This is a genomic window from Streptomyces sp. NPDC018964, from assembly GCF_044390325.1.
In the GTDB taxonomy this organism is placed as follows: Bacteria; Actinomycetota; Actinomycetes; order Streptomycetales; family Streptomycetaceae; genus Streptomyces.
Genome location: NZ_JBIRYZ010000009.1, coordinates 1 through 55,075 on the forward strand (window position 1 = coordinate 1; position 55,075 = coordinate 55,075).

The following is a 55,075-nucleotide window of genomic DNA, read 5'->3' on the forward strand; positions in this document are numbered from 1 at the left end:
ATCTGCACGCCGGTCTGGGTGACCCGCGTCTCCTGCAGGACCTCGTTCCAGCGGCGGTTGACCCGCTCACGCGGGGACTCCGGCGCCTCGGCACCGGACCCCGGGCCGTGGCCGTCGTGGTGTGCGCAGCGAACGGTCTCCTCCTTCGCCTGCTCGGCCGACTGTTCCGTCATCGTCATGGCGTCCTCCCCGTCGCAGGACCACCGTCTGCCCCGTCTCCGCCGCCTTCATGCAGGTCATGGGCGCGACAGGGCTGATCCGACGACTGCGGCCGACGGGGGCGCCACGCACGACGACTTCGTGGCCGGGATGGGGCGTCATACCAGCGCGCGGTGGACGAGCGCGTCGTAGGCTCCAGGATCGTCGTCCTCGACCACGGGATAGCCTGCGCCGGGATCACCCTCCCAGCGCAGACCGATGCCCGGGTTGTGGACGTTCGAGCCGTCCGGGAGGAAGAAGTGCGGGCTGCCCTGGACCTCGTCGCGGTGCTCCCGGTAGTCGCGCATCATCGCCCCGCGCGCGCTCCCCGTGTCGAGGGCCTCGGCCAGCGCGTCGGTGTCCACCCGGTCGCAGCCGGAGGCGATGTCGAGGATCTCGTGGTGCAGCGAGATGCAGCGGCTGTCGCGGAAGAACGCGAGGCGCAGCGCCATGTCCAGTTGCTCGGCGGCCGCGTACGACTGGGCCTTCGCGGCGTGCACGGCCTCGTTCGCCGGGGCGACGGTCACCGGCCAGGCCGACGGGTCCTGCTGCCACGGCTTGAAGCCGAGCTCCGGAGCCAGGGGCCCCACGACCGGGATCTCGGCGTCCAGGTAACGCTTCGGAATGGGGAAGCGGTTGATGTCCTCCAGCAGGAAGAGACGGTGCTCCACCCGAAGCCGGTCCTGCGCCCGCGCCCGCTCCCGGGCGGCGTACAGCCTCGCCAGCCCCACCGTGGACCACGCGCACGCCACGTCCGTATAGACGACTACCGTGCCCGGCGCCACTTCGATCGTCATGACCTCTCCTTGTGTCCGGGGCCGCGCCGCTGACCGGCTGCGCCCTGATACGTGTCCCCAGGAGTACCCCTCTGCTCGGGGCCGGCACTGCCGTCCGGATTGCCGGACCGGCCGTCGCGGCGTGTGCAGTGACACGGCGACCGGCCCGGTACCGACCGGAAACCGCCGACCGCGGAGGCACGTCGAGGTTGCGGGGACTACCGGCCCGGCACACACCCCACACTGACCGGAGTATCCGCTCCCGACCTGACCCGACGGCGGTCGAAAGAGCCTCACCCCTGGCGTGTGGACCCAGCGGAGCAGCTTCGATCCCGGAACGTGTTCCCCTGTTGCGGTCGGGGGAGGTGGTGCTGCGGACGGGTCGGCCCCAGGAATCTGCCGCAACGTGGTGGCTTCCGGCCAGGCCCGCGACCGCCAGGGTGACCCAGCCCGGAGCGCTGACGGCCGTCCCCGCCCGGCGGGCCCGTCCGGGAAGGGCAGTGCCGAACAGAAGGGCGTGGGCCTTGGCCCTTGATCTTGGATGCGCGAGACACTGGATCCTGAGGATTTGAGAACGGACATCTTGTGGTCATGAAGAAACTGTCCGCCGCAGTCCAAGGCGGACGCGGTCGCGCTGTACCAGTCGTGGCCCGAGGCGACGATCGGGCAGGTCGCTGCCGATCTGGGGAGCAACCCGGAGACTTCGCGGAACTGGGTGAGGGCGGCCGGTGCGAGCCGGCCCCGCGGGCGCCGGACGGAGGTGCCGGCCAAGCCACCGACGCCGTTGGAGGCGGAGAACGCCGCTCTGCGCAAGAAGGTCCGTGAGCTGGAGGAGGAACGCGAGATCCTGCGCAAGGCGGCGAAGTATTTCACCGGGGAGACGCGCTGGTGAACCGCTTCCAGTTCGTCGCCGACCACCAGCGCCGCTACGGCGTGAAGCGGCTGTGCACCATCCTGGGCATCGCCCGCTCCAGCTTCTACTACTGGCGCCGCACGGCCGCGGACCGGGCCGCCCGGCAGGCGGCCGGCGCCGCTCTCGCCGCACGGATACGGGCCGTGCACCGCGAGTCGGACGGCACCTATGGCGTCCCCAGGATCACCGCTGAGCTCCGCGAGGCGGGCGAGCGGGTCAACCACTGGGGGTACCCCCGCTCGCGGGGGAGGATCGCGCGCGTGATGCGCATCATCGGCTTGGCAGGCGTGCGCTTGCGTCGCAGGCACCGCACCACTGTTGCGGACCCGGCCGCGGTGAAGGCCCCGGACCTGATCGGCCGCGACTTCACGGCACGCAAGCCGAACACGAAGTACGTCGGTGACATCACCTATCTCCCCGTGGACGGCGGGAAGTTCCTCTACCTGGCCACCGTCATCGACCTCGCCTCACGCCGCCTGGCCGGCTGGGCGATCGCGAACGCCGGCGCCCTGGGCGTGCCAGACGGCGATGTCCTCCCGTTCGGGAAACGATAGGTAGCGCCCGGACACCTCATCAGGAAGACACGGATTCACGCCGCCAGCGTGCCGGAACCAGCGGAATCCCACCGGCCCGGACACCCCGGCAGCACTGCACGCATCCTCGGTCTTGGCACCCCGGGCGATCGCCGTCCAGAACCTGACCCTGTCCTCACGCCAGGCCACCGACGGCCTGCCCGGCGACGGCATCAATCCCCGATACGCACGAACCTGCTTGTGCCGCTCCACAGAGCCCATCGCTCCACCTCTCGATCAAGGTGTTGCGACGATCAGTTGAATCCGTCCAGTACACCAGCTGGGCCTTCGCCGACGCCTGCCGCCAAGCCGGCGTCCGTCAGTCCATGAGCGCGATCGGCAGCTCGGCCCGCAACGCACTCGCCGAGTCCTTCAACGCGACCTTCAAACGCGAGACGCTCCAGGGCCGAAAGCGCTGGTCCAGCGAGCGCGAGGCCCGCCTCGACGCGTTCCGCCGGCTGCACCGCTACAACACCCGACGCCGTCACTGGCCCGATCATGATTCACTGACCCGGGCACCGCGGCGCCCCGCGCCTTCGCTCCCATGCAAGCCCGGCCGCCCTCTCAGTGATGAGGGCGGCCGGCGTCGCCGTGTACGCCGCTCCTATCGCCGACCGCGACCGTAGCGCCGTAGCGTGGACGGCCGGGTTCCGTTATGTGGTCGACGTGAACCTCGGCCTCCAAGAAGCCAGGCTCCTCGTGGCAGAGCCGGGCTGGGCAACCGGAGACGACGCCGACCATGACCGGCTGCCGAGCGCATGAGAGCGGCTGAGGAGCCCGCCGCGGCTGGTACCTCACGCTTACGCGCTGAGAGGCCGCTCATCCGCCTGATGCATCATCAGGTAAGTCAGCAACAGGTCAGCACCAGTCCCCGACCATTCCGAAATGGCCACCCGAAGAGCCGCCGGATCAGCGCTGTCGTAGCAGCGGGGCTCTCGTGAAAGTGCAGGCGGAAAGCATTGCCGTGAGATCGAACCGATGTTCCTGGACATCTTCGAGTTCGACGCGTGCCCGTGTACAGTGAAGACCGCCTTTGACCTGCAGAAAGCAGGCAGGGAGCCGTCCTTCAGGAGTCCAAAGTGCTGCGAACTCTGATCAAGTCCAAGATCCACCGCGCCACCGTCACCCAGGCCGACCTGCACTACGTGGGATCCGTGACGATCGACGCCGAGCTGCTCGACGCCGCCGATCTGCTGCCCGGTGAGCTCGTGCACATCGTCGACGTCACCAACGGGGCCCGGCTGGAGACGTACGTCATCGAGGGTGAGCGCGGGTCCGGGGTGATCGGGATCAACGGGGCCGCCGCCCATCTCGTCCGGCCCGGTGATCTGGTGATCATCATCAGTTACGCTCAGGTGACCGACGCCGAGGCGCGGGCGCTGGAACCCCGGGTGGTGCACGTGGACGGAGACAACCGCATCGTGGCTCTGGGCGCCGACGCGTCCGAGCCGGTGCCGGGATCGGACCAGGAGCGCAGTCCGGGGGCCGTCACCACGGCCTGACCGGCGCAGAGCGAGGCAGGAGCGTGACGCGGCCGTGGGTGACATCGAGATCCGTGACGACCGGGCGGCGGGCCGGCTCGAGGCGGTGGCGGACGGCGGGGTCGTCGGGCGGATCGAGTACTTCGTCCTCGACACCCCCGAGCGGGCGCTCGTGCCGGTGCACACCGTCGTCGAGCCCGCCCACGAGGGCAAGGGCATCGCGGGCTCCCTCGCCCGCGAGCTGTACGGCATCGCCGCCCGCGAGGACAGCGCCGTCGCCCCGCTCTGCCCGTACGTCACCAGGTGGGCCGAGCGCCACCCCGACCAGGCCCCGGCGGCCGGGCCGGAGCTGATCCGGGCGGCGAAGGAGTGGCTGGCGGCGCATCCCGAGCGGTTCTGAAGGCCACGTGCTCGCACTGCTGCACACCTCGCCCGTGCACGTGCCGGTCTTCGACACGCTGCGCGACCAGGACCATCCCGGTCTGGAGCTGCGGCATCTCGTCGCCGAGGACCTGTTGGGGCGTGCCCGCGCCGACGGTCCCGCGGCGGTCGCCGACGACGTGCGGGCGAAGGTGCTTGAGGCCGTCGGCCGTGGTGTCCGGGCCGTGCTGTGCACCTGCTCGACCATCGGCGGGGCCGCGGAGGCGGCCGCCTCCGCGGCCGGTGTCCCGGTGCTGCGCGTCGACCGGCCGATGGCGGCCGAGGCCGTGGCCGCCGGGTCGCGTGTCGTCGTCCTCGCCGCCCTGGAGAGCACGCTGCGGCCGACGGTGACGCTGGTCGGGGAGGAGGCCGCCCGCGCCGGACGGTCCGTCGAGGTGCGGACCGTGCTGGTCGAGGACGCGTGGGCATGTTTCGAGGCGGGCGATACGACGGAGTACGTACGCCGGGTCGCGGACGCCGCCGACGCGGTCACCGGCGCCGACGCGATCGTCCTCGCCCAGGCCTCCATGGCGCCGGCCGAGCGGCTCACCACGACCCGGGTGCCCGTGCTGTCCAGTCCCCGTCCGGGACTCGCCGCGGCGGCCCGCCTGTGCCACCCGGCCCCGCGCCGTCACCCGGGCGGGTGACTGGAGCGGCGGCCGCCGGGTAGGCGGGGGAGTAGTCCAGAGCCGACGTCGAGCGACAGGCCGGAGGACACGTGCCATGACGAACCCGTACCCGGACCCCGTTCCGCCGGGCCCCACACCGGGACCCACCCCCGGCCCGGACCCCTCGCACCCCGAGCCCTACCCGGACCCCACCCCTCCGCCCCCGCCGCCGGGCCCGGAGCCGACCCCGCAGCCACCGGGCCCGGGGCCACAGCCGACCCCGCCGCATCCGGGTCCGCCGGAGCCGTCCCCGTCGCCGATCCCGCCGGGCCCCGAGCCGGTGCCGAACCCGGAACCCGGCCCGCCGCTGAGCTGACCCGGATGGGAAGGGAAACGGGGTGGGGGGGGGGGGGGGGGCGGCCGGCCCCCCCCCCCCCCCCCCCCCCCCCCCCCCCGCCCGCCCCCCCCCCGCCCCCGCCCGGGGCCCCCCCCCCCCCCCCCCCCCCCCGGGGGGCCCGGGGGGGGGGGGCGGGGCGCGGGGGGGGGCCCCCCCCCCCCCCCCCCCCACCACCCCGTCCCAGGGGCCCTACGCGGAGACTTCCGACCGGTCCCCGCCCCACAGCGTGTGGAACGAGCCGTCGCGGTCCGTGCGCCGGTAGGTGTGCGCGCCGAAGTAGTCCCGCTGACCCTGGGTGAGCGCGGCCGGCAGGCGCTCGGCGCGCAGGGCGTCGTAGTAGGCGAGGGCCGCGGCGAAACCGGGCGTCGGTACGCCCTGGCGGGTCGCGGCGACCAGCACCTCGCGCCAGTCGTCCTGGGCGTCGGCGATCTCCCGGGCGAACGTCTCGTCCGACAGCAGGCTCGGCAGGTCCGCGCGGGCGTCGTAGGCGGCGCGGATGCGGTCCAGGAAGGCCGCGCGGATGATGCAGCCGCCGCGCCAGAGGGCGGAGACCGCGCCGAGGTCGATGTCCCAGCCGTACTCCTCGCTGCCGGCCGCGATCTCGTGGAAGCCCTGCGTGTACGACACGATCTTCGACGCGTACAGCGCCTGCTCCACCCGGTCGGCGAACGCCGCCGCCTCCGACTCGCCCAGCGGCTCGGCCTTCGGGCCGGCCAGGGAGCGCGAGGCCTCGCGCAGCGCCGCGTGACCGGACAGGGAGCGCGCGAAGACGGCCTCGGCGATGCCGGACACCGGCACGCCCAGGTCGAGCGCGATCTGCACGGTCCAGCGGCCCGTGCCCTTCTGCTCCGCCTGGTCCACCACCACGTCCACGAACGGCTCGCCCGTGGCCGCGTCCACGTGCGACAGCACCTCGGCCGTGATCTCGATCAGGTAGGAGTCCAGCCGGCCGGTGTTCCAGGTGCGGAAGATCTCCGCGATCCGCGCGGGGGAGTACCCGGCGACGTCGCGCAGCAGCTGGTACGCCTCGCCGATCAGCTGCATGTCGGCGTACTCGATGCCGTTGTGCACCATCTTCACGAAGTGGCCGGCGCCGTCCGGGCCGACGTGGGTGACGCAGGGGGAGCCGTCCTTCGCCTTCGCGGAGATCCTCTCCAGCATCGGGCCGAGCGAGTCGTACGACTCCTTCGGGCCGCCCGGCATGATGCTCGGCCCGTGCAGCGCGCCCTCCTCGCCGCCGGAGACGCCCATGCCGACGAAGTGGATGCCCTGTTCGCGTAGCGCCTTCTCCCGGCGGCGGGTGTCCGCGAAGTGCGCGTTGCCACCGTCGATGATCATGTCACCGGGTTCGAGGAGCGGGGCGAACTCCTCGATCACCGCGTCCGTCGGCTCACCGGCCTTCACCATGACGACCAGCCGCCGCGGTCGCTCCAGCGCGGCCACGAACTCCTTGGCCGTCTCGGCCGCCACGAAGCTCCCCTCGTGCCCGAACTCCTCCACCAGCGCGTGCGTGCGTGCCGCCGTCCGGTTGTGCACCGCGACCGTGTAGCCGTTGCGGGCGAAGTTGCGCGCGAGGTTGCGGCCCATGACCGCGAGTCCCGTGACGCCGATCTGCGCTGAACTGCTCATTGGGGTGGCTCCTAGTGACCTCGGTGTCGGTACTGCCGGGTGTCGGTGCTGCCGGTCGATGCCCGCCAGTCCTGCCATCGACCATCCTGACGTGCCGTACTCGCGTGTGCACGCGCGGGTCGTGCACGACACCCGCTCAGGCACATACGCGCGGACGCCCCTCGCGCACTCAGCGGGCGCACGCACCCGTGTGCCCCAGCGGACGGAGGCATCCGCCCGCGCACGCTCCCCACGGAGCGCCGAAGGGGGCGCAACGGGCGAAAAATCCCGGCCACTTGGCGCATCCGTGCGGCCGATAGCCGTCTTGTCACGGCTGGTTCGCACCGCATACTTTTGCCCCTCCTGACGCATTGTCGAGGGGGATTTCCATGGCCGTGCGCGGCCGGCACCGCCGGTATCAGCCGAACAGGATCAACCGGGCCTCGCTCACCGTCACCGCGGGCGGCGCCGGAATGGCGCTCCCGCTGCTGGGCACGGGCGCCGCCCAGGCGGCCGACGTGGAGACCTGGGACAAGGTCGCCGCCTGCGAGTCCACCAACGACTGGGACATCAACACCGGCAACGGGTACTACGGCGGGCTCCAGTTCACCCGGTCGACCTGGGAGGCGTACGGCGGCACCCGGTACGCGCCGCGTGCGGATCTGGCCACCAAGGACCAGCAGATCGCCGTCGCCGAGAAGGTGCTCGACGGACAGGGGCCCGGTGCCTGGCCGGTGTGCTCGGTACGGGCCGGACTGACGCGGGGCGGCGCCGCCCCCGACATCCGGCCGGCCACCGACAAGCCGGACGGAAACGAGAAGAGCGGCAAGGGCGACAAGGGCAACAGGAGTGGCAAGAGCGGCAAGAGGACCGGTGGGTCCTCCGTCGAGGACGTCAAACCGCACACCACCCCCCAGTCCCGCGCGGGCCGCGCCGAGATGTACACCGTCGTCCGCGGCGACACCCTCTCCGGCATCGCGTCGGGCGAACGGGTCGGCGGCGGCTGGCGGAAGCTGTACGACGCCAACCGCACCACCATCGGCGGCGATCCCGACCTGATCATTCCGGGCCAGCGGCTCGCCCTGCCCGACGGGACGACGAAGACGGCCGGGAAGCCGGCCGAGTCGGCCGGGAAGAAGACCGGGAAGGCCGAGAAGGCCGAGAGGAAAACCGAGAAGAAGACGGAGAGGAAGACCGACAGGGAAACCGGGAAGAGGGCCGAGAAGAAGGCCCCCTCCCAGCGCACCGAGGACCGGGCGGACCGTGCCACCAAGGCCACCGGTGATCTGGTCGCCCCGGTCAGCGCCACGCTCGGCACGCCGTACCACAAGGCCGGATCCGCCTGGTCGAAGGGCTACCACACGGGCGTCGACTTCCCCGTCCCCACCGGCACGTCCGTGAAGTCGGTCGGGGCCGGCACCGTCGTCAGCGCGGGCTGGGAGGGGTCGTTCGGCTACCAGGTGGTGGTCCGGCACGACGACGGCCGCTACAGCCAGTACGCGCACCTGTCGGCGATCTCCGTGAAGAGCGGGCAGTCCGTCGGCGCGGGCCAGCGCATCGGCCGTTCCGGTTCGACCGGGAACAGTTCGGGCCCGCATCTGCACTTCGAGGTGCGGACGGGGCCCGGTTTCGGGTCGGACATCGACCCGGTCGCCTACCTGAGGGCGGGCGGCGTCAGGATCTGACCCGCGTCCTGCGCCGGTCCACCACCGCCACCGGTACGTACGGGCCGCCGTAGAAGGGCGCGTACGACACCAGCGGCACCGGGACGGAATCCACGTCCTCCGGCGTGCCGTCCGGTGCCGGCACGGTGGCCGGCATCCGTACGTCCTCGGGGAGTTCGAGCGCGGCCAGCAGCCGCTCGGCGGGGTCGGTGGGGCCGGCGGGCGGCTGCTCGTCGGCCCGCGCGGGAACCGCCCCGGGCGCGGAACCCGGTGCGGGAGCCTGCGCGGCCCGCGTCTCCTGGTGCTCGCGTGCCAGCCGCTCCGTCGTGAGCAGGATCAGCCCGCCGGCCGCCACCACGCCGCAGCTCAGCGCGAGCACCGTGCCCGTCGTGCCGTAGCGGAAGGTCTCGCCGAACATCGTGATGCCGACCGCGGCCGCCACCATCGGGTTCACCACCGTCAGCGTGGCCAGCGGGGCCGCGAGGCCGGCGCCCCGGTAGGAGGCCTGGGAGAGCAGCATGCCGGCCGTGGCCAGGACGCCGATCACCGCCAGGGACGGCAGGTCCGCCGCCGAGACCCCGCCGGTCCAGTCGACCGCGACGGTCTTGGTGAAGACGGAGGACATGCCGAACGCGACACCGGACGCGGTGGCCAGCAGGATGCTGCGCACCGCGGGATGCCGGTGCACGGCGCGGGCCGCGACCATCAGCGCCACGACCGCCCCGGTCGTGCCCAGTGCCGCAGCCACCCGCTGCGCGGTGTCCAGCGACCGCGCGTCGGACGCGCCGACCAGGGAGAGCAGTCCCGCGAGGCCCACCGTCGCCATGACGGCGCCGCGCCACGCGGTCGCCCCGGCCTTCCGGCCGACGAACAGCGCGGCCATGGGCAGGGCGAAGACGATGGTCAGCGCACCCAGGGGCTGGACGAGGCTCAACGGACCGTAGGCGAGCGCCACCACGTGGAGCAGTCCGCCGAGGCCGTTGAGTGCGACCGCCGCCCACCAGCCCGGCCGGCGCAGCGGCGCGTACTGCTGCGCGCCGGGCGAGGAGACCGCGACCTGCTCCTGCACGATCGCTCCCCCGGCGTACGCCACGGCGGAGACGAACGACAGCAGCACGGACAACGCGAGGGCGCTCATCGGCTGCTCCTCTGCGCGAGGCCGGGGCGGTGCACCCGGCGCGGCGAACGGTCGGCTTCCATGACCAACACGATGCCGTGCCGAAGTGTTCCCGTCGTCGTCCCTGAGCACCCAATGAGTCCTACTGCCGATGGAGTACGACGACGACCCCGTCATCCCCAGGGTGGGCGCCCGGGGGCGGAGGGCCCCTGGTCGCACCCCCTAGGGGCCTTGGTACTCCTGTACGTCGTGGACCTCGACCCGTCTCTCACCGCCCTTCGCCGCCTCGGCGGCTTCTTCGTCCTGCGCACGGCGGGAGCGGCCGACCGCCTGCCCACGCTCGCCCAGGTGTACGGATCGCGACCCCCGGATGTTCAGGGCGACTTCCTCGCCTCGCGGGTCCGCCGGGTCGCCGGAGCCCTGCGCACCGACGAGGCGAGGGTCGCCGCGTCGGTGGCCCAGCAAGGGCTCGCCGCCCGCCTGTGGTCCGTGGCCCTGGGCTCCGCCGCCCTCTGCGGCGCCGTCCCCGACCTCTCCCCGCCGCTGCTGCGCTGGGACCCGGAGGGCGGCGCCCCCGACGACCTGTGGCTGACGGAGGTACGGCCGCTGCCCGGCGACGCGGCGACGATCGCGGAGCTGGTGCTGCACGGCCACCTCGACCCCCTCGCCGCGGCCCTGCGCTCCCGGCACCGCCTCGCACCGGGCCTGCTGCGCGGCAACGCCGCCTCCGCGCTCGCGGGCGCCGCCCGGGAACTGGACCGCTGGGGACGCCGCCACGGCCGTACGGACGTCGCCGCCCGCGCCGCTTCCCTGACGGCCGAACTCCTCACGCACCCCCTGCTCACCGGGACCGGAACCCTCACGGGCACCGCCTTCCGGCGCCGCAGCTGCTGTCTGTACTACCGGGTGCCCGGCGGGGGCGTCTGCGGCGACTGCTGCCTCGTACGGCCGCCCCGCTCTTCCCCACGCGCCCCGTCCGGGTGACCATGAAGGTCGACGTCCGCTCAGACAGGGGGTTCACGGGTGCGAGTGGGACTGCTGACACGGGAGTACCCCCCGGACGTGTACGGCGGCGCGGGGGTCCACGTGGAGTTCCTCGCCCGGGAGCTGCGGCCCCTGGTGGACCTGGAGGTGCACTGCTGGGGCGAGGGCAAGGCGGACGGCGTGCTGCGCCACCGCCCCTGGAGCGCGCTCGACGGCGCCAACGACGCGCTGCGCACCTTCTCCGTGGACCTCGCCATGGCCGCCGCCCTCCAGGACCGCGACCTCGTCCACTCCCACACCTGGTACGCGGGCCTCGGCGGCCATCTCGCCAAGCTGTTGTACGGCGTCCCGCACGTGATGACCGCCCACTCCCTGGAGCCGCTGCGCCCCTGGAAGGCCGAGCAGCTCGGCGGCGGCTACGCCCTGTCGAGCTGGGCCGAGCGCACCGCCGTCGAGGCGGCCGACGGCGTGATCGCCGTCTCCGGCGCCATGCGCGAGGACGTCCTCGCCTGCTACCCGGCCCTCGACCCCGCCCGGGTGCACGTCGTGCACAACGGCATCGACACGGACCTGTACCGCCCCGACCCCGGCACCGACGCCCTGGACCGCGTCGGCCTCGACCGTTCCCGCCCGTACGTGCTGTTCGTCGGCCGGATCACCCGGCAGAAGGGCGTGCCCCAGCTGCTGCGGGCGGTGCGCGGCATCGACCCGGCCGCGCAGGTCGTGCTGTGCGCCGGGGCCCCGGACACGCCCGGGATCGACCGGGAGTTCCGCGAGCTGTACGAGGAGCTGAGCCGGGCCCGCGAGGGCGTGCACTGGATCCCGCGGATGCTGCCGCGGCCCGAGGTGATCCAGCTGCTGACGCACGCCGCCGTGTTCGTCTGCCCCTCGGTGTACGAGCCGCTCGGCATCGTCAACCTGGAGGCCATGGCGTGCGGCACGGCGGTGGTCGCCTCCCGGGTCGGGGGGATCCCCGAGGTCGTGGCGGACGGCTCGACGGGGGTACTGGTGGAGGCGGACGACGACTTCGAGGCGGGCCTCGCGCGGGCGCTCGACTCGGTCCTCGGCGACCCGGCCACGGCACGACGGATGGGCGCGGCGGGGAGGGAGCGGGCCGTCACCGAGTTCGGCTGGGACGCAGTGGCCCGCCGTACGGCCCTGCTGTACGAGGAGATCCTCGAACAGGCTTAGTACCGCCCGTCCGGGGCAGTCTTGGGGAAATCCGGCGTGAGGGGAGCGGCCATGCGTCGTGGAGGTCCTTCGGTCCTGGGAATCGTGCTGGCGGGCGGCGAGGGCAAGCGTCTGATGCCCCTCACGGCGGACCGCGCCAAACCGGCGGTCACCTTCGGCGGCACCTACCGCCTGGTCGACTTCGTGCTGTCCAACCTGGTCAACGGCGACATCCTGCGCATCTGCGTGCTGACGCAGTACAAGTCGCACTCGCTGGACCGGCACATCACCACCACCTGGCGGATGTCCAGCCTGCTCGGCAACTACGTCACCCCCGTCCCCGCCCAGCAGCGCCTCGGCCCGCGCTGGTACCTGGGCAGCGCCGACGCGATCCTGCAGTCGCTGAACCTGATCCACGACGAACGGCCGGAGTACGTGGCGGTGTTCGGCGCCGACCACGTGTACCGCATGGACCCGCGCCAGATGCTCGCCCAGCACATCGAGAGCGGGGCCGGGGTCACGGTGGCGGGGATCCGGGTGCCGCGCTCGGAGTCCTCCGCCTTCGGCGTGATCACGCCGGGCGCGGACGGACGGTCCGTGGAGCGCTTCCTGGAGAAGCCCGCCGATCCGCCCGGACTGGCCGGCGACCCCGAGTGCGTGTTCGCCTCCATGGGGAACTACGTATTCACCACCAAGGCGCTCATCGAGGCCCTTCACCGGGACGCCGAGGACGAGGAGTCGGTGCACGACATGGGCGGTTCGATCCTGCCCCGGCTCACCGAGCGGGGCGAGGCCGCGCTGTACGACTTCAGCACCAACCACGTGCCCGGCGAGACCAGCCGTGACCAGGGCTACTGGCGGGACGTCGGCACGCTGGACGCGTACTACGAGGCGCACATGGACCTGATCGCCGAACGTCCCGCGTTCAACCTCTACAACCGGCAGTGGCCCATCTACACCCACTCCGGCCAGCTCTCCCCGGCCCGCTTCAACGCGGGCGGCATGGCGAGCGAGTCGATCATCAGCGCCGGCTGTCTGATCCGGGGCCAGGTCACCCGGTCCGTGCTGTCGCCGGGCGTGGTCGTGGATCCGGGGGCCGTGGTGCAGGGCTCGGTGCTGCACGACAACGTGCACATCGGGCGGGGCGCGGTGGTGCGCGGCGCCGTGCTCGACAAGAACGTGGAGGTGCCGCCGGGCGCGACGGTCGGCGTCAACCCCGAGCGGGACGCGGAGCTGTACACGGTGTCCAAGGGCGGGGTGATCGCGCTCGGCAAGGGGCAGCTCGTGCCGTAGTGACGTGAGGGAGGGGCCCCGGTCGGCTGCCGTGACCACCGGGGCCTTTGTCATGTCCCTGGACGAATGACGGAATCCGTGCTGTTATGCCAAGTACTGTTCTTTGACAACGTTGTACTGACGAGTGCAGCACACAGAACAGAACACGCAGAGCCAGAGACACGTACTGAGCAGCGAGCCGTCTCCTTCCTCACCGACGGAGGTTCCGTGCGCACCAGACGACTCAGAAACCGATTGGCGCTTCTGCTGGCCGCCGCGCTGGGAGTCACCGGACTCACCGCCATCGGCCCGGCCGCGACCGCCGCGGAGGACGACCCGGCGGAGATCCACGGCCTGAAGGGCGAGTACTACACCCAGTCCGCCCCCGGCGCCTTCGACTTCCACGAGCTCAAGGCCACCGCCTTCGACTCCGACCTCGACTTCGACAACCTGGAGCCGCGCCTGAACCTCACCACCGGCCGGTCGGACGACGTCAGCGTCCGCTGGACCGGCAAGATCGTGCCGGAGAGGACCGGTGCCCACACCTTCGCGGTCAGCGCCGACAACGGCTTCCGCCTGTGGATCGACGGCGAGATCGCCATCGACCACTGGATCGACGACTGGGACCGCGAACAGACCGCCGAACCCGTCGAACTGACCGCCGGCCGCGCCCACGACATCAAGGTCGAGTACTTCGAGCACTACGGCGGCTCCAACTTCCACCTGCGCTGGACCGAGCCCGGCGGCACCAAGGAACCCGTACCGCAGTCCGCGTTCCGCCTCCCCGACGGCTTCGACTACGACGGCGCCCTCGCCGCCACCGTCCTCGCCTCCGGCCGCACCCTCAAGCTGGACTTCCCCCGGCCGCTCGCCGCGCCCCCGGCCGGATTCACCGACCACTTCGACGCGGTGATCGGCGGCGCCGACTGGCCCGTGACGTCGGCGAAGCCCGACCCGGCCGACCCCAAGGCGCTGCTCGTCACGCTCGCCGAGCCCGTCGTCGGCAACAAGACCGGCACCGCCCGCGGCAGCGCCGACATCCGCTACGACGGACAGGGCGGCCTGACCGCCGCCGACGGCGACCCCGTGGACGCCTTCCTGAGCAGCGGCCCCAACCGCTCCACCTACGAACTGAGCACCCAGTGGGCCGACGAGGTGGGCCCGGACAACGCCCTGCCCGAGTACCCGCGCCCGCAGCTCACCCGTGAGCGGTGGCGCAATCTGAACGGCCGCTGGCAGTTCGCCGCCGCCGAGGAGGGCGAGCAGCCGCCCGTCGGGAAGACGCTCAAGGAGCGCATCCTCGTCCCGTACCCGGTGGAGTCCCAGCTCTCCGGCCTCCAGCGGCACGAGGACCGCATGTGGTACCGCCGCACCTTCACCGTGCCCCGCGACTGGCACATCGGCTCCGGCAAGCGGCTGCGGCTCAACTTCGGCGCCGTCGACTGGCGCTCCGAGGTGTACGTCAACGGCGTCAAGGTCGCCGACCACGAGGGCGGCTACGACAAGTTCAGCGCCGACATCACCGACGCGCTCAAGCCCGGCCGCACCCAGGAACTCATCGTCGGCGTGTACGACCCGACCGACGCCGCCGACGGGGAGAACCCGCCGCTCGGCAAGCAGCGCCTGGACCCCAGCGGCATCTGGTACACGCCCAGCTCCGGCATCTGGCAGACCGTCTGGATGGAGCCCGTCGCCCGCGACCACGTCGACTCCCTCGAGCTGATCCCGGACGTGCCCGGCGAGCGGCTCACCGTGGAGGCGAAGGGCGTCCGCGACGGCGTACCGGTCAGGGCGACCGCGTACGAGGGACGGCGCAAGGTCGCCACGGCCACCGGCCGCACCGGCGAGCCGCTCACCCTGAGGATCCACGACCCGCGCCTGTGGTCACCCGACGACCCCTTCCTCTACCGGCTGAAGGTCACCGTCGGCGCCGACCGCGTCGGCAGCTACTTCGGGATGCGCTCCATCGCCGTCGAGAACGTCGACGGGGTGCCGCGCACGGTCCTCAACGGCGAGCCCGTCTTTCTGATGGCCACCCTCGACCAGGGCTTCTGGCCCGACGGACTGCACACCGCGCCCACCGACGAGGCCCTCGCCCACGACCTGAAGGCGCACAAGAAGCTCGGCTTCAACTCCGTGCGCAAGCACATCAAGGTCGAACCGGACCGCTGGTTCTACTGGGCCGACCGGCTCGGCCTGCTGGTGTGGCAGGACATGCCCGCCATGACGGCGGGCAAGAACCCGGGCACCGAGGCCCGCGCCCGCTACGAGCGTGAGATGAAGCAGATGATCGACGAGCACATCAGCAGCCCGTCCATCGTCATGTGGGTCACCTTCAACGAGGGCTGGGGCCAGTACGACATCGGCCGCATCGCCGAACAGGCCAAGGCCTGGGACCCCAGCCGGCTGGTCAACAACCAGTCCGGGCTCAACCTCGGCGCCGACGGGAACGCCGGCGACATCATGGACGAGCACGGCTACCCCAGCCCGGCGCTCCCGCCCCGCCCGGACGGCAAGCGCGCCCTGGTCAGCGGCGAGTACGGCGGCCTCGGCCTCGCGGTGCCCGGACACGCCTGGTCCGTACAGCAGAGTTACGTCGACGTCGACCCGGCGACCTACACCGACGACTACCTCACCAAGCTCGACGAGGTGCGCGCGCTGGTGTGCCGGGGCAGCAACGGTGCCGTCTACACCCAGATCACGGACGTCGAGGGCGAGCTCAACGGCCTGCTCACCTACGACCGGCGCGTGATGAAGCCGGACGTGGCCCGGGTGAAGGCCACCCACGAGGCCCTGATCCGGGACGCCTCACGGGCGCGGCCCGCGGGGTGCCCGACGGTGGAGGGCGCCGCGCGATGAACCGTTCCTCCGGAGGGCCGCGCCCGTCCGGGTGGAGTCCGTCACCCGTGGGGCGGTGATCGCACCGCACCAACCCCCTCCGTCACTCCCGTCCCGCCCCTTCCGCCGCACCGGCGGAAGGGGCGAAGACGTCACACGATGTTAACTATAGGTAGCCGGATCGTACTTGACCGTAATCGTCCGGGAGCGATTGACTGCTGATCCGTTCCCGTCGTCGACGCGAGGCCCCTCCCATGACCGCAGACCCGCTCGCCCCTCTCGACCTGGCGTTCTGGAACATCGAGTCCGCCGGTCACCCGATGCACCTCGCGGCGCTCGGGGTGTTCTCCGCCGGCTCGCCCTCCGCGGCGGCCCACGCGGTGGATCTGCTGGCCGCCCGCGCCGCCGCCGTGCCCGGACTGCGGATGCGCATCCGCGACACCTGGCAGCCGCTCACCCTGCGGCAGCCGCTGTCGGCGCTGCGCCGCACCTGGCCTGCGCCCGGCGAGCGCCTGGCCGCCGCGCTGCGGCAGCCGCTCGCCTCCGCCCTGCGCCGGTCCCTCGCCTTCGGCGGCGCCACCCGCGAACCCGACCCCGGCTTCGACCCCCTCGACCACGTCCGGCTGCACCCCCCGGCCGCCGACTTCCACACCGCGGCCGGCCGGCTCATGGGGCGCCCGCTGCACCGCACCCGGCCGCCCTGGGAGGCCCATGTGCTGCCGGGGGAGGACGGCACCTCCTTCGCCGTCCTGTTCAAGTTCCACCACGCCCTCGCCGACGGGCTGCGCGCCCTCACCCTCGCCGCCGCGCTGATGGACCCGATGGACCTTCCCGCGCCCCGGCCCCGCCCTGCCGGGCCGCCGCGCGGACTCCTCCCGGACGTGCGCGAGGTGCCCGGTCTCGTCCGGGACGCCCTCGCCGACGCGGGCCGGGCCCTCGACATCGGCGCCGCCGTCGCCCGCTCCACCCTCGACGTGCGCTCCTCACCCGCGCTGACCTGCGCGCCCAGCGGCACCCGCCGCACCGCCGGCGTGGTCGTCGACCTCGACGACGTGCACCGGATCCGCAAGAGCGCCGGCGGCACCGTCAACGACGTACTGATCGCGGTCGTCGCGGGCGCCCTGCGCCGCTGGCTCGACGAGCGTGGCGACGGCAGCGAGGGCGTCGCGCCCCGCGCCCTCATCCCCGTCTCCCGGCGCCGGCCGCGCACCGCCCACCCGCAGGGCAACCGGCTCTCCGGGTACCTGTTGCAGCTCCCCGTCGACCAGCGGGACCCGCTCGTCCGCCTCGCCCTGGTGCGCACCGCCATGGACCGCAACAAGGACGCCGGTCCGCACCGGGGCGCGGGCGCCGTCGCCCTGCTCGCCGAGCACGTTCCGCCGCTCGGCCACCGTCTCGGCGGACCGCTGCTGGGCCAGGCGGCCCGGCTCTGGTTCGACGTGCTGGTCACCAGCGTGCCGCTGCCCGGCTTCGGCCTGAGGCTCGGCGGCGACCCGCTCGGCGCCGTCTTCCCGCTCGCGCCCCTGGCGCCCGGCCACTCCCTCGCGGTCGCGGTCTCCACCTACAAGGGGCGCGTCCACTACGGCCTGGTCGCCGACGGCGCCGCGGTGCCCGACCTCGACCGCCTGGTCCGCGCGCTGACCGAGGAGGTGACGACGCTGACCGCCGTCTGCGACCGCTGAGGGACGCGGTTTGGCGCCGCGGCCCGGCGCTGAAGTAAAATCCGCCGTTCGACAGCGTGCGCGAACGGAGCGCCGCGAGAAGAAGAGCGGGAACGACAGCGGCAATGACGGTGACACAGGACGGCCCCGAGGCCACGGACGCGGTGGCGCACGGGCCCGGCATCGACCCGGAACGGCTGGCCGTCTGCCTCGACGTGCTGCGGGAACTCGACGAGCTCGACGTCGACCACCCGGACGCGATCCTGGTCCGCCGGGCCACCTCGCACATCTACCGCACGGTCAAGCAGCGCCGCCGCCAGGAGCGCCGGGCCGCCAAGACCGCCCACGACAAGGCGGTCACCGAGGCCACCGCCACCGGCTCCGCCGAGCGCATCGACGACGAGACCGAAGGCATCCTGCCGTCCTCCCGGGTCGAGCCCGGCAAGATCGCGGGGATACTCCAGCGCCCCCGCTCCTGCTACACCTGCAAGACCCGCTACACCGAGGTCGACTACTTCTACCACCAGCTCTGCCCGAAGTGCGCCGCCGAGAACCGCACCCGGCGCGACGCCCGCGCCGACCTCACCGGCAAGCGGGCGCTGCTCACCGGCGGACGCGCCAAGATCGGCATGTACATCGCGCTGCGGCTGCTGCGCGACGGCGCCCACACCACGATCACCACGCGCTTCCCCAAGGACGCCATCCGCCGCTTCACGGCCATGGACGACTCCGCGGAGTGGATGCACCGCCTGGAGGTCGTCGGCATCGACCTGCGCGACCCCGCCCAGGCCGTCGCGCTGGCCGACCGGGTCGCCGAGCAGGGACCGCTCGACATCCTGATCAACAACGCCACCCAGACCGTACGCCGGCTGCCGTCCGCGTACGCCGCGCTCGTCGAGGGCGAGGCCGCCCCGCTGCCCGCCGGTGAGCTGCCCGCCCACCACGTCATCGGCGCCTTCAACTCCGGCGCGGTCGACGGACTGGCCGCGCTGCCCGTCGGCGTCAGCGGACTCGACGCGCAGAAGGTGGCCGACCTCGTCCTGGTCGCGGGCAACGCCAGCGTGGTCCGGCACCGCGAGGGCACCGCCATCGACGCGGGCGGCCTGCTGCCCGACGTCGTCGACACCAACACCTGGGTGCAGACCATCGAGCAGATCTCCCCGGTGGAGCTGCTGGAGACCCAGCTGTGCAACTACACGGCGCCGTTCATCCTGATCAGCAAGTTGCGGCCGGCGATGGCCGAGGCCGCGCGCCGGGCGTCCGCCGGGCGCGCCTACGTCGTCAACGTCTCCGCGATGGAAGGCGTGTTCGACCGCGGTTACAAGGGCGCGGGCCACCCCAACACCAACGCCGCCAAGGCGGCCATGAACATGGTGACGCGGACCAGCGCGCAGGAGATGTTCGACACCGACCGCATCCTGATGACCTCGGTCGACACCGGCTGGATCACCGACGAGCGCCCCCACTTCGACAAGCTGCGCCTCGCCGACGCCGGTTTCCACGCCCCGCTCGACCTGGTCGACGGCGCCGCCCGCGTCTACGACCCGATCGTGCGCGGCGAGGCGGGCGAGGACCTGTACGGCGTCTTCCTGAAGGACTACGCGCCCGGCCGCTGGTGACCCGTGACGGTCCGAGGGGCCGTCAGTCGACCATGCCCAGCCGGGAGTCGCGCGCCGCCAGCAGCTCCAGCACGGTGCGCCAGTCCTCCAGGACACCGGCGTCGAAGCAGGCGGTGCGGGCCTCCTCGTCCGCCGCGCGCAGGGCGAGGAGGTCGTCGTCGGCCGGGAGGTCGTACCGGGCGTGCCGGAGGACCAGGCCGGCCACCCGTTCGCCGAGCAGCGTCCGTATCGCGTCCGCCGTGCGGTCGTCCGCCGCCATCGGCTCGCCGGGCCGCAGCAGCCGGCCGACGGGCCGTACCAGGCCCGCCACCTGGAGTTCCTTGTCGGCGGGCCGGCCGCGGCGCAGCAGCGCGGCGGTGCGCAGTGCGTGGTCGTGCGCGTCGGCCGGGGTGCCGCCGCGGCCCCGGACGTCCCGCGTGCCCCGGCACGCGTACAGCAGGTCCATCAGCTCCTCGACGGTGCGCAGCTCCATGCGCCGGTCCTCCCGGGAGTAGGCCGTTGCCGTGCGGCAGCAGACCATGACGAGCTTGCGTACCGGCCAACGGGACCTGAACTGCGCTCCGACCACACGGACCGGCCGGAAGTGCCGACACCCGTGTACGTCGAACGGGTGACTGCGGCCGGTCGCGTCCATCAGGAAATAGGGGCATATTCCGGTCGGTGGACACCCTCCGACACGTGATTGTTACCGTCGGTTCACAGCCCCATCGAGCGGGGGGCCGCTCATTTGGTTACTCTGATGCGGACGGACAGCAGTTCAGGGTTCCACCCGCACCCACGGTCCGTCATGGGACCAGCCGGTTCACCACGGCCCGCTCTTCCCCGAGTCGCCGGCGCCACCGCGTCCGAACGGTTTTCCCTTCAGGCCCGAGCGGACGTCGGGCGCCGGGCACAGGGCCGACGCGGTACGTCCCGAGGGTGACCGACATATAAGGAGTGCGCGGTGACACCGGAGCAGACGAAGAGCGATCAGCGCCCCGAGGAACGCGTGGAGCGCACCGCCCGCCGGCCGGAGAAGCTCGGCAGTCTCGACGTGTGGGCCCGGTCGGCCCCGATCCGCCTCGCCGGCTACGAGGACGACCTCGCCGAGCCCCACATCCTGCCCAGCGTCGACTGACGGCGCGTACGGGCGGTCGCCCCCGTCGCTACGGCCGGACGTAGGGCCGGGTCATGATCTCCATGTTGTGGCCGTCCGGGTCGTCGAAGTAGGCGCCGCGCCCGCCGAACAGGCCGTTGACCCTGCCGGGCTCGGTGTGGCCGGGATCCGCGTAGTAGGTGACCCCGGCCGCCTCCAGGCGCGCGATCATGGCATCGAACCGCTCCTCGGGCACCAGGAACGCGTAGTGCTGGCTCTGGACCGGCTCGTCCCGCTTCTCGTAGTAGTCGAGGGTCACGCCGTTGCCCAGGTCGACCGGGAGGAACGGGCCGAACGGGGCGCCGACCTCCAGTCCCAGTATCCCGGCGAGGAACTCGGCGGAGTACCGGCGGTCACTGGCGTAGACGGCGGTGTGGTTCAACTGGACGTGCTGTGCTGTGGACATGGCTGGATTCGTCTCCGGTGTCGGTTTCCACGGTGGGACGGGAACACGGAGAGGAGGGGCGGGCCACGGCCTCGCGCGGGCGGGGGCGCGCCCCGCACCGGCCTCACACCGAGGCCGGGAGCGCCTCACGTGAATGGCCCACGGCCGACCCGGCAGTCACCCGCCCGACCTCAGGCCCTCGCGGTCGATCGCCGCAACGCCGTTGCGGTCAGGCCGAGTCGTGCCCGCACCCGCCGTGGCGTGCGGTCGATTCGTTCTCCTGAGCGAGTCGGCGCAGGGCCATCAGCGCCGGTTCCAGCAGGAAGGTCAGCAGCACCGCCAGTTCGGCCTTCTCCATCGGGTCCGTGACCGTCTCCAGGCGGTCGAGGTCGTGCCGGGCCGTCCGTTCCGCGAGCTCGGCGTAGGGGAGGAGCGCCTCCCAGTCGTACGCGATGTCCAGTGAGCGCAGGGTCCGCAACGTCTCGTCGATGGTCCGCCGGGCCGGGTTGTGCTCGGAGACCGTCCAGCCCATCGCGTCGACCAGGGCGGCGGCCTTGGGGTTCGCCCCGGCGGGGGCCCCGCCCTCGCCCTCGGCGGAGTCCGCGTCCGGCGTGCCGCCGTCGGACGGGCGGATGCCGAAGGCGATGCCGAGCAGTCGGTGCAGGTCGGCCCGGTGTTCGGCCATGGCGTCCAGGACCTGCTTGGCCGAGGCGACGGACAGGCCCCGCACCCCCGTCAGCGCGCGGATCAGGCGGAGCCTTCTGAGGTGGGTCTCGTCGTACTCGGCCTGGGTCGCCGCGGTGGCCCGGCCGGGCGGCAACAGCCCCTCGCGCAGGTAGTACTTGATCGTCGCGTTGGGCACCCCGCTGCGGCGGCTGAGTTCCGAGATTCTCATGTTCTTCCACTCTCCCTCTGGAAATTGGGTAGTGACACTGTCTAGTCTGGATAGTGTCACTACCCAACCATGGAGGCGAGACTACCGTGCCTACTCTCCCCTGGGTCACGCCGCACCCGGCGGGCCCCGACACCACCCACGCCTTCGTCATGGCCTCCCGCTTCGAGGTGCGGTCGCTGAAGGACGTCCCCCGCTTCTTCTGGAAGTCCCTCTCCGCCTGGGGCCAGGTCCGCAAGGCGCCCGGCGCCCTCGGCGCCTCCCTGGAGGCCAGGCCGTTCGGCAGGGTCTTCTACACGCTGTCCGCGTGGGAGAGCCGGGACGCGCTCCACACCTACGCCCGGACCGAACCGCACAAGAGCGTCATGACCGGCCTGCGCGCGACGATGCGCGACTCGACGTTCACCTTCTGGGAGGTGCCCGTCGACGGGCTGCCGATCGACTGGGACGACGCCAAGCGCCGCCTCGAGGCCCAGGCGCGGGCCGGCGCCCAGCACGGGCACGGCACCGCCCACTGAGCGGCGGCCCCGTTCGAACGGGCGCGCGCCGGGGGAGTGGTACCCCTGGTGACCACCCGTTCTCACCCAGGGAGCGCCCCGCGCGCATGACGACCGCACCCTGGTCGAAGCCCGCCTCGGACGCCTCCTCGACGAACGTGTCCGCCCCGCCGTGTACCCCGAGTCCGTGCCCTTCGAGGTCGCGGCGTGGCACGTCCCCGTCGAGGTGGGCGCGCCCTGGAGCACCAACTGGTCCGGGCGCCTCCATCGGCGACGCGGTGCGCGAGGGCCGGCGGACCGATCTGCCCGAGCGGCGGCCCACCGGAGCCGGCGAGGTCGCCCCGCCGGTGACGGCCGACCAGGACGCGGTCGTGATCACGGCGGTCGAACCGGCCGACGACGGCAGCGGCGACGTCGGCGTCCGCTTCCACGAGGCCCACGGTGCCCGGGCCCGCGCCACGCCCACCACCGGTTTCGCCGCCACCGGGGCCGAGGTGACCGACCTGCTGAACGCCCGCCCGCGAAGACCCGGGCGCCCCCGCTCGACGGCGACCGGATCACCGTACGTCCCCGCCCCTTCCGGCTGATGACGCCGTGGCTGACGCGGGCCCGACCGGCTCAGTCCCGCAACCGGGCGCGCAGCCACTCCTCCACCGCGCCCACGTGCGCGGCCGCCGCCGCCCGCGCCGCCTCCGGATCGCGGGCGGCCAGGGCACGGTGGATCGCTGCGTGTTCGCGCCGGGTGCGGGCGAAGGCGCCCTCCTCCTGGTGGCCGCGCCGGACCCGCGCCCGGAAGGTGCGCGAGGACAGGCCCTCCAGCATCGCGGCCATCGTCTCGTTGCCGGCGGCCGCCGCGATCTCGCGGTGGAAGGCCAGGTCGTGGGCGAGGATCTCCTCCGGATCGTCGGTGGCGTTCATCGCCGCCAGGTGCTTCTCGACCTCGGCCAGCCGGTCCGCGGTGATCCGCGCGGCGGCCAGCGCGGTCGCCGTCGACTCCAGGACGCGGCGCACCTCCAACAGCTCGACCAGGCGCGGCCCCCGGGACAGATCGGCCACCACCCCGAACGTCTCCAGCAGGTCCCCTGCCTCCAGCCGGGTGACGTAGATGCCCGAGCCGTGCCGGGCCTCGACCACGCCCAGCACCGTGAGCGCGCGGATCGCCTCCCGCATCGAACTGCGGGAGATGCCCAGCCGGACGGCGAGGTCCCGCTCGGTGGGCAACCGCTCACCGGGCTCCAGCTCGCCCTCGCGGATCATCGTCGTGATCCGCTCGATGGCGCGCTGCGTCACCGTGCCCTTCCGCGGGGCCGTCTCCTCCACGCCACTCCTCCACTCACCCGGTCCGCCGCAGTCTAACGACCAGAGTGGTCGGACCAACAGGGACGGAAAAGCGAAAGATCCGCGCGCGGGACTGTTCCGCCCGCCAAGTGGTCTGATAAGTATGCGGCCGTGCCCCGGACTGACGCCCTACCGTCCCCGTCGCCCGCCGAAAGGTCCCCCGTGCCCTTGCCACCCGCCCGCATCACCGCCGTCGACACCTACGACATCCGGTTCCCCACCTCGCGCGAGCTCGACGGCTCCGACGCCATGAACCCCGACCCCGACTACTCGGCGGCCTACGTCGTCCTGCGCACCGACGCCGCCGACGGACACGAGGGGCACGGGTTCGCGTTCACCATCGGGCGGGGCAACGACGTCCAGGTCGCCGCGATCGAAGCGCTCCGCGGCCACCTCGTCGGACGCTCCGCCGACGAACTCTGCGCCGACCCCTCCGTCCTGAACCGCGCCCTGACCGGCGACAGCCAGCTGCGCTGGCTCGGACCCGAGAAGGGCGTGATGCACATGGCGGTCGGGGCCGTCGTCAACGCCCTGTGGGACCTGGCCGCCAAACGCGCGGACAAGCCGCTGTGGCGACTGCTCGCCGAGGCCGACCCCGCCTGGCTGGTCCGCCAGATCGACTTCCGCCACCTCACCGACGCCCTCACCCCCGAAGAGGCCCTCGCCCTCCTGCGCCGCGGCCGGGAGGGCGCCGAGGAGCGCACCGCCCTGCTGCTGGAGCGCGGCTACCCCGCCTACACCACCTCGCCCGGCTGGCTCGGCTACGACGACGGGAAACTCACCCGGCTCGCCGCACAGGCGGTCGCCGACGGCTTCCGCCAGATCAAGCTCAAGGTCGGTGCCGACCTCGACGACGACCTGAGGCGCTGCCGGGCCGCCCGCGCGGCCGTCGGACCGGACGTGCGGATCGCGATCGACGCCAACCAGCGCTGGGACGTGGACGAGGCGATCCGCTGGACCAAGGCCCTCGCCGGGTTCGACCCGTACTGGATCGAGGAGCCCACCAGCCCCGACGACATCCTCGGCCACGCCGCGATCCGCCGCGCCGTCGCCCCGGTGAAGGTGGCCACCGGCGAGCACGCGCAGAACCGGATCGTCTTCAAGCAGCTCCTCCAGGCCGGCGCCGTCGACATCGTCCAGATCGACGCGGCCCGCGTCGGCGGGGTCCCCGAGAACCTGGCGATCCTGCTGCTCGCCGCCAAGTACGGCGTCCCCGTCTGCCCGCACGCCGGCGGGGTCGGCCTGTGCGAACTCGTCCAGCACCTGTCGATGTTCGACTACGTGGCCCTGACCGGCACCACCGAGGACCGGGTCATCGAGTACGTCGATCACCTGCACGACCACTTCCTCGCCCCGGTGGTGATCCGCGACGGCCACTACACGGCACCCCTCACGCCCGGCTTCTCCGCCGCCATGCGGCCCGAGTCCCTGGCGCGCTACACCTATCCCGACGGCGGCTTCTGGGCAGCCGACCCGGACACCCACAAGGAGAAGGAGCGGACCGCATGAGCGACTTCGAGGGCCTGACGGCCCTGGTGACCGGTGGCGCCTCCGGCATCGGCCGGGCCACGGCGGACCTCCTCGCGGAGCGCGGCGCCACCGTGGCCGTCCTCGATCTCGACCCCTCGACGGTCGGCGAACCCCTCACCGGACACCGCGCCGACGTCACCGACGACGCCTCGGTGCGCGCGGCGGTGGCCGCCGCCGTCGACGGCCTGGGCGGCCTCGACATACTGGTCAACAACGCCGGCATCGGCGCTCGAGGAACGGTGGAGACCAACTCCGACGAGGAGTGGCACCGCGTCTTCGACGTCAACGTCCTCGGCATGGTCCGCACCGCCCGCGCCTGCCTGCCGCACCTGCGCACCTCCGCGCACGCCGCGATCGTCAACACCTGCTCCATCGCCGCCACCGCCGGGCTGCCGCAGCGGGCCCTGTACAGCGCCACCAAGGGCGCCGTGTACTCCCTCACCCTCGCCATGGCCGCCGACCACGTCCGCGAGGGCATCCGCGTCAACTGCGTCAACCCGGGCACCGTCGACACTCCCTGGATCGGCCGGCTGCTGGACGCGGCCGACGACCCGGCCGCCGAACGCGCCGCCCTCGAGGCCCGCCAGCCCGTCGGCCGCCTGGTCTCGGCCGCCGAGGTCGCCGGTGCCATCGCCTACCTGGCGAGCCCGCTGTCCGGCGCGACCACCGGCACGGCCCTCGCGGTCGACGGCGGCATGCAGGGACTGCGGCCGCGCCCGGAGAGCCGGTGAACCGGCGACGGCTCGGCCGCAGCCGCGTCGAGGTCACCGCCCTGGCCTTCGGGTCCTCCGGCATCGGCAACCTGTACACCGAGGTCGGCGAGGAGGAGGCGTACGAGGCGGTACAGGCCGCCTGGCAGCGCGGCATCCGCTCCTTCGACACCGCCCCGCACTACGGCCTCGGCCTCGCCGAACGCCGTCTCGGCGCCGCCCTGCGCGAGTATCCGCGCGACGAGTTCACCGTGTCCACGAAGGTGGGCCGCCGCCTCGAACCCTCCCACGCCGGCGGCGACGACCTCGCCCACGGCTTCGCCGTCCCCGCCACCCACCGCCGCGTCTGGGACTTCAGCGCCGACGGCGTACGCCGCACCCTGGAGGCGAGCCTGGAACGCCTCGGCCTGGACCGGGTCGACACCGTCTACCTCCACGACCCCGACGACCACGCCGAACAGGCCTTCCGCGAGGGCTACCCGGCCCTGGAGAGGCTCCGCGCGGAGGGCGTCGTCGGGGCGATCGGCGCCGGCATGAACCAGACCGCGATGCTCACCCGCTTCGTCCGCGACACCGACGTCGACGTCGTCCTGTGCGCCGGCCGCCACACCCTGCTCGACCACAGCGCCCTGACCGGCCTGCTGCCCGCCGCCCTGGAACACGGCACCTCCGTCGTCGTCGGCGGCGCCTTCAACTCCGGTCTGCTCGCGGACCCCAGGCCGGGAGCGACGTACGACTACGCTCCGGCCCCCGCCGGGCTGCTGGACCGCGCCCTGCGGCTGAAGGAGGCCGCCGAGCGGCACGGCAGCACCCTGCGCGCCGCCGCCCTGGCCTACTGCGCCGCCCACCCGGCGGTCGCGAGCGTGCTGGTCGGCGCCCGCTCGGCCGCCGAGGTCCACGACTGCGCCGACCGGTTCGCGGCCCCGGTGCCCGCCGCCCTCTGGCGGGAACTGCGCGCCACCGGCCTGCTGCCGTCCGAGGAGGAGCTGCCGTGACCGTCGACGCGCACCACCACGTCTGGGACCTGTCCGTCCGCGACCAGGACTGGCTCACCGGCCCCGGACTCCGGCCACTGCGGCGGAACTTCGGCCTGTCCGACCTCACACCCGAGGCGAGCGCGGCCGGTGTCGGCCGCACCGTCCTGGTGCAGACCGTCACGGTCCCCGGGGAGACCCCCGAACTGCTGGCGCTCGCCGAGGCCCACGAGCTGGTCGCCGGGGTCGTCGGCTGGACCGACCTCACCCGCCCTGACGTCGCCGACGAGCTGGCCCGGCTGCGGGCGCTGCCCGGCGGGCGGTACCTGAAGGGCGTCCGCCACCAGGTGCAGGGCGAACCCGACCCCGGATGGCTGCTGCGCCCGGACGTACGGCGCGGACTCGCCGTCGTGGCCGACGCGGGCCTGGCCTACGACCTCGTGGTCCTGCCGCACCAGCTGCCGGCCTGCGCGGCGGCGGCCGCCGCGTCGCCCCGGCTCACCTTCGTCCTGGACCACCTGGGCAAGCCGCCCGTCGCCTCGGGCGCGCTCGAACCCTGGGCGTCCGACGTCCGTGCCCTGGCGGCGCTGCCCAACACGGTGTGCAAGCTCTCCGGCCTGGTCACCGAGGCCGACCGGGACTCCTGGACCGTCGACGACCTGCGCCCGTACGCCGACGTCGTCCTGGACGCCTTCGGGCCCGGCCGGCTGATGTTCGGCTCGGACTGGCCGGTGTGCACCCTCGCGGCGGGGTACGGCGACGTCCTCGCCACCGCGCGGGCGCTGACCGGGAGCCTCGACGCCACCGAGCGCCGCCGGCTCTTCGAGACCACCGCCACTCGCGTCTACGGCCTCTGAGCCGGCCCCGTCAGCCGGGTCGGCGGCAGGAACTCCCGCACGTACGTCCGCTCCCAGCACGCGCCCGTCTCCCGCAGCTCCCGCCACGTCGTGTAGCGGTAGCGGAAGAGGCGGGCGCGGATGTGCCGGGGCGGCGCGTCCGGAGGGAACGGGGAGCGGCGCAGCAGCCTCAGCGTGTCCCGGTCGCCCTCCAGCAGCCGTTCCACCAGCGCGCCGAACCACGGACTCGCGTACGCGGGCGACAGCGCGGCGAACCACATCAGCCAGTCGAGCCGCAGATGGTACGGCGCGAACTGCCGCGGCCAGCGCCGCGGGTCACCCGGCTTGCCCTTGAACTCGTACTCCCGCCAGCCGGCGTCCTTGCGGGGCACCTCGTCCGCCGTCCCCTCCACGACCACCTCGTACCGGATCCGGCTGACGCTGCCGAACGCCCCGTAGGTGTTGACCAGGTGCAGCGGGTCGAAGGAGCGGTTCATCACCTGGCGGCGGGAGAGCATGTTGCGCACCGGCCGGTAGGAGAGGCCGAGCAGCAGCGCGGACACCGCGAGGACGACCACCACGTACCACAGCGGCGCGCCGGACACCGCCGGCGGACCGGAGGGGAACGCGACCGCCGGCAGGGCCAGCACGATCGTGATCCAGTTCAGCCACGCGAAGTTGCCGGACAGCACCAGCCAGAGCTGGGTGACGATCATCAGCGAGGCGGCCACCGAGGCCACCGGCTGCGGGGCGAACAGCAGGAACGGCACGACGAGCTGGGTGACGTGGTTCGCGGCCACCTCGGCACGGTGCAGCGGCTTCGGCAGGTGGTGGAAGAACCAGCTCAGCGGCCCCGGCATCGGCTGGGTCTCGTGGTGGTGGTCCAGACAGGTCAGCTTCCGCCAGCACTCGTCGCCGCGCATCTTGATCAGCCCCGCGCCGAACTCCACCCGGAACAGGACCCACCGCAGCAGGAACAGCACCACGACCGGCGGCGCCACCTCGTCGTTGCCGAGGAACACGGCCAGGAACCCGACCTCGAGGAGCAGCGACTCCCAGCCGAACGCGTACCAGGTCTGCCCCACGTTGACGACCGACAGGTACAGCACCCACGGCACCAGCCACAGCAGCATCCCGCCCCACAGCGGAAGCAGCGAGTCCACCCCCGCCAGCAGCGCCGCCGACACCGCGCAGCCCGCCCAGGCGCACCCCGCGAAGAACCGGTCCGAGTAGTGCCGGTGGAACAGGCTCGGCGACCTCTTGAACGGCACCCGCTCCACGAAACGCGGCACCGGCAGCATGCCCCGCTCCCCGATCAGCGCACGGAACTGCAGCGCCGCCGTCAGGAACGCGACCAGGTACAGCCCGGCCAGCGCCCGCTGGAAGACCAGCCGGCCCGTCCAGTACTCGGATGCGGTGAACCACTCCACGGCCGCGCTCCCTCCTGCCTCGTCCCACCGGGACGTCCGCGACTCCCCGTATACCACCGGGCGGGCCGCGCGACCCGCGGGCGAGCGGCGCGCGGACGGCGCCCAGCGGTCGAGGAATCGTGTGAATCCTGGCAAGGTGGGCCCATGGCTGATCGGGGAGCGAGCCCCCCGTCACTCCCGGACGACTGGCCGGACCATCCGGATCCGATCCTGGCGCTCAACCGCATGGGCGGCTTCGACTGGGACCTGGACGCCGGGGTGATGCAGATGGACGCCCAGGCGCACGAGATCTTCGACCTGCGCCCCGACGAGTACGACGACCGGCCCGAGTCCCTGGGGAGCCGGATCCCCTCGGGCGAGGTCATGCGCCTGAACACCGTGGTGACGCGGGCGCTGAAGGCGGGCAGCGAGAACTACGGCGCCTACTTCCGCGTCCGCCGCCGCGACGGCTCCCTGCGCTGGACCCACACCCAGGGCTACATCCGCCGGGACGAGAACGGCCGGCCCCGCCGCATCATCGGCATCATCCGGGACGCCACCCAGGAGCTCGGCGACAGCGAGGCCAGACGCGAACAGGCCGCCCAGGAGGACGACCGCCGCCGGCAGACCAACGTCGTCCAGCTCACCACCGCCGCCCTCGCCCACGCCCGCACCGTGCAGGACGTCATCGACGTCCTCAAGGACCCCCACGGCCTCACCCGTCTGGGTGCGGCCAGCCTCGTGATGGGGCTGGTCGAGGCGGGCAGGATCCGGCTCGTCGCGGAGGGCCCCGAGGGCAGCTCCATACCGGGCACCGAGGTCACCGGGATCGAGGAGCCGTACCCGATGAGCGAGGCGGTGCGCACCCTCAGCCCGTGCTTCATCGACTCCCCGGAGGAGTTCGCCGAACGCTATCCGCGGCTGTGGCAGGGCCTCACCGGCCTGGACATCACCTCGGCGGCCTACCTGCCGCTGATCGCCCAGGCCCGCCCCATCGGCGCGATGGGCCTGCTCTACAGCGACCGGCGCGGCTTCACCGCCGAGGAGCGCAACATCCTCGTCGCCCTGGGCAGCAGCATCTCCCAGAGCCTGCAGCGCGCGATGTTCTACGAGCAGGAGATGGACCTCGCCCAGGGGCTGCAGCAGGCCATGCTGCCGCGCACCATTCCCAGCGTGCCCGGCGCCGACCTCGCCGTGCGCTACCGCGCCGCCACCATCGGGGGCTCCTTCGGCCGGGACATCGGCGGCGACTGGTACGACCTGATCCCGCTGCCGGGAGACCGGGTGGGCGCCGTCATCGGCGACGTCCAGGGCCACGACACGCACGCCGCCGCTGTCATGGGCCAGCTGCGCATCGTGCTGCGCGCCTACGCGGCCGAGGGGCACCCGCCGGCCACCGTGATGGCCCGCGCCTCCGTCTTCCTGGACGAGCTCGACACCGACCGCTCCGCGACCTGCCTCTACGCCGAGGCCGACCTGTCCACCGGCGTGCTCCAGGTGGTCCGGGCCGGCCACCTCGACCCGCTGGTGCGCGGCACCGACGGCTCCTGCCGGCGCGTTCCCGTCCCCGGCGGGCTGCCGCTCGGCCTGTCCGCGGAGTTCGGGCGGCTCGACTACCCGGTCGGCACCTTGGAGCTCGACCCGGGCGACACCCTGCTGCTGTGCACCGACGGCCTGGTCGAGCATCCCGGCGCCGACCTCGACGACGGCATGGAGGACCTCGCGGCGCTGGTCGCCGCCGGCCCCGACGACGTACGCGCCCTCGCCGACCGGCTCATCGACCTGGCCGGGGAGCGCGGCGGCGGCGACGACGTGGCGCTGCTCCTGCTGCGCCGCCGTGCCCTGGACGGCGCGCGGCCCGGCGGGCGGCTCAGGCAGCGGGTGACGCCCGGCGACCCGGAGGCGCTCGCCGGGGCCCGGCGCATGATCCGCACGGCGGTGGGCTCCTGGGGCGCGGAGGACCGGGCCGACGAGATCGAGCTGGTCGCCGACGAGATGATCACCAACGTGCTGATGCACACCGAGGGCTCCGCGACCGTCACCCTGCGGGTCCTCGACGGCGGTGAGCGGCGCGTGCGGGTGGAGGTCGAGGACTCCTCCAGCGCCCTGCCGCGCCGCCGGGAGGCGGGCGAGTCGGGCGTCTCCGGACGGGGCCTGTTCCTGATCGAGACGCTCACGGACGCATGGGGCGTGGAGGCGCGCGGCAGCGGCAAGTGCGTATGGGGCGAGTTCGTGCCGGCGAAGGTCTCCACCCCGGCCTGAGCCCGCGCGGGCGCCGCGCACCGTGCTGCCCGTGGGGCCTCACCGGAGCTTCAGCGTCACCAGGTTCTCATCCTCCGCCGTACGCACCTCGTAGCGGGCGATGTCCTCGGGATGCAGGGCGGAGCCGCCGAGCACGGTGTGGGGGCGGGCGTCGTGACGGGGCACGCTCCAGCTGGTCGCCGTCTCCTCGGAGCCGTCCCGGCCGACCACCACCAGACGGCAGGTGCGAGGACCGGCACCGTCCTTGACCTCGATCTCCACGACGCTGCCCCAGGCCTCGTCCTGGGTGGTCACCTGCGCCCACACCCCGGACCGTTCGTCGGTCGCCGCGACGCTCACGGCGCTCCCGCCGTCGTCCCGCGCCGTCACCGCGACGACCGGCGCGGACACCGCGGCCACCACCGAGGCGGCCAGCGCCAGCAGCAGCCGGCGACGCCCCGCGCGGCTGCGGGCCGCCACCTGGGACAGCAGCCGGTCCAGCATCCTCGGGCCGGGCGCGGCCAGCGGGTGCACCAGCCGCGGGGTGGAACTCCGGTACAGCATCAACTGGCGCGCCGCGGGGCCGAATTCGGTGACCTGGACGGCGCACTGAGGGCACTCCATGAGGTGGTCCTCGAAGCGGAACGCATCCGCCTCGTCCAGCACGCCGAGCGCATAGGCGCCGACGTCGCGATGCCTCTCCAGGGACCTCATGCCGAATCCTCGTGCCGTTGGGTGCGGGTGGGGTTACTCCTTGCTCCCATCGGTACGCACCAGGCGGTCGAATCACTCAAGCCGCGTACCGAATCGTAACCAAGGGATTCGGAGCCGACCGGTCCGTGGATTGGTCGGATCGGCGAAGAACCTAGAAAAGATGGATGGCGAGGTGACCGAGCGGCAGCCCGAGCTGCCACGCCGGTGTCCACACCTTGGGTCCCTCGTCCTCGCCGGTCACCGCGCCACCGCCCGGCACCGCGTTCAGGTCGGGCGCGAGCAGCTCCGTCTCCCGCAGCCAGCGCCAGGCCTCCCGGGCCAGCTCCAGGTCCGGGTCCGGCGCGTTCCGGCCGGCCGCGGCGGCCTTTGCGGTCAGCTCCCGCAGGCGCTCCTGCACCCACTCCTGCCACGGCTGGTCGTACGCGGTCAGCGACAGCCAGGTCTCCAGCTGGGTGACCACCCGGATGCCGGACAGCTCGCCGTCGGTGTCGGACAGGAACACGGTCAGCGCCAGCGCCTCCCGCCCCGCGCGGAACTCGAAGGACGTCGGTGGCATCAGATCGCCGCTGCGCAGCAGTTCGTCGGCGATGTACTCGGCGTACAACCAGGCCATGGGGACGGTCAGTTCACCGTCGCCGGTGCCGTCCGTGCTCTCTCGACCTCTGTGCAGCATCCCTTCCTGCCTTCCTCCGGTGCGTGCGCGTCGCCCGAACCCGGGCCCCCGGTCCGGAACACGGATGAGGACAGCCGATTACTCAACCGGGGTGGCCGGCAAGGCGCTTTGCGAAGGTTTGACTCGGCCTTCGGTTTCACCGCATGTCGGAGGCGTATCCGGGGAGCACCCGGCGCAGGGCACGCAGGGCGTAGTACGCGCGGGACTTCACGGTACCGGGCGGAATCCCGAGGGCCGTCGCCGCTTCCGCCACGCTCGCCCCCTGGAAGTACACGAGCACCAGGACGTCACGGTGCTCGGGAGTGAGAGTCTTCACAGCCTCGCGGACGTCGAGCGCGGCCGCGGCCCGCTCGGCGTGGTCGGAGATCACCCGGGCGTTCTCCAGCACGGTGTCCCCGACCTCGGCCGGCCGGGCCTGCCGGGCCCGGCGCGCGTCGATGGCGAGCCGCCGTCCCACGGTGAGCAGCCAGGGCCGTACGGAGTCGAAGTTCTCGGCGCGCAGGGCCTCGGGGTGCTGCCACGCGCGTACCAGGGTCTCCTGGACCAGGTCCTCCGCGCGCTGCCGGTCCCCGTCGCAGAGCCGGAGCAGCAGCGCGAAGAGGGGCCGGCCGTGCTCGCGCTGCAGTGCGGCGAGCTCGTGCTCGGCGGTCGTCCCGTTCATGAGTGTGATTCCGGCCGTCATGGCCGTATGCCAGCGCACGGCGCGACGCGGGGACAGGGCGCGCACAGGAGCGTGCGGCGGACGGTCGATCGCGTCGACGAACGGTTCGACGAACGGTCGGGGCGGGTGTTCGCGCACGCCGGACGGCCTAAAGGGCGTGTCGGAACGACGACGGACGCAAGGAGGCTTTTTACCTGTTCATCCATAAATACGACTACAGCGGGGTGGAGTGATGATCACACGCAGTCGGCGGGTGGCCCTGGTCCTGACCGTCGTCCTCGCCGCGGGCGCCGCCTGCCAGGCCCGCGACCACCGGCCGCCGCGACCGGGGCCTCCGGCCCCATCCGTCGCGGGGCCCCGCGGTTTCACCCTGGTCGCCTCGGGGGACGTGCTGCCCCACGACTCGATCATCGAACGGGCCCGCTACGACGCGGGCGGCGCCGGGTACGACTTCCGGCCGATGCTCTCCGGCGTCCGCTCCGTCGTCGACTCCGCCGATGTGGCGCTCTGCCACATGGAGACCGTGTACGGCGTGGGCGGCGACTACACCGGCCACCCCTTCTTCAAGTCCCCGCCCGAGGTGGCCCGCGGCCTCGCCGCCACCGGCTACGACGGCTGCTCCACCGCCTCCGACCACTCCCTGGACGACGGCGTGGACGGCATCCGCCGCACCCTGGACGCCCTCGACCGGGCCGGTGTGCGCCACGTCGGCTCGGCGCGCACCGAACAGGAGGCCCGTACGGCGACCGTGCTGCGCGCGGGCTCGGCGCGGGTCGCCCACCTCGCCTACACCCACGACACCAACGGCCTCCCGCTGCCGCCGGACCAGCCCTGGGCCGTCAACCTCGTCGACGAGGCGCGGATCGTCGACGACGCGCGGGCCGCCCGCCGGGCCGGAGCCGACGTCGTCGTGGTCTCGCTGCACTGGGGCACCGAATGGCAGGAGGCCCCCGACGAGCGGCAGACCGCCCTCGCCCGTTCGCTCACCGCCTCGGCCACCGGGGGCCGCCCCGACATCGACCTGATCCTCGGCACCCACGCCCATGTCCCGCAGGCCTACGAGAAGGTCAACGGCACCTGGGTGATCTACGGCACGGGTGACCAGATCGCCGGCGAGATGACCGACCACGAGGGTGTCCAGGACCCGCGCGGCAACCAGTCCACCCTGGGCCGCTTCACCTTCGCCCCGCCGAAGCGCCCCGGCGGGCGCTGGGAGGTGATCCGGGCCGAGTTCGTCCCGCAGTTCTTCGACGTGGACGCGGGCCGGGTCGTCAACCTCAACCAGGCGCTCGCCCGGGGCGCCGAGGTGCGGTCCGTGCGCGACCGGATCCGGAACGTGGTGCTGAGCCGGGGCGCGGCGCGGGACGGGCTGGCGATGGGGGAGTGAGGCCCGTCAGCCGAGGCCGACGTGGTCGAGCGCCGCCGGCGGCTCGCCCGGCACCCGCGGACGGGCCGTCACCTCGGCGTCCGTGAGGCCGCCGACCTCCCGCGGGAGCGGGTGCTCGCGCTCCAGGACGGCGGAGGCACCGCACCGCCGCGGACGTCGACCCGCCTGCGGGACCAGGCCCGCGAACTCCGCGTACGACAGCGCGGCGGCGCCGCCGACGACACCGACGGGGGATCGCGACGCCCCCGGAGCGCCCCCGGAGGAAGACACCGCGCGCACACCCGTACGGGACTACGGCACCACTGTCACCGGCCACCGCCCGGCCTTCACCAGCCGCACCGCGACCGAGCCGATGATCCGGTGTCCCGCCTGCTCCGAGGCGCCCACCACCACGGCGTCCGCCTTGAGGTCGTCGGCCGCCTTCACCAGTCCGTTGTAGGGGTCGCCGCGGAAGGTGTGGAACTCCCAGCGGAGGTCGAAGACGCCCTTGACCCGCTCCATCGCGTCCCTGACCTGCGCCACCAGGTCCTCGGCTATCTCCTCGGTCGTGTCCGCCACCGGCGCGCCGAGCGCCGCTCCCGCGGCCAGCACCGGCTGCACGTACACGAGGGCGAGCAGCGCGCCCTGGCGCCGGGCCAGACCGGAGGCGTACGCCGCCGCGCGCAGCGAGGGGTCGGAGCCGTCCACGCCGGCCACGATCACCTTCGGGCCGTCCGTGCCCCGTTCGAACCGATGGGACTGTTGTTCCGTCACGGCAGTGAGGCTATCGGAGTCCGGTGTTCCGGCCTCTACGCGTCCCTCGGCGCCCGTCGTCCCGCACCGCGCCGATCGGGTGAAGTCATGCCGCCACACCGGTGTCACCGGGGTGCGCCGGTCCTCGGCGGGGCGACTGATGAGTCATGCGGAATGATCAGTTGCCGATCCGGCGCCGGGTCCTGCTCGCCGGTGCCGTCTCCCTGGGCGCCGCCGGTGCGGCCGCGGTGTTCGCGCCGGGCGTCGGGAAGCGTGCCGCGTCCACGCCGCCGCCGGCCGCCGGCGCCCGGGCGGCCCGCCCGCTCAGGCCCTCCGAGTACCGGCTGAGGCCCCTGACCGGCTACGGCCCGCCGCGCGCCCCGCACGGCAGGACGCCGGTACGGCGCGCGCCGCTGCTGCGCGTGCCCGGAGACGGCCGCACCATGGTGTTGAGCTTCGACGACGGACCCGACCCCCGCTACACCCCGCACGTCCTCGACACCCTGGCCCGGTACGGAGTGCGGGCGATGTTCTTCGTGTGCGGGGAGATGGCGGTCGGCAACCAGGACCTGCTGGCCCGGATGGCCGACGAAGGGCACGTGGTCGGCAACCACACCTGGACCCACCCCCTGCTCACCCGGCTGCGGCGCGCCCGGATCCGCTCCGAGATGGAACGCACCAGCGACGTCGTCGAGAAGGCCTGCGGCGAGCGCCCCGAGTGGTTCCGCGCGCCCTACGGCGCCTGGAACCGCGCCGCCTTCCAGCTCGGCGCCGAACTGGGCATGGAATCGCTGGCCTGGACGGTGGACACCCTCGACTGGACCGAGCCCGGCACCCGCACCATCGTCGAGCGGGTGGAGGACGGCGCCGCCCCCGGCGTCGTGGTGCTCTCGCACGACGCCGGGGGCGACCGCTCGCAGAGCGTGCGGGCCCTGCGCGCCTATCTGCCCCGGCTGCTGGACTCCGGGTACCACGTCACCGTGCCCCGCCGGCAGTACGTCTGAGCGGGGCCCGTCCGGACGCGGGACCCGCTCAGCGGACCTCGGCCAGCCGGGCGAAGGCGACCACGTTCCCGTCGTAGCCGGTCTGCTGGGAGAAACCGCCGCCGCAGGTGATGACCCGCAGTTCCGCGGCCCCCTTGGAGGCGTAGACCCGGTCGCCGGGGAAGTTGTTCTTCGCGAAGACCTCGATGCCGTAGATCTCGAACACGGCGGTCTTCCCGTCCTTGCGGACGATCTCGACGCGGTTTCCCTTCTTCAGCGCCCCGAGCCCGTAGAACACGGCAGGTCCCTGCGCGTTGTCGACGTGGCCGACGACGACCGCCGTGCCCTTCTCGCCCGGTGAGACGGCGCCGGTGAACCAGCCCGCCAGATTGGGGTCCTGGGGCGGCGGCGCGTCCACCCAGCCCTGCGCGTCCAGGCCCACCGGGATGACGGGCGCGTCCACCTGGATCCCCGGGATCAGGACCCGGTCCGGGACCGCGTACGGCAGCGGTCCCACCGCCGCGGCCGTGGCGGGAGCGGGCATCCGGCTGTCGGCGGCGGCCGCGGCGGCCGGCTGCGGCGGGCCCTCGTCGAATTCCCCCGAACCGTTCCGGATGAGCGCGAGGCCGGTGAGTAGAACCAGTGCTATCACCCCCCAGGGAGCGCGCTTCTTCCGCCGTGCCTCCCATTCGGCTTCGGCCGGCTCGAAAGCAGACATTCGCCTTCCCCTCTCGACACGGCCGTCGCCGTACCACTCGCGCATGAGGAAAACGCTAAGTGCCGCGTGCGCGACCGGCGACGGGGCGGCGGCGAACGGGTGGCCCGGACACGGCCGGGTGCGCCATCCGAGGAGGTACCGGACGAAGATTTTCTGACGGTCCGTGACCTGCGGCGATATCCCCTCTCGCGGTTTTCCGCGCGGGGTTCGCCTCACCGGTACGGACCATTCCCGAAATGCGGTCGTGCGCAGGACAACTGAGGGTCTTTCCGGGAGACGCTTTCTCGCCGATCGACCGGGAACGGGACCCGGGGCGTCTTCCGCGGAGGATCACATGCGCAATCCACGTGCCCTGGCGGCCGCCGGTGCCGCGGTCGCCGTCCTCGGGGTCGCCGCCCCGGCGGCGGTCGCCGACGCCGGCCGGGTTCCCAGCCCGTCCAACATCGTCGCCCTGCCCAGCGTCATCGCCCGCGGCGGCCAGCTGACCATCACGGTCGACGGCTGCCCCAACGGCGGCACGGCGACCTCCAACGCCTTCCCCCGGACGGAACTGACGCCCATCAGCGGTGCCAACGACACCTCCAAGGGCGTCGCCACCATCGACGCCGACGCCCGCCCCGGCCCCTACGACATCACGGTCCACTGCTCCGGCCGGAGCCTGACCCGGCCGGCCGCCTTCACCGTCATCGGCGGGGTCCGCGGCGGCATCGGCGGCAGCAGCACCATCGGGGCGACCCCGACCGACATGGCCATCGGCGGGGCCCTGGTGACCGCCGCGGTCGTCGGTAGCGGTGTCTTCTGGATGCGCCGCCGCGCCGAGAAGCGGATCTGAACCGCTGTCCCCTCCGGGCCGCCGTTTCGCACGGGTTCGCACGCCGCTCGCCCCGGATCCCGCGGGATCCGGGGCGGCGCTCTGTTCCCCCACGGCTGCCGTCAGCCCTCGATGTGCGGGAAGAGCCGCAGGAACGGGTCCGTCGACGCGGCGAGGCCCCGGCCGTAGGGGGCGTCGAAGTCCCAGATGAGGAAGAGCAGGAAGGCGATCAGCGCGGAGAACAGCCCGGCGAGGACCATTTCCCGGGTGGTGCGCCGGATCTGCAGCGCGAAGATCATCCCGATGGTGATGACGGCCCCGGAGATCAGCCCGAACCACACCACGCCCGGCATGGTCTCCCCGGTCGACTCGGCCCGCGCGCTGCGCGCCTCGTCGGCGGCGGCCACCTGGTCCACGAGCGGCTGGTAGGCCTGCGCCTCGAAGTCCGTCCGCGGCTCGTAGTCGGTGACGTCCCGGCGGACCCGGTCGAGCAGGTCGGTGCCGCGCTCGGTGACCCGGCCCTCGTCGGTCATGGTCCGCCACTCGGTGGTGACGACGTGTCCGACATAGGCGTTGACATCGTCCCGGATGCGGTCACGCACCTCCGCGGGGTAGACCCGTACCCGCTCGGTGATCTCGTGCAGGGCCACCGCCTCCGTCCGTACGTGCTCCTGGGCGGCGCTGCGTCCCTCCCAGACGCCGGCGATGGCGAGACCCAGGACGATGGCGTACACCACGCCGATCCACATCGTCATGTACTCGATGACGTCCGGGGTCTCGCTGGGATCCTCGTCGTCGGCCGCCCTGCGGTGCCGTACCAGGGTGATGACCACCACGACGACACAGGCGGCGAGCATCGCGAGGGTGAGAACAAGCCATTCCGACAAGAGGTGCCTCCAGAAGGGGTCGGATCGGTCCGCGCCTCAGCGCGGACGCAGCGCGGCGACGGCGACCACGGCGGGTGTCGTGATGAGCAGGACGAAGGTGAGCGGAGACGTGGCGCCGCCGGAGGGCCGCCGGGCCGGGGCCGCTCGGTACCGCGGGTAGTGCACGGGTGTCACGGACGGACGCGGCTCCGGTGCGGCCGACGGTTCCGGAGCCGGTGACGGCGGCGGCGAGGGGCGCGGGCGCGGCGGCGGGGTGGGAACCGGCGCCGGACGGGCGGCCGGTGGTGTCGGGCGGGGGGCCGGTGGTGCCGGGCGGGGGGCCGGCGGGGGCGGTGGCTCGGGGGGCGGGGTCGGGCGCGGCTTCGGTGGCGGTGGTGGCGGTGTGGGCTCGGGCGGGGGCGGAGGCTTCGGAGAGGGCGTGGGCGTGGGCGTGGGTGTGGGCGTGGGGGACGGTGGCGGCGGTGAGCAGACCGGGGGGTCGGTCCAGGTGACGTGCCCCGCGACCGCCACCGCCTCCGTGCCGCCCGGCCCCGTCGAGGCGTACGCGCAGGAGTCGGCCACGGCCGTGCCGGGTGCGCCGACGAGCGCCCAGACCAGCGTCGTCACGGCCAACGCGCGTGCGGTGGCGCGGGATTGGGTCGGTACGAGTGCTTGCACGTGGAGGATCATGAGGCGTGCGCCGCCGGGCCACGCCCGGGAGCCCGGTGATTGCCCCGAAGGAGTTAACAAAAGAAATCCGGGCCACCGTTGAACACGACCTGTGCTCCCGTGCGTACCCATCGTCGAGCGGCGGCACAGCAGGGCGCTGCAACACCCTTGCGATGATGTGGAGTTGACGATGAAGACCTCCTGGCGGACCGCCTCGCTGGTGGCGAGCGCCGCGGCGGTGCTGGCCCTGACCACGGCGTGCGGGCAGGAGAGCCCGCAGTCCCCCTCCAGCCAGAACGTCGGTGCCACGGCCGGGGCCGGGGACCTCGGCAGCATCGGCACCGGCGCGGGCCAGGCGGGAGGCGGCGGTACACAGGCATCGGCGGCACCCTCCGACACGGCGGGCGAGCTGAACGTCTCCACCAACGCCGAACTGGGCAAGGTGGTGACCGACAACCTCGGTCTGACCCTGTACCGCTTCGACCAGGACACCGCCGAGCCGCCCGCGTCCAACTGCGAGGACGACTGCGCCAAGACCTGGCCGCCGGTGCCCGCCGACGACGCCTCGGCGGGCGAGGGCATCGACAAGGCGCTGCTCGGATCGGTCGACCGGGCCGACGGCACCAAACAGCTCACCGTCGCCGGCTGGCCGGTCTACCGCTACGTCAAGGACGTCAACGCCGGTGACGTCAAGGGCCAGGGCGTGGGCGGCAAGTGGTTCGCGCTGAACCCCGAGGGCAAGAAGGCGCAGGCCGCCGACCAGCCGGGGCTCTCCACCCGCGAGGACCCGAAGCTGGGCGAGATCGTCGTCGACGGGAACGGCATGACCGTCTACCGCTTCATGAAGGACGAGGCCTGGCCGAAACCCGTGTCCGCCTGCACCGGCGCCTGCCTGGAGAAGTGGCCGGTGGTCCCGCCGGTCGACTTCGAGGACACCGAGGGCATCCAGAAGAAGGGCTACATGACCTTCACCCGCCCGGACGGCGCCGACCAGCAGACGATCAACTGCTGGCCCATCTACACCTTCGCCGGTGACAAGGCTCCCGGCGACACCAACGGTCAGGGCGTCGGCGGCACCTGGTACGCCGTACGGCCCGACGGAAAGCCGGTCGGCGCGCCGGAGAAATAACAACCTCCCAGGGTGTCGTCCGCTCCGGACGCCGCCGGCCGCGTGTCCGCCCCTCCGCCGCTCGCGGAGGGGCGGACCGTTTTGCCGTGATGCACCGGTACGCATGGAATCATCGGAGCTTCTCTCCGCGTACCTTTCCGCGTACCTTTCCGCGTACCTCCCGGCGTGCCGGAACTCTCCGGAACGTCATGGACGCGTGTCGTCACGCTTTCGCGGTGGCCGAACAGGCACGTGCCACTGGCAGTGACCGGGAACGGACGGTCAATTTCCGTTTGGGGTCGCTCCTTTGGCGGACGATCAGTAGCCTCTGCTCGAACACCGGATCGTCTACGTCTTGGAGAGCCGCATGGAGCGTCCCGCCTGGGCCCCTCGGAGCATCGACATATCGGTGCCCAGCGTCTCCCGGATGTACGACTACTACCTGGGCGGCTCGCACAACTTCGAGGTCGACCGGGAAGCGGCCCGCAGGGCCATGGAGTTCATGCCGGGCCTGCCCAAGATCATGCAGGCGAATCGTGCCTTCATGCGGCGGGCGGTGCGTTTCGCGGCCGGTGAGGGCATCACCCAGTTCCTGGACATCGGTTCCGGCATCCCGACGTTCGGCAACGTCCACGAGGTGGCGCAGGCGGCCGTGCCGGACGCCCGCGTGATGTACGTCGACCACGACCCGGTGGCCGTGGCACACAGCCAGGCCGTTCTGGAGGGCAACGAGGGCGCGGGCGTCGTCGCCGCGGACCTCCGCAAGCCGCGGGAGATCATCGACAGCCCCGAAGTGCTGCGGTTGATCGACCTGAATCGGCCAGTGGCGCTCCTCCTCGTTGCCATACTGCACTTCGTGGAAGACGCGGACGACCCGTACGCGGCGGTGGCCGAACTGAGCCAGGCCCTCGCGCCCGGCAGCATGCTCGTGCTCACCCACGCCTCGTACGAGGGAATCCCGCTGCCGGCGGAGCGGGCCGAGGGGGCGGTGGACGTGTACCAGGACATTCGCAATCCGCTGATCATGCGCACGCGCGACGAGATCGCGCGGTTCTTCGAGGGGTACGACATGGTGGAACCCGGACTGGTGCCGATGCCGCGGTGGCGACCGGACACCGCACCGGAGGACGAGGATCCCTACGCGTTCTCCGGTTTCGCGGGCGTGGGGCGTACGGCGTGAGCGCGGAGCCGGACGGGCCGGAGGACAGACTGCGCCGGTTCGCGACGATCTGGAGCCGGGCGGTCTTCCCGGTGACCTCGACGTCGTCGACCCGCCCGGAGTTCGAGGAGCGCCTGCTGCCGGTGGCCCGGCTGCTGAGCGAGGCGCTGCGGGCCCGGTCGTTCGACGCGGACGCGGGCCGGACGGCCGGGGCCGCGCTGGTGGAGGCGCACTGCACCGACCCGGAGGCGCTCAGCCGGACCCTGGACTGCGTGGACGCCTATCTGGTCCTGTACTGCGGCGAGGGCGGCGACCGGGAGGACCTGCGGGCGCGCTCCGCGAGGCTCCAGCACGCCATGGCCGCCGGGTTCGCGCAGGCACTGCGGGAGCGGACGCTGGCCGAGCAGGAGGCCGTCGCGCGGGCCGCGCTGGAGGCCCAGGGCGTGGTGGCGCAGGCGCTGCACGCCACCGAGGCCCGGTTCCGCGCGGTGTTCGAGGGCGCGGCCATAGGGATCGGCATCGCCGACCTGGAGGGCAACATCCTCCAGGTCAACGGCGCGCTGCGGCGCATGTTCGGCCTGTCCGAGCAGGCGCTGCGCAGCCGCAAGGTCCAGGAGTGGGTCCACCCCGACGACGCCCCGCAGACCTGGCGGCTCTACGACGAGCTGGTGAGCGGCGAGCGCGAGCACTACCACCTCGAAAAGGCGTTCTACCGCCCGGACGGAACGGTCCTGTGGACCAATCTGACGGTGTCCCTGCTGCGTGACGCCGACGGCGACCCGCAGTACCAGCTCGCCCTCATGGAGGACACCACCGAGCGGCGGCTGCTCAACCTCCGGCTGCGGTACGAGGCCACCCACGACGCGCTCACCGGGCTGCCCAACCGGGCGTTCTTCTTCGAGCGGCTGGAGAAGGCGCTCGGCGCCGGCGAGGGCCAGCGGTTCGGGCTGTGCTACCTCGACCTGGACGGCTTCAAGACCGTCAACGACAGCCTCGGGCACGCGGCCGGCGACCGGCTGCTCGTCGAGGTCGCCGACCGGCTGCAGGCCTGCGCCACCGCGTCCGGCGAGATGGTGGCCCGGCTCGGCGGCGACGAGTTCGTGGCACTGACCACCGGCCCCGACACCGAGCGGACCGTCGACGAGCTCGCCGCCCGCATCATGAACGCGCTGCTCGCCCCGATCAGCGTGGACGGCCGGGAGCTGACCGTGCGCGGCAGCATCGGCGTCGTCGAGGGACCGGCCGGGGAACGCAGCGCGGCGGAGGTGCTGCGCAGCGCCGACATCACCATGTACCGGGCCAAGTCGGCGGGCGGCAACCGGTTCGAGCTCGCCGACCCGGAGGCCGACGCCCGCGCCATCACCCGGCACGGGCTCACCACGGCGCTGCCGACGGCCCTGGACCGGGGCGAGTTCTTCATCGAGTACCAGCCGCTGGTGCACCTCGGCGACGGCAGTGTGCGGGGCGCGGAGGCACTGGTGCGCTGGCTGCACCCGCAGCACGGGGTGCTGTCCCCGGACCGGTTCATCCCGCTCGCCGAGCACACCGGGCTGATCGTTCCGCTGGGCCGCTGGGTGCTGGAGCAGTCGGTGCGCCAGGCCCGCGAGTGGCGGGACCGGCACGGGGGCGAGGCGCTCGGCCCGCTGCGCATCAACGTGAACCTGTCGCCCTGCCAGCTCACGCATCCCGGGCTGGTCCAGGACACGGTGGAGATCCTGGAGCGCGCGGGGATGACGCCGGACGCGCTGTGCCTGGAGGTGACCGAGTCGGCGCTGATCGGCGCGGACGACGACCTGCTGAAGCCGCTGCGCCGGCTGGCGGAGATGGGCGTCGACATCGCCCTGGACGACTTCGGCACCGGCTACTCCAACCTGGCCAACCTGCGCCGGCTCCCGGTGAGCGTCCTGAAGCTGGACCGTTCCTTCACCCAGAGCATGCAGCGGTTCCCGGCCGACCCCGTCGACCTGAAGATCGTCGAGGGGATCGTCTCCCTGGCCCACAGCCTCGACCTCGCGGTCACGGTGGAGGGCGTGGAGACGGGGGCGCAGGCCGAACAGCTCCGCGTCCTCGGCTGCGACACGGCCCAGGGCTGGTACTACGCCCGCCCGGGCCCGCCGGAACGGCTCCACGAGCTGGCCCTGGCGGATGCCACGGGCTAGCCGCCCAGTGGCTCGGGGGTGCGGGTCGTACGGTGGCTGTGGACCGGCCGCGGCTTGTCGCGCAGTTCCCCGCGCCCGGGGGGAAGCTCTCACGGACGGGGGAGGACCGGGCGGGGACGGACCGGGAGAGGGATCCGGTGAGGGCGGCGACCGAGGGGGAGCTGCGGCTCATGGATCCGGCCGTGCGCTCCTCGCGTGCCGAGGTGGCGCGTCTGCCGGACCCGGAGTTCACCGAGGCGGGTGCCTCGGGCCGACGCCACACGTACGAGGAGATGCTCGCCGAGCCGCGCGACCACCCGGGCGGCTCGGCGGGCGGCCCGGTGCACGAACCGTCGGAGATCACCGGCGTCCTCCTCGCACCCGGCCTGGTCCACCTCACGTACGAGACCCGCTTCGACGGACACCGGGCCCGCCGCAGCTCCCTCTGGCGCAAGCACGACGACCGGACGGGTCGGCGCATGTACTACCACCAGGGCACCCCGGTCCCCTGAGGGGGGCGCGGGACTGTGTCGACATGCGGCTCCGCAGCGTGGGCCCGAAGGGGGTAGGGCCATAGGGGCGCGGGGAACCGCGCAACGGGGGCCGGGGGCGGGAAGGGGCGGCGGGGCGAGGCTCCCGCCCGCGTCAGCGTTCCAGCAGCATCCGCTGCAGCTCCCGCGCGGCCCGGGGCGGGGCCACGTCGCTGCGGTGGGCCAGGGCGATGGCCCGGTGCAGGCCCGGGCGGGCCAGCGGGGTGACGCGCAGTCCGTGGCCGGAGCGGGCCGCCACCATCCGCGGCACCACCGCCACCCCGAGCCCCGCCCGTACGAAGCCCAGTACCGCGTCCATCTCCCCGCCCTCCACCGCGAACTCCGGCTCGAACCCCTCCGCCCGGCACGCCGCCACCGTCAGCTCCCGCAGGTCGTACCCGTGCCGGAACATCACCAGCCGTTCGCCCTCCAGGTCGGCGATGCGCACGGTGCGCCGGCCCCGTCCCGGACGCGGGGCGTCCGGGGAGGAGACGACCACCAGGTCCTCGCGCAGCAGCTCCACCGTGGTCAGCGCGGGGGAGGGGGTCGGCAGCGGCAGGACCACCAGGGCGAGGTCGAGGGCCCCGCGGGCCAGCTCCCGCACCAGGTCGTGCGAGCCGCCCTCCTCGACCAGCAGCCGGACGCCCGGGTAGCGGTCGTGGAAGGCGCGCAGCACGTCCGGCAGCAGTCCGGTGCACAGGCTCGGCGTCGCCCCCAGCCGCACCCGCCCGCTGCGCAGCTGCGCCACCTCCTGTACCTCGTGCCGGGCGGTGTCCGCGTCGGCGAGGATCCGCCGGGCCAGCGGCAGCAGCGCCTCGCCCGCGTCGGTCAGCGTGATGTTCCCGCGCGCCCGCCGGAACAGGTCCGCACCCAGCTCCCGCTCCAGCGCCTTGATCTGCTGCGACAGCGACGGCTGCGCGACGTGGACCAGCTCCGCGGCCCGGGTGAAGTGCCGGGTCTCGGCGACGGCCACGAAGTACTGGAGCTGCTGGAACTGCACGCACCCAGCATAGGCTCTCCCTATCGAAACGAGCCGGACCATGTCTTGGACCGATGAGGCCCTCCGGCCCTAGCGTCTGGTGACATGGCTCTGGCAACGCGGACGGACCGACGGCCGTCCATGGCACGCACCGTGTGGGACTCGACCGTCGGCAAGAAGACAGTGATGGCGGTCAGCGGCCTGATCATGCTGCTGTACCTGGTCGCCCACATGATCGGGAACCTGAAGATCTTCTTCGGGGCCGGCGAGTTCAACCACTACGCCCACTGGCTGCGCACCGTCGGCGAACCGTTCATGCACTACGAGTGGACGCTGTGGCTGATCCGCGTCGTCCTCGTCGTCGCCGTGATCGCCCACGCCGTCTCCGCCTACCAGCTCAGCCGCCGCGACATCAAGGCACGCCCCAGCAAGTACGTGCACAAGAAGCCGCGGGCGAGCTACGCCACGCGCACCATGCGCTGGGGCGGCGTCATCCTCGCCCTGTTCATCGTCTGGCACCTCCTCGACCTGACCACCGGCACCGTGCACTCCGGCGGCTTCGAGACCGGCAAGCCCTACCAGAACATCGTGGACACCTTCTCCACCTGGTACGGCAACGTCATCTACATCGTCGCGATGCTCGCCGTCGGACTGCACGTCCGGCACGGCTTCTGGAGCGCCGCCCAGACCCTCGGCGTCGGCAGCCGCACCCGCGACCGCGCCCTCAAGACCACCGCCAATGCCCTCGCACTGCTGCTCACGGCCGGCTTCATCGCCGTACCCGTGGGCGTCATGACCGGAGTGGTGAGCTGACCATGACCTCCTACACCGCGTACACGACCGGCGAACCGGTCGCCGACACCAAGGCCCCCGCCGGCCCGGTCCACGAGCGCTGGGACAAGCGCCGCTTCGAGGCCAAGCTGGTCAACCCCGCCAACCGGCGCGGCAAGACCGTCATCGTCGTCGGCACCGGCCTCGCCGGCGGCTCCGCCGGCGCCACCCTGGCCGAACAGGGCTACCACGTCGTCCAGTTCTGCTACCAGGACTCCCCGCGCCGCGCCCACTCCATCGCCGCGCAGGGAGGCATCAACGCGGCGAAGAACTACCGCAACGACGGCGACTCCGTCCACCGCCTGTTCTACGACACCGTCAAGGGCGGCGACTTCCGCTCCCGCGAGTCCAACGTCCACCGCCTCGCACAGATCTCCGTCGAGATCATCGACCAGTGTGTCGCCCAGGGCGTGCCCTTCGCCCGCGAGTACGGCGGACTGCTCGACACCCGCTCCTTCGGCGGCGTCCAGGTCTCCCGCACCTTCTACGCCCGCGGCCAGACGGGCCAGCAGCTCCTCCTCGGCGCCTACCAGGCGCTCAGCCGGCAGATCGCCGCCGGGAACGTCGAGATGCACCCGCGCACCGAGATGCTCGACCTGATCGTCGTCGACGGCCGGGCCCGCGGCATCGTCGCCCGGGACCTGATCACCGGGAAGATCGACACGTACTTCGCGGACGCCGTCGTCCTCGCCAGCGGCGGCTACGGCAACGTCTTCTACCTGTCGACGAACGCCATGAACTCCAACGCCACCGCCATCTGGCGGGCGCACCGGCGCGGCGCGTACTTCGCCAACCCCTGCTTCACGCAGATCCACCCCACCTGCATCCCGCGCACCGGCGACCATCAGTCCAAGCTGACGCTGATGAGCGAGTCGCTGCGCAACGACGGCCGCATCTGGGTGCCCAAGGCCAAGGGCGACACCCGCCCGCCCGCGCGGATCCCCGAGGACGAGCGCGACTACTACCTGGAGCGCATCTACCCCTCCTTCGGCAACCTCGTCCCCCGTGACATCGCCTCCCGCGCCGCGAAGAACGTCTGCGACGAGGGCAGGGGAGTGGGCCCCGGCGGCCAGGGCGTCTACCTCGACTTCGCCGACGCCATCCAGCGGATGGGACGCAAGGCCGTCGAGGCCAAGTACGGCAACCTCTTCGACATGTACCAGCGGATCACCGACGAGGATCCGTACGAGGTGCCCATGCGGATCTACCCCGCCGTGCACTACACGATGGGCGGACTGTGGGTCGACTACGACCTCCAGACCACGATCCCGGGCCTGTTCGCGATCGGTGAGGCCAACTTCTCCGACCACGGCGCCAACCGCCTCGGCGCCTCCGCGCTGATGCAGGGCCTGGCCGACGGCTACTTCGTCCTCCCGGCCACCGTCAACGACTACCTGGCCCGCAACCCGCACCAGGACGAGGTCACCGACGAACACCCCGCGGTACGGGAGGTGCTGGCCGAGACCCGGGACCGGATCGACCTGCTGCTGTCCGTCGACGGCGACCGCACCCCCGACTCCTTCCACCGCGAGGTCGGCGAACTCATGTGGGAGTTCTGCGGCATGGCCCGCACCGACTCCGGACTGCGCAAGGCCCTCGAACGCATCCCGCAGATCCGCGAGGAGTTCTGGCGGCGCATCAAGGTCCCCGGCACCGGCGAGGAGTTCAACCAGTCGCTGGAGAAGGCCAACCGCATCGTCGACTACCTGGAGCTCGCCGAGCTGATGTGCCTCGACGCGCTGCACCGCTCCGAGTCCTGCGGCGGCCACTTCCGCGAGGAGTCGCAGACCCCCGACGGCGAGGCCGCGCGCCGGGACGAGGAGTTCTCCTACGCCGCCGCCTGGGAGTTCACCGGCACCGGCGAGGCTCCCGTCCTGCACAAGGAAGACCTGGTCTTCGAGTACGTCCACCCCACCCAGCGGAGCTACGCATGAAGCTCAACCTGCGCGTCTGGCGGCAGAAGAACGCCGACGCCGACGGCGCCATGTTCACGTACGAGGTGGACGGCATCTCACCCGACATGTCCTTCCTGGAGATGCTCGACACCCTCAACGAGGAGCTCATCCTCAAGGGCGAGGACCCGGTCGCCTTCGACCACGACTGCCGCGAGGGCATCTGCGGGGCCTGCTCGCTCGTCATCAACGGCGACGCCCACGGTCCCGAGCGCACCACCACCTGCCAGCTGCACATGCGGTCCTTCAAGGACGGCGACACCATCGACGTCGAGCCGTGGCGGGCGTCCGCCTTCCCGGTCGTGAAGGACCTGGTGGTCGACCGTTCCGCCTTCGACCGGATCATCCAGGCCGGCGGCTACATCACGGCGCCGACCGGCTCCGCTCCCGAGGCCCACGCGACGCCCGTGCCGAAGCCGGACGCGGACCTCGCCTTCGAGCACGCGGAGTGCATCGGGTGCGGGGCGTGCGTGGCGGCCTGCCCCAACGGCGCGGCGATGCTCTTCACCTCCGCGAAGATCAACCACCTGAACGTGCTGCCGCAGGGGGCGCCCGAGCGGGAGACGCGGGTGCTGGACATGGTGGCGCAGATGGACGAGGAGGGGTTCGGGGGGTGCACCCTGGCCGGGGAGTGCGCGACCGCCTGCCCGAAGGGGATCCCGCTGACCTCCATCACGGGGATGAACAAGGAATGGCTGCGGGCCACGCGCAAGGCGGGCAAGCGGTAGCGCTGCGCGGCGGCGGGCCGTCCGCGGCCGGGCGCGCCCGCGCGGCGGAGCCGCACATCGACACAGCCCCGCGCCCGTTTAGGGCGCCGCACTGAACGTTCGCCGAAAGGTGCGGACGGGCGGGGCCGGGAGAGGTGCTCCTCCCGGCCCCGTCTCGCTTTCCGCTCCGGTCATTCAGCATCTCCACATCCGCGCTCCCGGCTCCGGACACGTACACGCCAACCCCGGTCGGGAGAACAGGGGTGTCCCCGCCCCGCTCCGGCGCGTGATCAGGAGAGAGCCATGACCGGCGTGCTGACCGTCGACCACCCCCCGAAGCCCACCGCCCCCACCCGCTACACCGTCACCCTCGCCCGCGACGAGGAGGACGTGCGCGCCGCCCAGCGGCTGCGGTACGACGTCTTCGCGGGGGAGATGGGCGCCCTGCTGACCACTCCGCAGCCGGGACTGGACGTCGACCCCTTCGACGCCTACTGCGACCACCTGCTCGTGCGCGAGGAGGCCGGCGGCCAGGTCGTCGGCACCTACCGGCTGCTGCCGCCGGAGCGCGCCGGGATCGCCGGGCGGCTGTACGCGGAGGGCGAGTTCGACCTGTCGGGGCTCGACGCGATACGGCCGTCCCTCGTCGAGGTCGGCCGCTCCTGCGTGCACCCCGACCACCGCGACGGCGCGGTCATCGGACTCATCTGGGCCGGCATCGCCCGCTACATGACCGACCGCGGTCACGCCTGGCTGGCCGGCTGCTGCTCCGTCCCGCTGGCCGACGGGGGCGCGCTCGCCTCCGCCGCCTGGGACCGGGTGCGGGCGGGGCACCTCGCACCCGAGGAGTACCGGGTGCGCCCGCTGCTGCCCTGGGTGCCGGGCACCCCGGCACCCGCCGCGCCCTCCGAGCTGCCGGCCCTGCTGCGCGGCTACCTCCGGCTCGGCGCCTGGGTCTGCGGCGAGCCCGCACACGACGTGGACTTCGGTGTCGCCGACCTCTACGTGCTGCTGCCGATGAACCGGGTCAACCCCCGCTACCTGCGGCACTTCCTCTCCCTCGTCCCCGCCTGATGAGCGTCTGGCTGCCGAGCGCGCCCTGCACTCCGCGGGGCTGCGTGGAGCCGACGGCGTCCGCGGCGGCCGTGCCGCCGGCGGTGCTGCGGCTGGCGGCGGTGGGCCTGCTGGTCCTCGCCGGGATCGCGCTGCTCCCGCTCGGGCGGTGGATCCCGGACGGCGTGGTGCGCCGGTGGTGCCGGTGGATCGTACGGGCCGCCGGGGTCCGGGTCCGTATCGCCGGGGCCACCGTGCCCACGGGCGGACTGCTGCTCGTCGCCAACCACATCTCCTGGCTGGACGTGCCGCTGCTCGCGGCGGTCCGTCCGGCCAGGATGCTGGCCAAGGCGGAGGTGCGGCGCTGGCCCGTGGCGGGGGCGCTGGCGGCGCGCGGCGGCGTGCTGTTCATCGACCGTGACCGGCTGCGCGCCCTGCCGGACACGGTCGCCGCGCTCGCCGGGGTCCTGCGCGGCGGCGCGGCGGTCGCGGCGTTCCCGGAGGGCAGCACCTGGTGCGGCCTGGCCCGGGGGCACTTCCGCCGCGCGGTCTTCCAGGCGGCGCTGGACGCCCGGGTCCCGGTGCAGCCGGTGCGCATCAGCTACCGGAACGCGTGCGGAACCCCGGCCACCGCACCGGCCTTCGTCGGTGACGACACGCTCCTCGCCTCGCTGTGGCGCGTGGCGTCGGCCCGCGGCGTGGTCGCCGAGGTCGAGGTGCGGGCCCCCATCCGGCCGGGGGGTCACGTCGACCGCCGCGCCCTGGCGCACGCGGCGCAGCCGGAGGCGGCGGCGGGACACCAGGGAGGCCACCACGCGTGAGCACTGTGGAAAATTAAGTACTCTTTGACGCTTTTATTCAGTTTTTAGTGGGTAATCCGGGAGACCCAGTGAGGGGCGACCTTCGAAAGGAGGGTGATGGAAGATGATCACCCGCGAAGAGATCTCGATCCTGCTGGATCATCCGGTGTACGACGGGGACGGGAACAAGGTCGGCGACGCGAAGCACGTCTTCCTCGACGACGCGAGCGGGCGCCCCGAGTGGGTGACCGTCAAGACAGGCATGTTCGGCTCCAGTGAATCGTTCATCCCCATCCGTGACGCCGCCCTGGTGAAGGACCACCTCGAGGTCCCCTACCGCAAGGACAAGATCAAGGGCGCGCCCAGCGTCGACATCGACGCGGGCGGCCACCTGTCGGTGGACGAGGAGCACCGTCTGTACGACTACTACGGCATCGACTGGGACTCCGTGCTGACCGATCCCGGCGAACGCGACCGGTCCCCCGGCATGGGCACGACCGGTACGGCGGGAGCGGCCGGTACGGCGGGAGCGGCGGGAGCCGCCGGAGCGGCGGGCGCGGCAGGGACCGCGGGCGCCGCGGGAACCGCAGGCACCACGGGCCGCCGGAGCGAGGCCCGGACCCGGGGACCCGGCGACGACGCCATGACCCGTTCCGAGGAGCGGATGCACGTCGGCGTCGAGCGGCATGAGGCCGGACGGGCCAGGCTGCGCAAGTACGTGGTCACGGAGGAGGTCCAGCAGACCGTGCCGGTGCGCCACGAGGAGGTCCGCGTGGAGCGCGAGCCGATCACGGACGCCAACCGCGGCGAGGCCATGTCGGGTCCGGCCTTCAAGGAGGACGAGCACGAGGTCACGCTGTACGAGGAGCGCCCGGTCGTGGAGACCGAGGCGGTGCCGGTCGAGCGGGTCCGGATGACCACGGAGGAGAAGACCGCTGACGAGACCGTCCGCGGCCGGGTCCGCAAGGAGCGCATCGAGGCCGAGACGGAGATGGACGAGGAGTCCGGCCGCCGTGGCCGTGACGTCCCCAAGCGAGGCCGCGAGTAGTCCACACCCCTTGGCGCGCCGGTCCCGTCTCACCGGCGCGTCGCCGTGCCGCCGTCCAGCCCGGCGATCGCGGCGAGCCGCCGGTAGGAGTCCAGCAGCGCCTCCCGGTCGTGGGTGCTGGTGGTGACGAGCACCTCCTGCGCGCCCGTCTCCTCCAGGACCTCCTCCAGCCGGTGCGCCACCTCGTCCTCGGTGCCGGCCAACTGGCCGCTGAGCCCCGACTCGTAGAAGCCGCGCTCCTTGGCGCTCAGGGAGAGCGCCTCGACGCGCTCGGCGGGCGGCAGCGGCGGAAAGCTGCCGTGGGTCCGGGAGTACGCCATCGACCAGGCCTCCGGGACCAGCAGCCGGCGGGCCTCCTCGGGGGTACCGGCCACCGCGACCGTGCCGGAGACGACCACGTACGGCTCGCTCGCCCACGGAGAAGGGCGGAACCGGTCGCGGTAGTGATCGATGCCGCGCCGCATCCTGTCCCGGTCGCGGAGGTCGCCGATGACCATCGGCAGGCCCGCGCGGGCCGCGATCGTGGCGCCCTCGCCCATGGCGAGCACGAACGGCGGCACGGTCAGACCCTCGGCGGGCCGCGCGTGCACCCCGGTGGGAGAGGTGCCCCGGAACCAGCCGAGCAGCTCGTCGAGCTGGGCCGCGAAGTCCTCCGCGTCGTCCTTGCCGCGCCCCAGCGCCCTGCGCACCCCGTCGGTGAAGCCGACCGACCGGCCCAGACCCATGTCGACGCGGCCCGGGAACAGCGATTCCAGCACCCCGAACTGCTCGGCCACCACCAGGGGCCGGTGGTTGGGCAGCATCACCCCGCCGGTGCCGACGCGGATGGTCCGGGTCGCCCCGGCGACGGCGGCGGCCAGCACGGTCGGCGCCGAACCGGCGACCCCCGGCACCCCGTGGTGTTCGGCGACCCAGAACCGGTGGTAGCCGAGCCGCTCCACCTCCCGCGCCAGGCCGACGGTGTCCCGCAGCGCCTCGGGGCCGGTGTGTCCTTCGCGGATGCGGGATCGGTCGAGGACGGAGAAGCGGGTCGAGCGGATCACGGAACTCATACCGGGTTCAACACCCGGGGGCCCTCAGGATTCCGCACACCCCGCGCCTAGGCTGGGCGGCGTGACCCACCGCCACGAGCGGCCGCTGGCCGTGTTCGACCTCGACAACACCCTCGCCGACACGGCGCACCGGCAGCACTTCCTGGAGCGCGGGCCGCGCGACTGGGACGCCTTCTTCGCCGCCGCGCCGCACGACCCCCCGCTCGCCGAGGGCGTCGCACTGGTCCACGAGAGCGCGCGGGAGTGCGAGATCGTCTACCTCACCGGACGCCCCGAGCGCTGCCGGCGCGACACGCTGGACTGGCTCGCCGCCCAGGGGCTGCCCGAGGGGGACGTGCACATGCGCGGCAACGCCGACCGCCGGCCGGCCCGCCACACCAAGCTGGCGGTCCTGCGCCGCCTCGCCCGCACCCGGGACGTCCGCGTGCTCGTGGACGACGACGAGCTGGTCTGCCAGGACGCCCGGCGGGCCGGTTTCACCGTCGTCCTCGCCCGCTGGACGGCCCCCTCCGGGGAGCTGAGGGACGCGCAGGAGCGGGAAGGGCGCACCTGAGCGGCGGCCCGGCCCCGTCCCGGCTCAGTCCGCCTCCTCCAGCCGGAAGCCGACCTTCAGCCCCACCTGCCAGTGCGCGACCTGCCCGTCCTCGATCTGGCCGCGCACCTGGGTCACCTCGAACCAGTCCAGCTTGCGCAGGGTCCGCGAGGCGCGTTCGATGCCGTTGCGTACGGCCTGGTCGACGCCGTCGGGCGAGGTGCCGACGATCTCCGTGACCCGGTAGGTGTGATTCGACATGCGACTGCTCCTCTCGCCTCCTTCCACCGTGCCCCACTCCCCGGCGGAGCGCGAGGCGTCGGCCCCGTCCGCGGGACGGCCTTGACCTACGCATTGGTCCATACCAAGATGCTGGGCACCCGCCCGAGCTCCGCTCGCCCCCCACGCCGGGCCCCGCCCTGTCCGTCAGACAGAAACAGGACCCCCGTGAAACGCCGTCTGCTCGCCCTCGTCTGTGTCTCCGCCTCCCTGCTCAGCGGCTGTGGATTGATGCCCGGCGACACCGAACGGAGCACGGTCACCGTCTGGTTGATGCGGCACAGCGCCTCGCAGGAGTACCTGGACCGCTTCACCGAGGAGTTCGAGCGCGAACACCCCGGACTCGGCCTCGACATCCGCGTCCAGGAGTGGACCGGCATCGGCGAGAAGGTGCAGAAGGCACTGGCGGCGGACGAGGAGGACGGCCCCGACGTCATCGAGGTCGGCAACACCCAGGTCGCCACGTACGCGGAGGGCGACGGACTGCTCGACCTCACCCTGGAGTCCATGCGCGACTGGGGCCGCGACGACTGGCTGCCCGGCCTCGCCGAACCCGGCCGGTGGGGCTCCCAGCAGTACGGCATCCCCTGGTACGCGGCCAACCGCGTCGTCATCTACCGCAAGGACCTCTTCCGGCGGGCCGGCGTCACCGCCCCGCCGAAGACCCGCGACGAGTGGCTCACCCTCACCGAGAAGCTCGACACCGGCGGCAACCAGGGCGTCTACCTCGCCGGACAGGACTGGTACACCCTCGCCGGGTTCATCTGGGAGGAGGGCGGAGACCTCGCCGAGGAACGGGACGGCGTCTGGCGGGGCGCGCTGGACAGCCCGGAGGCGCTGCGCGGCATGGACTTCTACCGCCGGCTCCAGGCCCTCGGCGACGGACCGGCCGACGCCGACGAGGAACACCCGCCGCAGGCCGACGTGTTCGCCGAGGGCAAGGTCGCCCAGATCGTGGCCGTACCGGGGCTGGCGAGCTCCATCCTCAAGCAGAACCCGGAACTCAAAGGGGAGCTGGGCTACTTCCCCGTGCCCGGCAGGGCCGCCGGCAAGCCCGGCGCCGTCTTCACCGGCGGCTCCGACCTCGTGGTCCCGGCCAAGACCGACATCAGGGAGGGCGCCGTCGAGGTCGTCGCCGCGCTCACCGGCGCCCGGTGGAACACCGACCTGGCCCGCACGATGAACTACGTCCCCAACAAGGCCGCGCTCGCCGAGTCGGTGGCGGGGGAGGAGGGGGTCGCCGCCATGGCGGCCGGAGCCGCACGGGGCCGGGCGACCCCCGGCACACCCCGGTGGGCCGCGGTCGAGGCGGACAACCCGATCAAGGAGTACATGACCGAGGTGCTCACCGGGGCCGACCCGGCCACCGAGGCCGGGCGTGCCGCGCGCCGCATCACCGAGGCCCTGGCCTTCGACTAGGGCGACGCGCGGCCCGGCGGCGCTCCCGT

At 72.8% G+C, this 55,075-nt stretch carries 55 protein-coding genes and 4 pseudogenes (1 of these 59 cut by a window edge); 37 read left to right on the top strand and 22 right to left on the bottom strand.

The genetic code is table 11. The annotated features are described in order from the left end of the window. On the bottom strand, nt 1-179 hold a 179-nt coding region (locus tag ACH5AO_RS16915; protein ID WP_398925791.1), incomplete at its 3' end, for a DUF6328 family protein. Between the two features lie 138 nt (nt 180-317). Beyond that, nucleotides 318-995, bottom strand: coding sequence for a DsbA family protein (locus tag ACH5AO_RS16920; protein ID WP_398925256.1), 678 nt, complete (start codon nt 993-995; stop codon nt 318-320). Nucleotides 996-1,635: 640 nt separating this feature from the next. Here ACH5AO_RS16920 and ACH5AO_RS16925 point away from each other — a divergent pair. The 3 genes and pseudogenes from ACH5AO_RS16925 to ACH5AO_RS16935 form a co-directional block, all read left to right on the top strand. Beyond that, a pseudogene (locus ACH5AO_RS16925) lies at nt 1,636-1,734 on the top strand (hypothetical protein); the annotation flags it as partial. Beyond that, a complete protein-coding gene (locus tag ACH5AO_RS16930; protein ID WP_398925258.1) occupies nt 1,735-1,866 on the top strand; it encodes a hypothetical protein in 132 nt (43 codons plus the stop codon). Nucleotides 1,867-2,030: 164 nt separating this feature from the next. Further along, the gene (locus tag ACH5AO_RS16935) at nt 2,031-2,441 is read left to right on the top strand and encodes an IS3 family transposase (RefSeq protein ID WP_398925793.1); all 411 of its coding nucleotides are present in this window, start codon (nt 2,031-2,033) and stop codon (nt 2,439-2,441) included. On the opposite strand, the pseudogene ACH5AO_RS16940 reads toward ACH5AO_RS16935, so the two are convergent. Next, a pseudogene (locus ACH5AO_RS16940) lies at nt 2,379-2,681 on the bottom strand (helix-turn-helix domain-containing protein); the annotation flags it as partial. The gene ACH5AO_RS16935 and the pseudogene ACH5AO_RS16940 overlap by 63 nt on opposite strands. A 47-nt stretch (nt 2,682-2,728) precedes the next feature. Between ACH5AO_RS16940 and ACH5AO_RS16945 the strand changes: the two are divergent. From ACH5AO_RS16945 to ACH5AO_RS16960, 4 genes and pseudogenes are all read left to right on the top strand, one after another. Next, nucleotides 2,729-3,085: pseudogene (locus ACH5AO_RS16945) on the top strand (integrase core domain-containing protein); the annotation flags it as partial. A gap of 453 nt (nt 3,086-3,538) precedes the next feature. Beyond that, nucleotides 3,539-3,961 (top strand): aspartate 1-decarboxylase, encoded by a 423-nt coding sequence (panD, locus tag ACH5AO_RS16950; protein ID WP_398925260.1) that lies wholly within the window; start codon nt 3,539-3,541, stop codon nt 3,959-3,961. A gap of 34 nt (nt 3,962-3,995) precedes the next feature. Next, entirely contained in the window at nt 3,996-4,340 is a 345-nt protein-coding gene (locus tag ACH5AO_RS16955) for a GNAT family N-acetyltransferase (protein WP_398925262.1), read from the top strand. A 7-nt stretch (nt 4,341-4,347) separates the two neighbouring features. Continuing rightward, nucleotides 4,348-5,007 carry an aspartate/glutamate racemase family protein gene (locus ACH5AO_RS16960; protein ID WP_398925264.1) on the top strand — a complete coding sequence of 220 codons (660 nt, stop codon included), beginning with the start codon at nt 4,348-4,350 and terminating at the stop codon, nt 5,005-5,007. 547 nt (nt 5,008-5,554) lie between these two features. Here the strand turns inward: ACH5AO_RS16960 and gndA are convergent. Then, nucleotides 5,555-6,994, bottom strand: coding sequence for an NADP-dependent phosphogluconate dehydrogenase (gene gndA, locus ACH5AO_RS16965; protein WP_398925266.1), 1,440 nt, complete (start codon nt 6,992-6,994; stop codon nt 5,555-5,557). A 368-nt stretch (nt 6,995-7,362) separates the two neighbouring features. Here gndA and ACH5AO_RS16970 point away from each other — a divergent pair, with 368 nt between their 5' ends. Further along, a complete protein-coding gene (locus tag ACH5AO_RS16970; protein WP_398925268.1) occupies nt 7,363-8,658 on the top strand; it encodes a transglycosylase family protein in 1,296 nt (431 codons plus the stop codon). Here the strand turns inward: ACH5AO_RS16970 and ACH5AO_RS16975 are convergent. Next, nucleotides 8,648-9,775 carry a DMT family transporter gene (locus ACH5AO_RS16975; protein ID WP_398925270.1) on the bottom strand — a complete coding sequence of 376 codons (1,128 nt, stop codon included), beginning with the start codon at nt 9,773-9,775 and terminating at the stop codon, nt 8,648-8,650. The genes ACH5AO_RS16970 and ACH5AO_RS16975 overlap by 11 nt on opposite strands. 210 nt (nt 9,776-9,985) lie before the next feature. Here ACH5AO_RS16975 and ACH5AO_RS16980 point away from each other — a divergent pair, with 210 nt between their 5' ends. From ACH5AO_RS16980 to ACH5AO_RS17005, 6 genes are all read left to right on the top strand, one after another. After that, entirely contained in the window at nt 9,986-10,738 is a 753-nt protein-coding gene (locus ACH5AO_RS16980; RefSeq protein WP_398925272.1) for a (2Fe-2S)-binding protein, read from the top strand. 39 nt (nt 10,739-10,777) lie between these two features. Then, nucleotides 10,778-11,929, top strand: a complete 1,152-nt coding sequence (gene glgA / locus ACH5AO_RS16985; protein ID WP_398925274.1) for a glycogen synthase — start codon at nt 10,778-10,780, stop codon at nt 11,927-11,929. Nucleotides 11,930-11,980: 51 nt separating this feature from the next. Next, nucleotides 11,981-13,201 (top strand): glucose-1-phosphate adenylyltransferase, encoded by a 1,221-nt coding sequence (gene glgC / locus ACH5AO_RS16990; protein WP_398925276.1) that lies wholly within the window; start codon nt 11,981-11,983, stop codon nt 13,199-13,201. A 207-nt stretch (nt 13,202-13,408) separates the two neighbouring features. Continuing rightward, nucleotides 13,409-16,039: a PA14 domain-containing protein gene (locus tag ACH5AO_RS16995; protein ID WP_398925278.1), complete on the top strand. Its 2,631-nt coding sequence runs from the start codon at nt 13,409-13,411 to the stop codon at nt 16,037-16,039. A 233-nt stretch (nt 16,040-16,272) separates the two neighbouring features. Beyond that, the gene (locus tag ACH5AO_RS17000; protein WP_398925280.1) at nt 16,273-17,700 is read left to right on the top strand and encodes a wax ester/triacylglycerol synthase family O-acyltransferase; all 1,428 of its coding nucleotides are present in this window, start codon (nt 16,273-16,275) and stop codon (nt 17,698-17,700) included. A gap of 104 nt (nt 17,701-17,804) precedes the next feature. After that, entirely contained in the window at nt 17,805-19,298 is a 1,494-nt protein-coding gene (locus ACH5AO_RS17005) for an SDR family NAD(P)-dependent oxidoreductase (protein ID WP_398925282.1), read from the top strand. A 22-nt stretch (nt 19,299-19,320) separates the two neighbouring features. Here the strand turns inward: ACH5AO_RS17005 and ACH5AO_RS17010 are convergent, their stop codons facing one another. Next, entirely contained in the window at nt 19,321-19,770 is a 450-nt protein-coding gene (locus ACH5AO_RS17010; protein ID WP_398925284.1) for a hypothetical protein, read from the bottom strand. Between the two features lie 471 nt (nt 19,771-20,241). Here ACH5AO_RS17010 and ACH5AO_RS17015 point away from each other — a divergent pair, with 471 nt between their 5' ends. Further along, nucleotides 20,242-20,415, top strand: a complete 174-nt coding sequence (locus tag ACH5AO_RS17015) for a hypothetical protein (protein WP_398925286.1) — start codon at nt 20,242-20,244, stop codon at nt 20,413-20,415. A 28-nt stretch (nt 20,416-20,443) separates the two neighbouring features. On the opposite strand, the gene ACH5AO_RS17020 is transcribed toward ACH5AO_RS17015, so the two are convergent. Continuing rightward, the gene (locus ACH5AO_RS17020; RefSeq protein ID WP_398925288.1) at nt 20,444-20,839 is read right to left on the bottom strand and encodes a VOC family protein; all 396 of its coding nucleotides are present in this window, start codon (nt 20,837-20,839) and stop codon (nt 20,444-20,446) included. Nucleotides 20,840-21,047: 208 nt separating this feature from the next. Then, nucleotides 21,048-21,713, bottom strand: coding sequence for a MerR family transcriptional regulator (locus ACH5AO_RS17025; RefSeq protein WP_398925290.1), 666 nt, complete (start codon nt 21,711-21,713; stop codon nt 21,048-21,050). Nucleotides 21,714-21,799: 86 nt separating this feature from the next. Here ACH5AO_RS17025 and ACH5AO_RS17030 point away from each other — a divergent pair, with 86 nt between their 5' ends. After that, nucleotides 21,800-22,228 carry a DUF3291 domain-containing protein gene (locus tag ACH5AO_RS17030; RefSeq protein ID WP_398925292.1) on the top strand — a complete coding sequence of 143 codons (429 nt, stop codon included), beginning with the start codon at nt 21,800-21,802 and terminating at the stop codon, nt 22,226-22,228. Nucleotides 22,229-22,461: 233 nt separating this feature from the next. Continuing rightward, a pseudogene (locus ACH5AO_RS17035) lies at nt 22,462-22,817 on the top strand (glycosyl hydrolase-related protein); the annotation flags it as partial. 8 nt (nt 22,818-22,825) lie between these two features. On the opposite strand, the gene ACH5AO_RS17040 reads toward ACH5AO_RS17035, so the two are convergent. Continuing rightward, nucleotides 22,826-23,527: a FadR/GntR family transcriptional regulator gene (locus ACH5AO_RS17040; protein WP_398925294.1), complete on the bottom strand. Its 702-nt coding sequence runs from the start codon at nt 23,525-23,527 to the stop codon at nt 22,826-22,828. Nucleotides 23,528-23,707: 180 nt separating this feature from the next. Between ACH5AO_RS17040 and ACH5AO_RS17045 the strand changes: the two genes are divergently transcribed. The 4 genes from ACH5AO_RS17045 to ACH5AO_RS17060 are packed head-to-tail and all read left to right on the top strand — an operon-like array spanning nt 23,708 to nt 27,616. After that, a complete protein-coding gene (locus ACH5AO_RS17045) occupies nt 23,708-25,054 on the top strand; it encodes an enolase C-terminal domain-like protein (protein WP_398925296.1) in 1,347 nt (448 codons plus the stop codon). Beyond that, a complete protein-coding gene (locus ACH5AO_RS17050; protein ID WP_398925298.1) occupies nt 25,051-25,806 on the top strand; it encodes an SDR family NAD(P)-dependent oxidoreductase in 756 nt (251 codons plus the stop codon). Before ACH5AO_RS17045 ends, ACH5AO_RS17050 begins: the two co-directional genes overlap by 4 nt. Continuing rightward, nucleotides 25,803-26,780 carry an aldo/keto reductase gene (locus tag ACH5AO_RS17055; protein WP_398925300.1) on the top strand — a complete coding sequence of 326 codons (978 nt, stop codon included), beginning with the start codon at nt 25,803-25,805 and terminating at the stop codon, nt 26,778-26,780. The genes ACH5AO_RS17050 and ACH5AO_RS17055 overlap by 4 nt, the downstream gene beginning before the upstream one ends. Further along, on the top strand, nt 26,777-27,616 hold the full coding sequence (locus ACH5AO_RS17060; protein WP_398925302.1) for an amidohydrolase family protein: 840 nt from the start codon (nt 26,777-26,779) through the stop codon (nt 27,614-27,616). Before ACH5AO_RS17055 ends, ACH5AO_RS17060 begins: the two co-directional genes overlap by 4 nt. On the opposite strand, the gene ACH5AO_RS17065 is transcribed toward ACH5AO_RS17060, so the two are convergent. Then, complete coding sequence (locus tag ACH5AO_RS17065) at nt 27,604-29,025, bottom strand: lipase maturation factor family protein (RefSeq protein WP_398925304.1); 1,422 nt, start codon at nt 29,023-29,025, stop codon at nt 27,604-27,606. The two genes, ACH5AO_RS17060 and ACH5AO_RS17065, sit on opposite strands and share 13 nt — an antisense overlap. Nucleotides 29,026-29,169: 144 nt before the next feature. Here ACH5AO_RS17065 and ACH5AO_RS17070 point away from each other — a divergent pair, with 144 nt between their 5' ends. After that, entirely contained in the window at nt 29,170-31,266 is a 2,097-nt protein-coding gene (locus ACH5AO_RS17070; protein WP_398925306.1) for a SpoIIE family protein phosphatase, read from the top strand. A gap of 39 nt (nt 31,267-31,305) precedes the next feature. On the opposite strand, the gene ACH5AO_RS17075 is transcribed toward ACH5AO_RS17070, so the two are convergent. The 3 genes from ACH5AO_RS17075 to ACH5AO_RS17085 form a co-directional block, all read right to left on the bottom strand. Beyond that, nucleotides 31,306-31,959, bottom strand: coding sequence for a zf-HC2 domain-containing protein (locus ACH5AO_RS17075; RefSeq protein ID WP_398925308.1), 654 nt, complete (start codon nt 31,957-31,959; stop codon nt 31,306-31,308). A gap of 151 nt (nt 31,960-32,110) precedes the next feature. Beyond that, entirely contained in the window at nt 32,111-32,632 is a 522-nt protein-coding gene (locus ACH5AO_RS17080) for a hypothetical protein (protein ID WP_398925310.1), read from the bottom strand. Between the two features lie 136 nt (nt 32,633-32,768). Next, the gene (locus ACH5AO_RS17085; RefSeq protein WP_398925312.1) at nt 32,769-33,314 is read right to left on the bottom strand and encodes a sigma-70 family RNA polymerase sigma factor; all 546 of its coding nucleotides are present in this window, start codon (nt 33,312-33,314) and stop codon (nt 32,769-32,771) included. 211 nt (nt 33,315-33,525) lie between these two features. Here ACH5AO_RS17085 and ACH5AO_RS17090 point away from each other — a divergent pair, with 211 nt between their 5' ends. Continuing rightward, entirely contained in the window at nt 33,526-34,680 is a 1,155-nt protein-coding gene (locus ACH5AO_RS17090) for a CapA family protein (protein WP_398925314.1), read from the top strand. A gap of 6 nt (nt 34,681-34,686) precedes the next feature. Here the strand turns inward: ACH5AO_RS17090 and ACH5AO_RS17095 are convergent, their stop codons facing one another. Both ACH5AO_RS17095 and ACH5AO_RS17100 read right to left on the bottom strand, forming a co-directional pair. Beyond that, entirely contained in the window at nt 34,687-34,959 is a 273-nt protein-coding gene (locus tag ACH5AO_RS17095) for a hypothetical protein (protein WP_398925316.1), read from the bottom strand. Nucleotides 34,960-34,971: 12 nt separating this feature from the next. Continuing rightward, a complete protein-coding gene (locus ACH5AO_RS17100; protein ID WP_398925318.1) occupies nt 34,972-35,433 on the bottom strand; it encodes a universal stress protein in 462 nt (153 codons plus the stop codon). Nucleotides 35,434-35,579: 146 nt separating this feature from the next. On the opposite strand from ACH5AO_RS17100, the gene ACH5AO_RS17105 reads away from it, so the two are divergent. Then, nucleotides 35,580-36,416, top strand: a complete 837-nt coding sequence (locus ACH5AO_RS17105) for a polysaccharide deacetylase family protein (RefSeq protein ID WP_398925320.1) — start codon at nt 35,580-35,582, stop codon at nt 36,414-36,416. A 28-nt stretch (nt 36,417-36,444) separates the two neighbouring features. On the opposite strand, the gene ACH5AO_RS17110 is transcribed toward ACH5AO_RS17105, so the two are convergent. Continuing rightward, nucleotides 36,445-37,113, bottom strand: coding sequence for a class F sortase (locus tag ACH5AO_RS17110; RefSeq protein ID WP_398925322.1), 669 nt, complete (start codon nt 37,111-37,113; stop codon nt 36,445-36,447). Nucleotides 37,114-37,447: 334 nt separating this feature from the next. Here ACH5AO_RS17110 and ACH5AO_RS17115 point away from each other — a divergent pair, with 334 nt between their 5' ends. Beyond that, on the top strand, nt 37,448-37,945 hold the full coding sequence (locus tag ACH5AO_RS17115) for a hypothetical protein (protein WP_398790519.1): 498 nt from the start codon (nt 37,448-37,450) through the stop codon (nt 37,943-37,945). 101 nt (nt 37,946-38,046) lie between these two features. Here the strand turns inward: ACH5AO_RS17115 and ACH5AO_RS17120 are convergent, their stop codons facing one another. Together ACH5AO_RS17120 and ACH5AO_RS17125 are read right to left on the bottom strand one after the other, a co-directional pair. Further along, nucleotides 38,047-38,811 carry a DUF4239 domain-containing protein gene (locus ACH5AO_RS17120; RefSeq protein WP_398925324.1) on the bottom strand — a complete coding sequence of 255 codons (765 nt, stop codon included), beginning with the start codon at nt 38,809-38,811 and terminating at the stop codon, nt 38,047-38,049. 36 nt (nt 38,812-38,847) lie between these two features. Further along, nucleotides 38,848-38,976 carry a hypothetical protein gene (locus tag ACH5AO_RS17125; RefSeq protein ID WP_398925326.1) on the bottom strand — a complete coding sequence of 43 codons (129 nt, stop codon included), beginning with the start codon at nt 38,974-38,976 and terminating at the stop codon, nt 38,848-38,850. Between the two features lie 673 nt (nt 38,977-39,649). Between ACH5AO_RS17125 and ACH5AO_RS17130 the strand changes: the two genes are divergently transcribed. The 4 genes from ACH5AO_RS17130 (at nt 39,650) to ACH5AO_RS17145 (ending at nt 44,376) form a co-directional block, all read left to right on the top strand. Further along, nucleotides 39,650-40,588 carry an SCO0930 family lipoprotein gene (locus tag ACH5AO_RS17130; RefSeq protein WP_398925795.1) on the top strand — a complete coding sequence of 313 codons (939 nt, stop codon included), beginning with the start codon at nt 39,650-39,652 and terminating at the stop codon, nt 40,586-40,588. Between the two features lie 346 nt (nt 40,589-40,934). After that, the gene (locus ACH5AO_RS17135) at nt 40,935-41,747 is read left to right on the top strand and encodes an SAM-dependent methyltransferase (protein WP_398925328.1); all 813 of its coding nucleotides are present in this window, start codon (nt 40,935-40,937) and stop codon (nt 41,745-41,747) included. Further along, nucleotides 41,744-43,885 carry a putative bifunctional diguanylate cyclase/phosphodiesterase gene (locus ACH5AO_RS17140; protein WP_398925330.1) on the top strand — a complete coding sequence of 714 codons (2,142 nt, stop codon included), beginning with the start codon at nt 41,744-41,746 and terminating at the stop codon, nt 43,883-43,885. The genes ACH5AO_RS17135 and ACH5AO_RS17140 overlap by 4 nt, the downstream gene beginning before the upstream one ends. Before the next feature lie 170 nt (nt 43,886-44,055). Continuing rightward, nucleotides 44,056-44,376: a DUF4440 domain-containing protein gene (locus ACH5AO_RS17145; RefSeq protein WP_398925797.1), complete on the top strand. Its 321-nt coding sequence runs from the start codon at nt 44,056-44,058 to the stop codon at nt 44,374-44,376. 133 nt (nt 44,377-44,509) lie between these two features. On the opposite strand, the gene ACH5AO_RS17150 is transcribed toward ACH5AO_RS17145, so the two are convergent. Continuing rightward, nucleotides 44,510-45,394: a LysR family transcriptional regulator gene (locus ACH5AO_RS17150; RefSeq protein ID WP_398925332.1), complete on the bottom strand. Its 885-nt coding sequence runs from the start codon at nt 45,392-45,394 to the stop codon at nt 44,510-44,512. A 120-nt stretch (nt 45,395-45,514) separates the two neighbouring features. On the opposite strand from ACH5AO_RS17150, the gene ACH5AO_RS17155 reads away from it, so the two are divergent. The 6 genes from ACH5AO_RS17155 (at nt 45,515) to ACH5AO_RS17180 (ending at nt 51,764) form a co-directional block, all read left to right on the top strand. Then, nucleotides 45,515-46,186 carry a succinate dehydrogenase gene (locus ACH5AO_RS17155; RefSeq protein ID WP_398925334.1) on the top strand — a complete coding sequence of 224 codons (672 nt, stop codon included), beginning with the start codon at nt 45,515-45,517 and terminating at the stop codon, nt 46,184-46,186. 2 nt (nt 46,187-46,188) lie between these two features. Beyond that, complete coding sequence (locus ACH5AO_RS17160) at nt 46,189-48,138, top strand: fumarate reductase/succinate dehydrogenase flavoprotein subunit (protein WP_398925337.1); 1,950 nt, start codon at nt 46,189-46,191, stop codon at nt 48,136-48,138. After that, nucleotides 48,135-48,884 carry a succinate dehydrogenase/fumarate reductase iron-sulfur subunit gene (locus tag ACH5AO_RS17165; RefSeq protein ID WP_398925339.1) on the top strand — a complete coding sequence of 250 codons (750 nt, stop codon included), beginning with the start codon at nt 48,135-48,137 and terminating at the stop codon, nt 48,882-48,884. Before ACH5AO_RS17160 ends, ACH5AO_RS17165 begins: the two co-directional genes overlap by 4 nt. 282 nt (nt 48,885-49,166) lie before the next feature. Beyond that, on the top strand, nt 49,167-49,937 hold the full coding sequence (locus tag ACH5AO_RS17170) for a GNAT family N-acetyltransferase (RefSeq protein ID WP_398925341.1): 771 nt from the start codon (nt 49,167-49,169) through the stop codon (nt 49,935-49,937). Then, nucleotides 49,937-50,737, top strand: coding sequence for a lysophospholipid acyltransferase family protein (locus ACH5AO_RS17175; RefSeq protein WP_398925343.1), 801 nt, complete (start codon nt 49,937-49,939; stop codon nt 50,735-50,737). Before ACH5AO_RS17170 ends, ACH5AO_RS17175 begins: the two co-directional genes overlap by 1 nt. A gap of 103 nt (nt 50,738-50,840) precedes the next feature. Further along, nucleotides 50,841-51,764 (top strand): DUF2382 domain-containing protein, encoded by a 924-nt coding sequence (locus ACH5AO_RS17180; protein ID WP_398925345.1) that lies wholly within the window; start codon nt 50,841-50,843, stop codon nt 51,762-51,764. A gap of 29 nt (nt 51,765-51,793) precedes the next feature. Here the strand turns inward: ACH5AO_RS17180 and ACH5AO_RS17185 are convergent, their stop codons facing one another. Then, entirely contained in the window at nt 51,794-52,816 is a 1,023-nt protein-coding gene (locus ACH5AO_RS17185) for an LLM class flavin-dependent oxidoreductase (RefSeq protein ID WP_398925347.1), read from the bottom strand. Nucleotides 52,817-52,877: 61 nt separating this feature from the next. Here ACH5AO_RS17185 and ACH5AO_RS17190 point away from each other — a divergent pair, with 61 nt between their 5' ends. Next, the gene (locus ACH5AO_RS17190; protein WP_398925349.1) at nt 52,878-53,369 is read left to right on the top strand and encodes a hypothetical protein; all 492 of its coding nucleotides are present in this window, start codon (nt 52,878-52,880) and stop codon (nt 53,367-53,369) included. Between the two features lie 24 nt (nt 53,370-53,393). Here the strand turns inward: ACH5AO_RS17190 and ACH5AO_RS17195 are convergent, their stop codons facing one another. Further along, complete coding sequence (locus ACH5AO_RS17195; protein WP_398925351.1) at nt 53,394-53,609, bottom strand: dodecin; 216 nt, start codon at nt 53,607-53,609, stop codon at nt 53,394-53,396. Nucleotides 53,610-53,795: 186 nt separating this feature from the next. Here ACH5AO_RS17195 and ACH5AO_RS17200 point away from each other — a divergent pair, with 186 nt between their 5' ends. Further along, nucleotides 53,796-55,046 (top strand): extracellular solute-binding protein, encoded by a 1,251-nt coding sequence (locus ACH5AO_RS17200; protein ID WP_398925353.1) that lies wholly within the window; start codon nt 53,796-53,798, stop codon nt 55,044-55,046. A gap of 28 nt (nt 55,047-55,074) precedes the next feature. Here the strand turns inward: ACH5AO_RS17200 and egtD are convergent, their stop codons facing one another. Beyond that, nucleotide 55,075: a 1-nt sliver of an L-histidine N(alpha)-methyltransferase gene (egtD, locus tag ACH5AO_RS17205; protein WP_398925355.1), read on the bottom strand. It continues 962 nt past the right edge of the window; just 1 of its 963 coding nucleotides falls inside the window; the start codon falls outside the window, past its right edge — the gene reads right to left on this strand; its stop codon straddles the right edge of the window (only 1 of its three bases is visible, at nt 55,075).

What these genes read in the sequence shown, in the direction of transcription:
- ACH5AO_RS16920 (WP_398925256.1), bottom strand. Translation starts at nt 995, where the DNA reads ATGACGATCGAAGTGGCGCCGGGCACGGTAGTCGTCTATACGGACGTG.
- gndA (WP_398925266.1), bottom strand. Translation starts at nt 6,994, where the DNA reads ATGAGCAGTTCAGCGCAGATCGGCGTCACGGGACTCGCGGTCATGGGC.
- ACH5AO_RS16970 (WP_398925268.1), top strand. Translation starts at nt 7,363, where the DNA reads ATGGCCGTGCGCGGCCGGCACCGCCGGTATCAGCCGAACAGGATCAAC.
- ACH5AO_RS16975 (WP_398925270.1), bottom strand. Translation starts at nt 9,775, where the DNA reads ATGAGCGCCCTCGCGTTGTCCGTGCTGCTGTCGTTCGTCTCCGCCGTG.
- glgC (WP_398925276.1), top strand. Translation starts at nt 11,981, where the DNA reads ATGCGTCGTGGAGGTCCTTCGGTCCTGGGAATCGTGCTGGCGGGCGGC.
- ACH5AO_RS17000 (WP_398925280.1), top strand. Translation starts at nt 16,273, where the DNA reads ATGACCGCAGACCCGCTCGCCCCTCTCGACCTGGCGTTCTGGAACATC.
- ACH5AO_RS17005 (WP_398925282.1), top strand. Translation starts at nt 17,805, where the DNA reads ATGACGGTGACACAGGACGGCCCCGAGGCCACGGACGCGGTGGCGCAC.
- ACH5AO_RS17010 (WP_398925284.1), bottom strand. Translation starts at nt 19,770, where the DNA reads ATGGAGCTGCGCACCGTCGAGGAGCTGATGGACCTGCTGTACGCGTGC.
- ACH5AO_RS17020 (WP_398925288.1), bottom strand. Translation starts at nt 20,839, where the DNA reads ATGTCCACAGCACAGCACGTCCAGTTGAACCACACCGCCGTCTACGCC.
- ACH5AO_RS17025 (WP_398925290.1), bottom strand. Translation starts at nt 21,713, where the DNA reads ATGAGAATCTCGGAACTCAGCCGCCGCAGCGGGGTGCCCAACGCGACG.
- ACH5AO_RS17050 (WP_398925298.1), top strand. Translation starts at nt 25,051, where the DNA reads ATGAGCGACTTCGAGGGCCTGACGGCCCTGGTGACCGGTGGCGCCTCC.
- ACH5AO_RS17070 (WP_398925306.1), top strand. Translation starts at nt 29,170, where the DNA reads ATGGCTGATCGGGGAGCGAGCCCCCCGTCACTCCCGGACGACTGGCCG.
- ACH5AO_RS17075 (WP_398925308.1), bottom strand. Translation starts at nt 31,959, where the DNA reads ATGAGGTCCCTGGAGAGGCATCGCGACGTCGGCGCCTATGCGCTCGGC.
- ACH5AO_RS17080 (WP_398925310.1), bottom strand. Translation starts at nt 32,632, where the DNA reads ATGCTGCACAGAGGTCGAGAGAGCACGGACGGCACCGGCGACGGTGAA.
- ACH5AO_RS17085 (WP_398925312.1), bottom strand. Translation starts at nt 33,314, where the DNA reads ATGACGGCCGGAATCACACTCATGAACGGGACGACCGCCGAGCACGAG.
- ACH5AO_RS17090 (WP_398925314.1), top strand. Translation starts at nt 33,526, where the DNA reads ATGATCACACGCAGTCGGCGGGTGGCCCTGGTCCTGACCGTCGTCCTC.
- ACH5AO_RS17105 (WP_398925320.1), top strand. Translation starts at nt 35,580, where the DNA reads ATGCGGAATGATCAGTTGCCGATCCGGCGCCGGGTCCTGCTCGCCGGT.
- ACH5AO_RS17110 (WP_398925322.1), bottom strand. Translation starts at nt 37,113, where the DNA reads ATGTCTGCTTTCGAGCCGGCCGAAGCCGAATGGGAGGCACGGCGGAAG.
- ACH5AO_RS17115 (WP_398790519.1), top strand. Translation starts at nt 37,448, where the DNA reads ATGCGCAATCCACGTGCCCTGGCGGCCGCCGGTGCCGCGGTCGCCGTC.
- ACH5AO_RS17130 (WP_398925795.1), top strand. Translation starts at nt 39,650, where the DNA reads ATGAAGACCTCCTGGCGGACCGCCTCGCTGGTGGCGAGCGCCGCGGCG.
- ACH5AO_RS17135 (WP_398925328.1), top strand. Translation starts at nt 40,935, where the DNA reads ATGGAGCGTCCCGCCTGGGCCCCTCGGAGCATCGACATATCGGTGCCC.
- ACH5AO_RS17145 (WP_398925797.1), top strand. Translation starts at nt 44,056, where the DNA reads ATGGATCCGGCCGTGCGCTCCTCGCGTGCCGAGGTGGCGCGTCTGCCG.
- ACH5AO_RS17155 (WP_398925334.1), top strand. Translation starts at nt 45,515, where the DNA reads ATGGCACGCACCGTGTGGGACTCGACCGTCGGCAAGAAGACAGTGATG.
- ACH5AO_RS17160 (WP_398925337.1), top strand. Translation starts at nt 46,189, where the DNA reads ATGACCTCCTACACCGCGTACACGACCGGCGAACCGGTCGCCGACACC.
- ACH5AO_RS17165 (WP_398925339.1), top strand. Translation starts at nt 48,135, where the DNA reads ATGAAGCTCAACCTGCGCGTCTGGCGGCAGAAGAACGCCGACGCCGAC.
- ACH5AO_RS17170 (WP_398925341.1), top strand. Translation starts at nt 49,167, where the DNA reads ATGACCGGCGTGCTGACCGTCGACCACCCCCCGAAGCCCACCGCCCCC.
- ACH5AO_RS17175 (WP_398925343.1), top strand. Translation starts at nt 49,937, where the DNA reads ATGAGCGTCTGGCTGCCGAGCGCGCCCTGCACTCCGCGGGGCTGCGTG.
- ACH5AO_RS17180 (WP_398925345.1), top strand. Translation starts at nt 50,841, where the DNA reads ATGATCACCCGCGAAGAGATCTCGATCCTGCTGGATCATCCGGTGTAC.
- ACH5AO_RS17185 (WP_398925347.1), bottom strand. Translation starts at nt 52,816, where the DNA reads ATGAGTTCCGTGATCCGCTCGACCCGCTTCTCCGTCCTCGACCGATCC.
- ACH5AO_RS17195 (WP_398925351.1), bottom strand. Translation starts at nt 53,609, where the DNA reads ATGTCGAATCACACCTACCGGGTCACGGAGATCGTCGGCACCTCGCCC.